The organism is Shinella sp. (assembly GCF_035998705.1).
Lineage (GTDB): Bacteria > Pseudomonadota > Alphaproteobacteria > Rhizobiales > Rhizobiaceae > Shinella.
The window spans coordinates 166572-222258 of sequence record NZ_DASYHH010000007.1 but is presented as its reverse complement, the minus strand read 5'-3'; the positions used below and the strand labels follow the sequence as shown (position 1 = coordinate 222258).

At 64.5% G+C, this 55687-nt stretch carries 58 protein-coding genes (2 of these 58 only partly in view); 33 read left to right on the top strand and 25 right to left on the bottom strand.

Translation table 11 applies throughout. From position 1 onward, the window contains the following. Both mutY and VGN93_RS02725 read left to right on the top strand, forming a co-directional pair. A protein-coding gene (gene mutY, locus VGN93_RS02730) for an A/G-specific adenine glycosylase (protein ID WP_327506242.1) crosses the window boundary here: on the top strand, window positions 1–687 show its 3' portion. 402 nt of this gene lie to the left of the window's left edge; 687 of the gene's 1089 nt are visible here — the last part of the coding sequence; the start codon falls outside the window, past its left edge; its stop codon occupies window positions 685–687. 95 nt (window positions 688–782) lie between these two features. After that, window positions 783–1400: an HAD family phosphatase gene (locus VGN93_RS02725; protein WP_319310664.1), complete on the top strand. Its 618-nt coding sequence runs from the start codon at window positions 783–785 to the stop codon at window positions 1398–1400. 437 nt (window positions 1401–1837) lie between these two features. Here VGN93_RS02725 and VGN93_RS02720 read toward each other — a convergent pair whose 3' ends face one another. Beyond that, window positions 1838–2968, bottom strand: a complete 1131-nt coding sequence (locus VGN93_RS02720; protein ID WP_327506241.1) for a site-specific DNA-methyltransferase — start codon at window positions 2966–2968, stop codon at window positions 1838–1840. Between the two features lie 143 nt (window positions 2969–3111). On the opposite strand from VGN93_RS02720, the gene VGN93_RS02715 reads away from it, so the two are divergent. From VGN93_RS02715 to VGN93_RS02705, 3 genes are all read left to right on the top strand, one after another. Next, the gene (locus VGN93_RS02715) at window positions 3112–3408 is read left to right on the top strand and encodes a nucleotidyltransferase family protein (RefSeq protein WP_327506240.1); all 297 of its coding nucleotides are present in this window, start codon (window positions 3112–3114) and stop codon (window positions 3406–3408) included. Beyond that, window positions 3408–3749, top strand: coding sequence for a DUF86 domain-containing protein (locus tag VGN93_RS02710; RefSeq protein WP_327506239.1), 342 nt, complete (start codon window positions 3408–3410; stop codon window positions 3747–3749). The genes VGN93_RS02715 and VGN93_RS02710 overlap by 1 nt, the downstream gene beginning before the upstream one ends. A gap of 96 nt (window positions 3750–3845) precedes the next feature. After that, window positions 3846–5516, top strand: a complete 1671-nt coding sequence (locus VGN93_RS02705; protein ID WP_327506282.1) for a vWA domain-containing protein — start codon at window positions 3846–3848, stop codon at window positions 5514–5516. 239 nt (window positions 5517–5755) lie between these two features. Here VGN93_RS02705 and VGN93_RS02700 read toward each other — a convergent pair whose 3' ends face one another. After that, window positions 5756–6103, bottom strand: coding sequence for an antibiotic biosynthesis monooxygenase (locus VGN93_RS02700; protein WP_327506238.1), 348 nt, complete (start codon window positions 6101–6103; stop codon window positions 5756–5758). Beyond that, complete coding sequence (locus VGN93_RS02695; protein ID WP_327506237.1) at window positions 6100–6429, bottom strand: NIPSNAP family protein; 330 nt, start codon at window positions 6427–6429, stop codon at window positions 6100–6102. The genes VGN93_RS02700 and VGN93_RS02695 overlap by 4 nt, the downstream gene beginning before the upstream one ends. Before the next feature lie 71 nt (window positions 6430–6500). Between VGN93_RS02695 and VGN93_RS02690 the strand changes: the two genes are divergently transcribed. Next, window positions 6501–7178 (top strand): winged helix-turn-helix domain-containing protein, encoded by a 678-nt coding sequence (locus tag VGN93_RS02690; RefSeq protein ID WP_327506236.1) that lies wholly within the window; start codon window positions 6501–6503, stop codon window positions 7176–7178. A 127-nt stretch (window positions 7179–7305) separates the two neighbouring features. After that, window positions 7306–7995 carry an HAD family hydrolase gene (locus tag VGN93_RS02685; RefSeq protein ID WP_319310653.1) on the top strand — a complete coding sequence of 230 codons (690 nt, stop codon included), beginning with the start codon at window positions 7306–7308 and terminating at the stop codon, window positions 7993–7995. 66 nt (window positions 7996–8061) lie between these two features. On the opposite strand, the gene VGN93_RS02680 is transcribed toward VGN93_RS02685, so the two are convergent. After that, on the bottom strand, window positions 8062–8619 hold the full coding sequence (locus VGN93_RS02680; RefSeq protein WP_414713992.1) for a hypothetical protein: 558 nt from the start codon (window positions 8617–8619) through the stop codon (window positions 8062–8064). Window positions 8620–8906: 287 nt separating this feature from the next. On the opposite strand from VGN93_RS02680, the gene thrC reads away from it, so the two are divergent. Continuing rightward, window positions 8907–10349 carry a threonine synthase gene (gene thrC / locus VGN93_RS02675; protein WP_327506234.1) on the top strand — a complete coding sequence of 481 codons (1443 nt, stop codon included), beginning with the start codon at window positions 8907–8909 and terminating at the stop codon, window positions 10347–10349. 17 nt (window positions 10350–10366) lie between these two features. Beyond that, window positions 10367–11665 (top strand): pitrilysin family protein, encoded by a 1299-nt coding sequence (locus VGN93_RS02670; protein ID WP_327506233.1) that lies wholly within the window; start codon window positions 10367–10369, stop codon window positions 11663–11665. 146 nt (window positions 11666–11811) lie between these two features. On the opposite strand, the gene VGN93_RS02665 is transcribed toward VGN93_RS02670, so the two are convergent. Both VGN93_RS02665 and VGN93_RS02660 read right to left on the bottom strand, forming a co-directional pair. Further along, on the bottom strand, window positions 11812–12360 hold the full coding sequence (locus tag VGN93_RS02665) for a YbhB/YbcL family Raf kinase inhibitor-like protein (RefSeq protein ID WP_327506232.1): 549 nt from the start codon (window positions 12358–12360) through the stop codon (window positions 11812–11814). A gap of 100 nt (window positions 12361–12460) precedes the next feature. Beyond that, a complete protein-coding gene (locus tag VGN93_RS02660) occupies window positions 12461–13249 on the bottom strand; it encodes an AraC family transcriptional regulator (protein WP_327506231.1) in 789 nt (262 codons plus the stop codon). Window positions 13250–13530: 281 nt separating this feature from the next. Here VGN93_RS02660 and VGN93_RS02655 point away from each other — a divergent pair, with 281 nt between their 5' ends. Both VGN93_RS02655 and VGN93_RS02650 read left to right on the top strand, forming a co-directional pair. After that, the gene (locus VGN93_RS02655) at window positions 13531–14124 is read left to right on the top strand and encodes a GNAT family protein (protein ID WP_327506230.1); all 594 of its coding nucleotides are present in this window, start codon (window positions 13531–13533) and stop codon (window positions 14122–14124) included. A gap of 53 nt (window positions 14125–14177) precedes the next feature. After that, entirely contained in the window at window positions 14178–17090 is a 2913-nt protein-coding gene (locus tag VGN93_RS02650) for an EAL domain-containing protein (RefSeq protein ID WP_327506229.1), read from the top strand. Between the two features lie 72 nt (window positions 17091–17162). On the opposite strand, the gene VGN93_RS02645 is transcribed toward VGN93_RS02650, so the two are convergent. From VGN93_RS02645 to VGN93_RS02635, 3 genes are all read right to left on the bottom strand, one after another. Continuing rightward, window positions 17163–18230, bottom strand: coding sequence for a zinc-binding metallopeptidase family protein (locus VGN93_RS02645; RefSeq protein WP_327506228.1), 1068 nt, complete (start codon window positions 18228–18230; stop codon window positions 17163–17165). Between the two features lie 107 nt (window positions 18231–18337). Beyond that, window positions 18338–18529, bottom strand: coding sequence for a CsbD family protein (locus tag VGN93_RS02640; RefSeq protein WP_319310643.1), 192 nt, complete (start codon window positions 18527–18529; stop codon window positions 18338–18340). 98 nt (window positions 18530–18627) lie between these two features. Beyond that, entirely contained in the window at window positions 18628–19233 is a 606-nt protein-coding gene (locus VGN93_RS02635; RefSeq protein ID WP_319310642.1) for a YqgE/AlgH family protein, read from the bottom strand. Between the two features lie 173 nt (window positions 19234–19406). Between VGN93_RS02635 and VGN93_RS02630 the strand changes: the two genes are divergently transcribed. From VGN93_RS02630 to VGN93_RS02620, 3 genes are all read left to right on the top strand, one after another. Beyond that, on the top strand, window positions 19407–20198 hold the full coding sequence (locus VGN93_RS02630) for a protein-disulfide reductase DsbD domain-containing protein (protein ID WP_327506227.1): 792 nt from the start codon (window positions 19407–19409) through the stop codon (window positions 20196–20198). 75 nt (window positions 20199–20273) lie between these two features. Next, a complete protein-coding gene (locus tag VGN93_RS02625; RefSeq protein WP_319310636.1) occupies window positions 20274–20759 on the top strand; it encodes a peroxiredoxin in 486 nt (161 codons plus the stop codon). A 99-nt stretch (window positions 20760–20858) separates the two neighbouring features. Next, on the top strand, window positions 20859–21920 hold the full coding sequence (locus VGN93_RS02620; RefSeq protein ID WP_327506226.1) for a hypothetical protein: 1062 nt from the start codon (window positions 20859–20861) through the stop codon (window positions 21918–21920). Here VGN93_RS02620 and rnhA read toward each other — a convergent pair. The 11 genes from rnhA to coxB all read right to left on the bottom strand — a co-directional run bounded on the left by rnhA (window position 21892) and on the right by coxB (window position 31389). Then, on the bottom strand, window positions 21892–22347 hold the full coding sequence (gene rnhA / locus VGN93_RS02615) for a ribonuclease HI (RefSeq protein ID WP_319310634.1): 456 nt from the start codon (window positions 22345–22347) through the stop codon (window positions 21892–21894). The genes VGN93_RS02620 and rnhA overlap by 29 nt on opposite strands. Further along, the gene (locus VGN93_RS02610; protein ID WP_327506225.1) at window positions 22344–23309 is read right to left on the bottom strand and encodes a homoserine kinase; all 966 of its coding nucleotides are present in this window, start codon (window positions 23307–23309) and stop codon (window positions 22344–22346) included. The genes rnhA and VGN93_RS02610 overlap by 4 nt, the downstream gene beginning before the upstream one ends. Before the next feature lie 217 nt (window positions 23310–23526). After that, on the bottom strand, window positions 23527–24534 hold the full coding sequence (gene ispH, locus VGN93_RS02605) for a 4-hydroxy-3-methylbut-2-enyl diphosphate reductase (protein ID WP_327506224.1): 1008 nt from the start codon (window positions 24532–24534) through the stop codon (window positions 23527–23529). 96 nt (window positions 24535–24630) lie between these two features. Next, window positions 24631–25380, bottom strand: coding sequence for an SURF1 family protein (locus tag VGN93_RS02600; RefSeq protein WP_327506281.1), 750 nt, complete (start codon window positions 25378–25380; stop codon window positions 24631–24633). Window position 25381: 1 nt separating this feature from the next. Continuing rightward, window positions 25382–25765: a DUF983 domain-containing protein gene (locus VGN93_RS02595; RefSeq protein ID WP_319310628.1), complete on the bottom strand. Its 384-nt coding sequence runs from the start codon at window positions 25763–25765 to the stop codon at window positions 25382–25384. Window positions 25766–25924: 159 nt separating this feature from the next. Further along, window positions 25925–26803, bottom strand: a complete 879-nt coding sequence (locus VGN93_RS02590; RefSeq protein WP_319310625.1) for a cytochrome c oxidase subunit 3 — start codon at window positions 26801–26803, stop codon at window positions 25925–25927. 59 nt (window positions 26804–26862) lie between these two features. After that, entirely contained in the window at window positions 26863–27483 is a 621-nt protein-coding gene (locus tag VGN93_RS02585) for a cytochrome c oxidase assembly protein (RefSeq protein ID WP_327506223.1), read from the bottom strand. Between the two features lie 2 nt (window positions 27484–27485). Continuing rightward, complete coding sequence (locus VGN93_RS02580; protein WP_319310623.1) at window positions 27486–27626, bottom strand: hypothetical protein; 141 nt, start codon at window positions 27624–27626, stop codon at window positions 27486–27488. Continuing rightward, a complete protein-coding gene (locus tag VGN93_RS02575) occupies window positions 27626–28570 on the bottom strand; it encodes a heme o synthase (protein ID WP_327506222.1) in 945 nt (314 codons plus the stop codon). The genes VGN93_RS02580 and VGN93_RS02575 overlap by 1 nt, the downstream gene beginning before the upstream one ends. Before the next feature lie 247 nt (window positions 28571–28817). Further along, window positions 28818–30485, bottom strand: a complete 1668-nt coding sequence (gene ctaD / locus VGN93_RS02570; protein ID WP_327506221.1) for a cytochrome c oxidase subunit I — start codon at window positions 30483–30485, stop codon at window positions 28818–28820. Between the two features lie 19 nt (window positions 30486–30504). Then, window positions 30505–31389, bottom strand: a complete 885-nt coding sequence (gene coxB / locus VGN93_RS02565) for a cytochrome c oxidase subunit II (protein ID WP_319310617.1) — start codon at window positions 31387–31389, stop codon at window positions 30505–30507. Between the two features lie 396 nt (window positions 31390–31785). Between coxB and VGN93_RS02560 the strand changes: the two genes are divergently transcribed. Next, on the top strand, window positions 31786–32316 hold the full coding sequence (locus tag VGN93_RS02560) for an invasion associated locus B family protein (protein WP_327506220.1): 531 nt from the start codon (window positions 31786–31788) through the stop codon (window positions 32314–32316). Window positions 32317–32393: 77 nt separating this feature from the next. Beyond that, on the top strand, window positions 32394–33809 hold the full coding sequence (gene tldD, locus VGN93_RS02555; protein WP_327506219.1) for a metalloprotease TldD: 1416 nt from the start codon (window positions 32394–32396) through the stop codon (window positions 33807–33809). 189 nt (window positions 33810–33998) lie between these two features. Here the strand turns inward: tldD and VGN93_RS02550 are convergent, their stop codons facing one another. Then, window positions 33999–34898 (bottom strand): LysR substrate-binding domain-containing protein, encoded by a 900-nt coding sequence (locus VGN93_RS02550; RefSeq protein ID WP_327506218.1) that lies wholly within the window; start codon window positions 34896–34898, stop codon window positions 33999–34001. A 267-nt stretch (window positions 34899–35165) separates the two neighbouring features. On the opposite strand from VGN93_RS02550, the gene VGN93_RS02545 reads away from it, so the two are divergent. Continuing rightward, complete coding sequence (locus VGN93_RS02545) at window positions 35166–36221, top strand: polysaccharide deacetylase family protein (protein ID WP_327506217.1); 1056 nt, start codon at window positions 35166–35168, stop codon at window positions 36219–36221. A gap of 4 nt (window positions 36222–36225) precedes the next feature. On the opposite strand, the gene pdxH is transcribed toward VGN93_RS02545, so the two are convergent. Beyond that, window positions 36226–36846 carry a pyridoxamine 5'-phosphate oxidase gene (gene pdxH, locus VGN93_RS02540; RefSeq protein ID WP_327506216.1) on the bottom strand — a complete coding sequence of 207 codons (621 nt, stop codon included), beginning with the start codon at window positions 36844–36846 and terminating at the stop codon, window positions 36226–36228. 45 nt (window positions 36847–36891) lie between these two features. Here pdxH and VGN93_RS02535 point away from each other — a divergent pair, with 45 nt between their 5' ends. The 4 genes from VGN93_RS02535 (at window position 36892) to VGN93_RS02520 (ending at window position 40042) form a co-directional block, all read left to right on the top strand. Next, a complete protein-coding gene (locus VGN93_RS02535; protein WP_413818587.1) occupies window positions 36892–37338 on the top strand; it encodes an RT0821/Lpp0805 family surface protein in 447 nt (148 codons plus the stop codon). Between the two features lie 103 nt (window positions 37339–37441). Further along, a complete protein-coding gene (locus VGN93_RS02530; RefSeq protein WP_327506215.1) occupies window positions 37442–38491 on the top strand; it encodes a DnaJ C-terminal domain-containing protein in 1050 nt (349 codons plus the stop codon). A gap of 132 nt (window positions 38492–38623) precedes the next feature. After that, window positions 38624–39442: an enoyl-ACP reductase FabI gene (fabI, locus tag VGN93_RS02525; RefSeq protein ID WP_319310599.1), complete on the top strand. Its 819-nt coding sequence runs from the start codon at window positions 38624–38626 to the stop codon at window positions 39440–39442. Between the two features lie 18 nt (window positions 39443–39460). Further along, complete coding sequence (locus VGN93_RS02520; RefSeq protein ID WP_327506214.1) at window positions 39461–40042, top strand: histidine phosphatase family protein; 582 nt, start codon at window positions 39461–39463, stop codon at window positions 40040–40042. A 15-nt stretch (window positions 40043–40057) separates the two neighbouring features. On the opposite strand, the gene VGN93_RS02515 is transcribed toward VGN93_RS02520, so the two are convergent. Next, window positions 40058–40318: a DUF1344 domain-containing protein gene (locus VGN93_RS02515; protein WP_319310597.1), complete on the bottom strand. Its 261-nt coding sequence runs from the start codon at window positions 40316–40318 to the stop codon at window positions 40058–40060. A gap of 296 nt (window positions 40319–40614) precedes the next feature. Here VGN93_RS02515 and VGN93_RS02510 point away from each other — a divergent pair, with 296 nt between their 5' ends. From VGN93_RS02510 to VGN93_RS02490, 5 genes are all read left to right on the top strand, one after another. Then, on the top strand, window positions 40615–44169 hold the full coding sequence (locus VGN93_RS02510; protein ID WP_327506213.1) for a bifunctional diguanylate cyclase/phosphodiesterase: 3555 nt from the start codon (window positions 40615–40617) through the stop codon (window positions 44167–44169). 266 nt (window positions 44170–44435) lie between these two features. Next, window positions 44436–45533: a chorismate synthase gene (gene aroC / locus VGN93_RS02505; protein WP_327506212.1), complete on the top strand. Its 1098-nt coding sequence runs from the start codon at window positions 44436–44438 to the stop codon at window positions 45531–45533. Between the two features lie 22 nt (window positions 45534–45555). Continuing rightward, window positions 45556–46656 carry a 3,4-dihydroxy-2-butanone-4-phosphate synthase gene (gene ribB / locus VGN93_RS02500; RefSeq protein ID WP_319310590.1) on the top strand — a complete coding sequence of 367 codons (1101 nt, stop codon included), beginning with the start codon at window positions 45556–45558 and terminating at the stop codon, window positions 46654–46656. Window positions 46657–46741: 85 nt separating this feature from the next. After that, window positions 46742–47701 carry a hypothetical protein gene (locus VGN93_RS02495; RefSeq protein ID WP_327506211.1) on the top strand — a complete coding sequence of 320 codons (960 nt, stop codon included), beginning with the start codon at window positions 46742–46744 and terminating at the stop codon, window positions 47699–47701. Next, a complete protein-coding gene (locus tag VGN93_RS02490; protein WP_327506286.1) occupies window positions 47608–48363 on the top strand; it encodes a hypothetical protein in 756 nt (251 codons plus the stop codon). The genes VGN93_RS02495 and VGN93_RS02490 overlap by 94 nt, the downstream gene beginning before the upstream one ends. Before the next feature lie 24 nt (window positions 48364–48387). Here VGN93_RS02490 and VGN93_RS02485 read toward each other — a convergent pair whose 3' ends face one another. Beyond that, window positions 48388–49584, bottom strand: a complete 1197-nt coding sequence (locus VGN93_RS02485; RefSeq protein WP_327506210.1) for a winged helix-turn-helix domain-containing protein — start codon at window positions 49582–49584, stop codon at window positions 48388–48390. Window positions 49585–49712: 128 nt separating this feature from the next. Here VGN93_RS02485 and VGN93_RS02480 point away from each other — a divergent pair, with 128 nt between their 5' ends. Genes VGN93_RS02480 through VGN93_RS02455 form a run of 6 tightly spaced genes read left to right on the top strand, consistent with a single transcriptional unit; the run spans window position 49713 to window position 54621 of the window. Continuing rightward, window positions 49713–50393, top strand: coding sequence for an ABC transporter ATP-binding protein (locus tag VGN93_RS02480; protein ID WP_327506209.1), 681 nt, complete (start codon window positions 49713–49715; stop codon window positions 50391–50393). After that, entirely contained in the window at window positions 50387–50992 is a 606-nt protein-coding gene (locus VGN93_RS02475) for an energy-coupling factor transporter transmembrane protein EcfT (protein WP_327506208.1), read from the top strand. The genes VGN93_RS02480 and VGN93_RS02475 overlap by 7 nt, the downstream gene beginning before the upstream one ends. A gap of 29 nt (window positions 50993–51021) precedes the next feature. Then, on the top strand, window positions 51022–51585 hold the full coding sequence (locus VGN93_RS02470) for a biotin transporter BioY (protein WP_327506207.1): 564 nt from the start codon (window positions 51022–51024) through the stop codon (window positions 51583–51585). A gap of 4 nt (window positions 51586–51589) precedes the next feature. After that, entirely contained in the window at window positions 51590–53077 is a 1488-nt protein-coding gene (locus VGN93_RS02465; protein ID WP_327506280.1) for a class I adenylate-forming enzyme family protein, read from the top strand. After that, window positions 53055–54230, top strand: a complete 1176-nt coding sequence (locus tag VGN93_RS02460; RefSeq protein WP_327506206.1) for a thiolase family protein — start codon at window positions 53055–53057, stop codon at window positions 54228–54230. The genes VGN93_RS02465 and VGN93_RS02460 overlap by 23 nt, the downstream gene beginning before the upstream one ends. A 7-nt stretch (window positions 54231–54237) precedes the next feature. After that, window positions 54238–54621, top strand: coding sequence for a GFA family protein (locus VGN93_RS02455; protein ID WP_327506205.1), 384 nt, complete (start codon window positions 54238–54240; stop codon window positions 54619–54621). Here VGN93_RS02455 and VGN93_RS02450 read toward each other — a convergent pair. Continuing rightward, entirely contained in the window at window positions 54607–55008 is a 402-nt protein-coding gene (locus VGN93_RS02450) for a thioesterase family protein (RefSeq protein ID WP_327506204.1), read from the bottom strand. The two genes, VGN93_RS02455 and VGN93_RS02450, sit on opposite strands and share 15 nt — an antisense overlap. Before the next feature lie 21 nt (window positions 55009–55029). Here VGN93_RS02450 and VGN93_RS02445 point away from each other — a divergent pair, with 21 nt between their 5' ends. Then, window positions 55030–55687: the 5' portion of a zinc-dependent alcohol dehydrogenase family protein gene (locus VGN93_RS02445; RefSeq protein WP_327506203.1), read on the top strand. Its footprint extends 491 nt past the window's final position; only the first 658 of its 1149 coding nucleotides appear in the window; the start codon lies at window positions 55030–55032; the stop codon falls past the right edge of the window.

The following is a 55687-nucleotide window of genomic DNA, read 5'->3' as shown; positions in this document are numbered from 1 at the left end:
GCCGCCATCGCCGCCATCGCCTTCAACCGCAAAAGCGCCGTGCTCGACGGCAATGTCGAGCGCGTCATCTCGCGGCTCAATGCTATCGAGACGCCACTTCCCGCGGCAAAACCGCAGATGCGGGCACTGGTCGCGGTGATGACGCCGGAGCATCGGCCGGGCGACTTCGCCCAGGCGATGATGGACCTCGGCGCGACGATCTGCACGCCGCGCCGCCCGGCCTGCGCGCTCTGTCCGGTGAATGCGCATTGCCGCGTGCTCGGCCGCGAGGATCCCGAGCTTTTTCCGCGCAAGGCCGCGAAGAAGGAGAAGCCGGTGCGCCTTGGCGCGGCCTTCATCGCGCAGGACGAGACGGGCGCCGTCTTCCTGCGAAAGCGCATCGACAGCGGCCTGCTCGGCGGCATGACGGAAGTGCCGGGCAGCGCCTGGACCGCGCGCATCGACGGCGAGACCGGCCTTGCCGCGGCCCCCTTCCCGGCCGAATGGCAGGCCTGCGGCAGCATCACCCATGTCTTCACGCATTTCGAGTTGCGCCTCACCATCTACCGTTCCATGGTTCGCCGTGGCGCGGGCGCCGGCGACGGATGGTGGCAGCCGAAGGAGACACTCGACGGCGAGGCGCTGCCGACCGTCATGAAGAAGGCGATAAAACAGGCGATACCGGACGCTTTTGCAGGCAGGACGTAGGAATTAGGCAGCAGGCCATAGGGCACATACAGGCCGGCAACACTTCCCTGCTGCCCAACGCCTACTGCCTAATTCCTAAGACAGACGAGGACACCATGAGCAGCATCGAAATCCGACACATCGTCTTCGACATCGGCCGGGTGCTGATCCACTACGATCCGCATATTCCCTTCACGCGCCTCATTCCGGACGATGCGGAACGCAACTGGTTCTTCACGAACATCTGCACGCATGACTGGAACCTGGAGCAGGACCGCGGGCGCGACTGGGCGGAGGCGGAAGCCCTGCTGATCGCCGAGCACCCGGACCGCATCGAGCAGATCCGCGCCTTCCGCAAATATTGGCACGAGATGGTCTCGCACGCCTATGTGGAGAGCGTCGCGATCATGGAGGCGCTGATCGCCGAGGGCCGCGACGTGACCATGCTCACCAATTTCGCCGCCGATACCTTCAAGGAGGCGCGCAAGCTCTTTCCCTTCCTCGACATGCCGCGCGGCGTGACGGTTTCCGGCGAGATCGGCCTGATCAAGCCGGATCTCGCGATCTACGAGAAGCACACGAAGGATTTCGACCTGTCGCCCGCCCATACGCTGTTCATCGACGACAGCGGGCCGAACGTGGTGGGTGCGCGCATGGCCGGCTGGCACGCCGTGCAGTTCACCGACCCGGAAAAGCTGAAGAGCGACCTTGCGGCGCACGGCATCCTGCTCTGAGCGGAGCTAAAGCGCGTCGCGATCTTTCAGATTCGCTCCTTGCGCTTTAGCTTTTTGTTTCTTCGCATGTCGTTGGCGCAAAACCGCTGCACACTTTTGCGCGACATGCTTTAGATGCCTCGAAAACCGAAACGCCCGGAGCCTTGCGGCTCCGGGCGTTTTCGCATTTCCGGGACTGAAGGTACTAAAACCGGAAAAGCGATATCCGGCCTGCCTGACCGGTTGATCGGTCTCAGCTTTCCACAACGATTTCCGTTGCTTGGCCTGATGTATTTGCCAAAACACCCTAAGCGCCTGATGGTTAACATCAACTGAATGCTTCAAGCGGAAAATCCGGGTTCGTGAGGCGCGTGGCACTTCAAAAAGCCACAGCCCCCGGTGCAGGGAACACCGGAGGCCGCAGCTGGAGAACCGTTGTCTAAGGCTCTGGGACTAACTTATTCGAGGCCGGCCATGCCGCTTCGCACCACGGCGCGCAGCGCATCGATCGGCTTCAGTTCGGCGCCCTCGGCATAGTGCCAGAAGGTCCAGCCGTTGCAGGCGTCGAGCCCCTGCACCTTGGCGCCGACCCGGTGGATGGAGCCGGCATCGTTGCCCGAGGCGAGCGTGCCGTCGGCGCGCACGATGGCGCTGTGGCGGCGGCGGGCGTCCGTCAGTACGGTGCCGGGCGCGATCAGGCCGCTTTCGATCAGCGTGTTGAAGGCGACGCGCGGCTCGGCCTTCTTGCCGCTCATCACGGAGAGGGTTCCGCTGCCGAGCGGCTCGACCGCGTCGATGCGTTCGCGGGCGGCGTCGATATAGGCCTGTTCGCGCTCGATCCCGACGAAGTGGCGGCCGAGGCGCTTTGCCACCGCGCCGGTCGTGCCGGAGCCGAAGAACGGGTCGAGCACCACGTCGCCGGGCTTGGAGGAGGCCATCAGGATGCGGGCGAGCAGCGCCTCCGGCTTCTGCGTCGGATGCACCTTCTTGCCGTCGGCGCCCTTCAGGCGTTCGCCGCCGTTGCAGATCGGGAAGAGCCAGTCGGAGCGCATCTGCACGTCGTCGTTGGCGGCCTTCATGGCATCGTAGTTGAAGGTATAGCCCTTGGCCTTGGCATCGCGCGACGCCCAGATCATCGTCTCGTGCGCATTCTGGAAGCGGCGGCCCTTGAAGTTCGGCATCGGATTGGTCTTGCGCCAGACGATGTCGTTGAGGATCCAGAAGTTGAGATCCTGCAAGGTCGCGCCGACGCGGAAGATGTTGTGGTAGGAACCGATGACCCAGATCGTGCCGGCGGGCTTCAGCACGCGGCGGCAGGCGAGCAGCCAGGCGCGGGTGAAGGCATCATAGGCTTCGAAGGAGGCGAACTGATCCCACTCGTCGTCGACCGCATCGACCAGCGACTGGTCCGGACGATGCAGCGTGCCGCCGAGCTGGAGGTTGTACGGCGGATCGGCGAAGATGACGTCGACCGACTGGTCCGGAAGCGCCTCGAGCGCCGCAACGCAGTCCCCCTTGATGATGGTATCGAGCCACGCGCTACGGCGGGGCGAACGGGAGACGTCTGCAAGCGAAAGAACAGATGGCATTTGATACTCGCTGATACGCTTACTCGGAACTGAACTGTCCCTTATGGTTACCGAAGATGGTTACCAAAGGCTGAACCCTTTGAACGGTTTCGGGAAATTTTCGAGACGTGGCGTGTTTTGTGCAATTGCGCTAGGATGGCGCCATGACGAAGAACGAAGCCATCGCCAGGCTGAAACAGCAGGCCGACGCCGTGCGGGCGCTCGGGGCGACCTCGCTTTACCTCTTCGGCTCCGTGGCGCGGGACGAAGCCGGCGCATCGAGCGATCTCGACCTTTTCATCGACTACGACCGCGACAGGACATTCTCCCTCGTCGATCTCGTCGGCATCAAGCTGCTGCTGGAGGACGAACTCGGCGGCGACGTGGACGTGACGACGCGCGACAGCCTGCACCCGAAGCTCAAGGGTCGGATCGAGCATTCGGCAATCCGTATCTTCTGATGGCACGCGACGCCGGACCGGTTCTGCACGACATCCTCGAAACGATCACCCTGATCGAGACCGCGCTTGCCGGAAAATCACGCGAGGATTTCGGCAAGGACGACATCCTGCGCCTCGCGATCCAGCGCGCCATCGAGATCATCTCCGAAGCCAGCCGGCACATCCCGGACGACCTGCTGTTGCATGCGCCACAAATCCCATGGCGCTCGATCCGGGGCATCGGCAACGTTTTGCGTCATGAATATCACCGCGTCGCCGACGACATCATCTGGAATGTGATCGTGCGCGACCTGCCGGCGCTGCGCATCGCCGTCGAAAGCCTTCTCAGCCACGCCGAATAGACGCCGCTGCCCGCACGTCTTCCGAAAAGCATCGCTGAGCCCTGCCGGCGTGGACGGGCAGGTTTTACGCAAGGGCCGAGGAGGACAAACGTGCGAATGAAAGCCGTCTTCATGCTTCTGGCGGGGCTTTTAGCCGCCACCGAGACGATTGCCGCCGACAAGACGATGATCGTGCTCGATGCTTCCGGCTCGATGTGGGGGCAGATCGACGGCCGGAGCAAGATCGACATCGCCCGCGAGACGCTCGGCACCGTGCTGAAAGCCGTGCCTGTCGGCACCGAACTCGGGCTGATGGTCTATGGTCACCGCGAGAAGGGCTCGTGCAGCGATATCGAGCTTGCCGTGCCGCCGGGTGCGGGCACCGAGGACGCCATCAATGCCTTCGTCTCCGGCCTCAGCCCCAAGGGCAAGACGCCGATTTCGCATGCCGTCGAACAGGCGGCCGACATCCTCAAATATACCGAGGACAAGGCGACGGTCGTGCTGGTGACCGACGGGCTGGAGACCTGCGAGGCAGACCCCTGCGCGCTCGCCTCGGCGCTCGAAAGCAAGGGCGTCGACTTCACCACCCATGTCGTCGGCTTCGGCCTGACGGAGGAGGAAGGCAAGCAGGTCGCGTGCCTGGCTGAAAACACCGGCGGCAAATATTTCCAGGCTTCGGACGCCACACAACTCGTGGCGGCGCTGACGGAGACGGTGGCGGAAGCGCCGATGTCGAAGCCGGCGCAGGAGGTGGCGGTCGCCGAGCCGGAACCGGAGCCGGTGCCGGCGATCGAGTTCAACACCGAGCTCGACAGCGTGCTCTCGGAAGGCGGGCCGTCGCTCGGCGACAACAACGACGTCTTCTGGGAGATCTACAAGGCGGATGCGAACGGTGCGCCGGAAGGCGACTACATCGAGAGCCAGTACAAGGGCAAATATTCCGGCAACTACCCGCCGGGCAAATATATCGCCGTCGCGACATTGCAGAGTTCGATCAAGCGGCAGGTGGCCTTCGAAGTGGCGGACGGCCAGGTGGCAAAACCCTTCATCAATTTCGATGCGGCCTATGTGACGGTCAAACCGAAGCGGACGCCGCAGGATGCGGAGGCCGATTCGAATGCGGCCGTCGAGATCGCCTTCGGCGACTATTCGACGACCTATTATGGTGCCGCAAAATTCTATGCTTCCGCCGGCGAGGTGACGCTCAATGGCGCCATCGGCCCCGCCAAAGTGTCTGAAACCTTCACGGTGAAGGCCGGCGAGACGGTCGAGCGCGACCTCGTCATCGGCTCGGGCATCGTGCTCAACAAGGCCATCTACGCCGAGGGCGGGCCGGAGGTGGATTCGGGCAACATATTCTTCGAGGTGGTCGAGGCGAAGAAAGCCATCGACGGCACGCGCAAGGCCATCGCCAACAGCTACGGCACCGGCACCAAGATCGACGTTCCCCCTGGCGACCATGTGCTGACGGCGAAACTCGGCTCGGCAACGGGCGAAATCCCCTTCACCCTGAAGGCGGGCGAGATGACCGAGGTCATCGTCAACATCAATGCCGGCGTATTGGCCGTCACCGCACCCGGCGCCTACAGCATCGAAATCGTCAGCGCCAAGAAGGACATCCAGGGCAACCAGAAGTCCATCTCCACCAACTACGGCGCCGAGGTGCAGGACACGCTGCCGCCCGGCGACTACATCGTGCTGGTGAAATACGAGGGCGACCTGGCGCCCAAGGAGGCCAAGACGACGATCAAGGCGGGGGAACGGTCGGAAGTGACGGTGGATTAGGCTCTATGCCGGCTTGCCGCTCTGGCTGTTTTCACACGGCCTTGGCCACGAATGCCTTACCCTCCCCTTGAGGGGGAGGGTCGGACCAAAGGTCCGGGGTGGGGTGACGCGGCGTTTCCATTTGGCACGCCGGTGCGGATGCGGGTCACCCCCACCCGCCGCTTTGCGGCGACCTCCCCCCTCAAGGGGGAGGTAGGTGCCAGCCAGTCACGGCGTGCATCATGTCCCACGCAAGAAATCTAAGCCGCATGAAACGTCCGGCTGTCCTCCGGCGCCTCGTTCCGGTCGTTCAGGCCGTAGTCTCGCACCACGCTCGCAATGCGCAGCCGGTAGGCGTCGAGCACGCCGTCGCGGCCCATGGCCTGGGCGGCGCGGTGTTCCTCGGTGTTGCGCCAGGCCTTAACCGCCGCCTCGTCGCGCCAGAAGGAGAGCGAGAGCAACCGCGTCGGGTCGGTGAGGCTGCGGAAGCGTTCGATGGAGAGGAAGCCGTCGATGCCGTCGAGCAGCGGGCGCAGGTCCCGCGCCGTGTCGAGATAGAGGTCGATGCGGCCGGGCGCCGGCACCACCTCGAAGATGACGGCGATCATGGCGTCACCCCCGGCGCGTGCGGCAGCGAGACGTTTTTCAGGAAGATGCGGTCCTCCTTCAGGATGAAGCGCTCGCTGCGGGAGAAGTCGTAATTTTCCCGGCCGAGCGGATCGGCGGCGAGCCTCGCGCGATAGGCCTCGTAGGCGGCGAGGTTTTCGATGTTGTAGACGCCGTAGGCGGTGGTGGCGGAACCTTCGTGCGGGCCGAAATAGCCGATCAGGTCTGCCCCGCAGCGCGGAATCGCCTGGCCCCAGTTCCGGGCATAGGCGGCGAAGGCGTCCTTCTTGAAAGGGTCGATCTCGTAGCGGATGAAGCAGGTGATCATGGTCGTTTCCTCGTTGCAATGACCCCTTTTCCCACATTGCCCAACGCGAATGCTTCGGCTATCATCGAAGTATGAAGGAAGGACCGGACATTTCCCAGATCGGCGCGCTGATCGGCGATCCCGCCCGCGCCAACATGCTGACCGCGCTGATGGGCGGCCAGGCATTGACCGCGACCGAGCTTGCGGGCGTCGCCGGCATCACCCTGCAGACCGCCAGCTCGCACCTTTCCAAGCTGGAGACCGGCGGGCTGATCGCGCAGCGCAAGCAGGGCCGGCACCGCTATTTCGCGCTTGCCGACGATGCGGTCGGCCTGCTGCTCGAGAACATCATGGGTTTTGCGGCAAACCGCGGCCACATGCGCACCCGGCCCGGCCCGAAGGACCCGGCGCTGCGCAAGGCGCGCGTCTGCTACAACCATCTCGCCGGCGATTTTGGCGTGCGCATGCTCGACCGGCTGGTGGGCGACGGCGACGTGACGCTCGCCGGCGACGACGCCGCGCTGACGCTATCGGGCGAGACCCGCATCGCCGCCATCGGTATCGACCTTGCCGCGTTGAAGGCCCAGCGCCGCCCGGTCTGCCGCACCTGCCTCGACTGGAGCGAGCGGCGCTCGCACCTGGCGGGCTCGCTCGGCGAGGCACTGCTCGCCCGCTTCATCGCCGATGGCTGGGCGAAGCGCGAGAAGGACAGCCGCGCCATCCGGTTTACGACCGAGGGCGAGCGGCGGTTCATGGCGCTGTTCCCGTGAGCACGGCGCGCGCATAGCTCGTGCGCTTAATCGGCAATTGTCCCGCAGGCCCCTTTCGTGTAGGGAAGCCGCGACTTCACGGGCGCTTGTGCGCCCCACCTGCCCCCCACTTGAAAGACGGCATGTCATGGACGGTTTCGACCTCATCATCTTCGACTGCGACGGCGTTCTGGTCGATTCGGAAATCATCGCGGCGGAAGTGGAATCGCGGCTCCTCACCGAGGCGGGCTATCCGATCGGCGTGGAGGAAATGGGCGAGCGTTTTGCCGGCATGACCTGGCACAATATCCTGCTGACCATCGAGCGGGAGGCTGCAATTCCGCTGTCGGCCTCGCTGCTCGACAAATCGGAAAAGCTGCTCGACGAACGGCTTGCCGCGGAGGTGCAGGTCATCGACGGCGTCAAGCTGATGCTGTCGCGCATCCGCAAGCCCTATTGCATCTGCTCGAATTCGTCCCTGCAGCGCCTCGACATGATGCTCTCGAAGGTCGGCCTCAAGGAGGTCTTCGCGCCGCATATCTACTCGGCCAAGGATCTCGGTCCCGACCGGGTCAAGCCGAAGCCGGATATCTTCCTGCACGGCGCGAAGCAGTTCGACGCCGATCCGGCCAACACGCTGGTGATCGAAGATTCCGTGCACGGCATTGCCGGTGCGCGCGCCGCCGGCATGCGCGTCGTCGGCTTCACCGGCGCCTCGCACACCTATCCCTCCCATGCCGACCGCCTGACGGAAGCCGGTGCCGAGACCGTGATCTCGCGCATGAGCGAGCTGCCGGGCGTGATCGCGGCGCTTGCCGAGTGGCAGGAAGCTATTTGAGGCAGTAGGCACCGGTGAAGCGGTAATGTGTCAACCCCTACTGGCTATTGCCTACTGCCCAATTCCTCATTTCGTATTGTACGGACCTTCGTCGAACCCGACATAGACCTTCGTGAAACCGCCGGAACCGCCGGGGATCGCGACTTCGCCCTTGGTGAAGATGAACTGGCCGGCTTCGGTGTTCACCGGATACTGGACGAGCTCGGAATAGAGCGTCGTGCTGCCGTCGCTCGCGGCGACGCGGATCGGCACGTTGACGGTTCCGCCGGAGCCCGCCGGGCCGGTGACGACGCGGCCCTGCACCATAACGGTCATCACGAGCTGGCTTTCGTTCAGCACGCAGCGGCGCGTCGTGTCGGCCAGCGTCATCTGGTAGAGCAGTTTCTGCGGATCGTCCTTGGCGCCCTTGGCGTAGCGGCGCAGCACCGCGGTGCCGTCGCGCAGGTAGACCTGCGGGCACGAGCCCTGCACGACGGCGGTCTGCGTCTGCTGCTGGGCGGCGGTCTGCGCGCCGGACGGGTCGCTGGTGACGCCCATGTCGGCGGGCTTGTCGGTCTGGTTGCAACCGGCAACGACGGCGAGAAGGGAGATGCCGAGAAAACGGCGAATGGTCATTCCAAACACGATACTGTAACCCCTGCGATCAGGCCCCGCCCCCGGCGTCCAAGCCTTTCGGAACTCTTCTGGCGGGCCTTTGCACGGCCCCAGGCGATGGTCTATAGCAGCGGCGTGGCGAAAAATCGATTGTCGAATGAAACCGCCCGCAGAAATTCGAAAAGCCCGTTTCCGACCACGAACGGGCAAGGCGCAACGGCTTGCCACGATCTGCCGCAAAGAGACCCGCAGCACCCGTGGCCTTTCGCTAGACTGGACAAAGAAGCGCTGGTACGTAGCGATTGTAGATTTTTGCGATGTCTGTCGCTCGAAATAGCCAACATTTCCAAGGACCTGTGAACGTGGATTATGTTTCGACGCGGGGCGAGGCCCCTTCCCTCGGTTTCTCCGATGCGCTTCTGGCGGGCCTTGCCCGCGATGGCGGCCTCTATGTGCCGCGCGAATGGCCGAGCTTCTCGAAGAAGGAAATCCGGGCGCTGCGCGGAAAATCCTACGAGGAGATCGCCTTCACCGTGCTCTCTCCCTTCGTCGAGGGCGACATTCCGGCCGACAAATTCCGCGCGATGATCGACGAGGCCTACGCGACCTTCCGCCATCCGGCGATCGCCCCCCTCGTGCAGACCGGGCCGAATGCCTTCGTGCTGGAACTCTTCCACGGCACGACGCTCGCCTTCAAGGACGTGGCGATGCAGCTGCTCGCCCGCCTGATGGACCATGCGCTGGCCGTTCGCGGCGAACGCGCCACCATCGTCGGCGCCACCTCGGGCGATACCGGGGGCGCGGCGATCGACGCCTTTGCCGGGCGTGAGCGCACCGACATCTTCATCCTTTTCCCGGAAGGCAAGGTCTCGCCGGTGCAGCAGCGCCAGATGACCACGTCGAAGGAAAAGAACGTGCACGCGCTCGCCATCAAGGGCAATTTCGACGATTGCCAGGACCTCGTGAAGGCGATGTTCAACGACGTGAAATTCCGCGACCGGGTCAAGCTCTCGGGCGTCAATTCGATCAACTGGGCGCGCATCATGGCCCAGATCGTCTATTACTTCACCAGCGCCGTGGCGCTCGGCGGGCCGGACCGGAAGATCTCCTTCACCGTGCCGACCGGCAATTTCGGCGACATCTTTGCAGGCTATGCCGCGAAGCGCATGGGCCTGCCGATCGACAAGCTGGTCATCGCCACCAACGAAAACGACATCCTCGCCCGCACGCTGAAGACCGGCCGCTACGAGATGAAGGGCGTCAAGGCCACCACCTCGCCGTCCATGGACATCCAGATCTCGTCGAACTTCGAGCGCCTGCTGTTCGAGGCCTCCGACCGCGATGCCGGCGCCGTGCGCCGCGCGATGGAAAGCCTCAAGCAATCCAGCGCCTTCGAGATCGAAGCGGGCGCGCTGAAGACCATCCGCAAGAAGTTCCGCGCCGGCCGCGCCACCGAAAAGCAGGTCGCCCAGACGATCAAGGATACGCTGAAGAAGACCGGCTACCTGCTCGATCCGCATTCGGCAATCGGCGTCTTCGTCGCCGCCAAGCACGAGAAGCCCGGTGCGCCGATGGTCACGCTTGCCACCGCCCATCCGGCGAAATTCCCCGCCGCAGTAAAATCGGCATGCGGTATTGACCCGGCGCTTCCGTCGTGGCTTGCTGACCTCATGCAAAGGGAGGAGCGGTTCGACGTCCTCGATGCGAAGCTCGATGGGTTGGAAGACTACATCGGGAAACAGACGCGGGTTCGAGGCTAGAAACGCAGAAAGTGCGCATGATAAAAGTTGAGTGCACCCGGCTTGCGTCCGGGTTGACCGTGGTGACCGAGAACATGCCGCATCTCGAGAGCGTCGCTCTCGGCGTGTGGATCAAGTCGGGGTCACGCAACGAAACCACGGACGAGCACGGCATCGCCCATCTCCTCGAGCACATGGCCTTCAAGGGCACGGAGCGCCGCTCCGCCCGCCAGATCGCCGAGGAAATCGAAAATGTCGGCGGCGAGGTCAACGCCGCGACATCGACGGAAACCACCTCCTACTATGCCCGCGTGCTGAAGGACCACGTTCCGCTCGCGGTCGACATCCTCGCCGACATCCTGACGGAATCGGTCTTCGACGAGGAAGAGCTGCGCCGCGAAAAACACGTCATCCTGCAGGAAATCGGCGCGGCCAACGATACGCCCGACGACGTGGTCTTCGACAAATTCTCCGAGGTCGCCTATCGCGACCAGATCATCGGCCGCGCCATTCTCGGCACGCCGGACACCGTCCTGTCCTTCACGCCCACCCAGATTCGCAGCTATCTCGACCGCAACTACACGACGGACCGCATGTTCGTCGTGGCGGCCGGTGCGGTGAACCACGAGGAATTCGTGCGCCAGGTCGAGGATCGTTTTTCGAGCCTGCCGACCGCGCCGAAAATCTCGCCGGTCTTCGAGCCGGCCCGCTATACCGGCGGCGACATTCGCGAGACGCGCGACCTGATGGATGCGCAGGTCCTGCTCGGCTTCGAGGGCAAGGCCTATCACGCCCGCGATTTCTACTGTTCGCAGATCCTCGCCAACATCCTCGGCGGCGGCATGTCCTCGCGCCTCTTTCAGGAAGTGCGCGAACATCGCGGCCTGTGTTATTCGATCTACGCCTTCCACTGGGGTTTTTCCGATACCGGCATTTTCGGCATCCATGCCGCGACCGGCGGCGAGAACCTGCCCGAGCTGATGCCCGTCATCTTCGACGAGCTGCGCAAGTCGTCCGAAAACATCGAGCAGCAGGAAATAGAGCGCGCCCGCGCCCAGATCCGCGCCCAGCTCCTGATGGGCCAGGAAAGCCCCGCCGCCCGCGCCGGCCAGATCGCCCGCCAGATGATGCTCTACGGTCGCCCGATCCCTAACGAGGAACTGATGGAGCGCCTGCAAGGCATCACCATCGAACGCCTCACCGACCTCGCCGGCCGCCTGTTCTTCGACACGGCCCCGACGATCTCGGCCATCGGCCCGCTGGAACACCTGGTTTCGGCCGGGGATATCAGCCGGTCACTTGCGCGCGGCATCGTGCCGGAGCGTGCGGCGAGCTGAGGGGCACCGCCCCTCGGCCCTCCGGCATCCGGGCCGCCGCAAATGCCGGTCGCGAAAGTCTGACCTTTGCACCTGATTTTCGCGACAAAGCGATCATTTGCATCGGCGGTCAGCCAAGAATGCTGACCGCCGATTCCTTTACCATGTTAGCGGCTATAGACCGCAGTGATGCGGGCGCTTTCGATTGTGTTGGCGCCGATCATGAACCCAGCCAGTGCATTGCTAGGGTTTTCCGGCAGTTCCAGACGGTCCGTCGCCAAGGCATGTACGGTGAAAACATATCGATGAACCTCACCCGGAGGCGGGCAGGCGCCGCCGAAGCCAGCCGCTCCATAATCATTGGCTATTTCAACGGTTCCCGCCGGCATCTTGCCATCGCCGCTCGCCCCGAGTTCAAGGGAGGTCACGGAGGCAGGGATGTTCACGGCGTTCCAGTGCCACCAGCCCGAGCCGGTTGGAGCGTCCGGATCGTAGGCGGTGATTGCAAAGCTCTTCGTGCCTTCGGGGGCCCCAGACCACGACAATTGCGGCGACTGGTTGCCTCCTTCGCAGCCGAAGCCCGCGAAAACAAATGAGGAAGCGAGTTGCGCACCCTCGGCAATCGAGGAGCTGGACAATTTGAAATCCTGCGCACTCGCGGCGTTGGCCATCACGATAGCCAGCAGGAAGACGGGGAAGGAAGCTTTCTTCAGCATGATTTGAGTGCCCTTTCTGGACGGTTGATCATGCCTCATGAGATACTGTCTTGTCCGAATCTCCGCTTCCGCCCAGAGATCAAATACTATCGAAAAACGGTCACTCTTCCCTTGATCGAATCAGTTTTGGCTTGATTCCGAACCTTTTTCGAAAGGAATCGGAGAAGTGAGAAGGGGTTTGAAAGCCACATTCCAGCGCGATCCGGGAAATGGGAACGCCCGTCGTCTGTAGCAGGGTAAGGCCCCTCTCAAGGCGAGTGTTCAGCAGAATCTTTGCAAAACCTAGCCCCGATTTCGCAAGCCACCGGCGAAAGGTCGCTTCGCTCATAGCAAAGTGCCCAGCGACATCGGCGATGCGCCAAGGCTTGGCGAAATCGGTTTCTATCAGGCGACGCACCTTGCCCCACGGCTGATCGTCATCTCGCGCTGGAAGCTGTACCCCATTGTGCCGCAGCCAGATCAGGGGCTCCAAAAGCCGATGCTTTTTGAGTGCAGGCGGTAAATCATCCCTTTCGAGCGTTTCCTTTATCAGATCGAGGATTTCGGACGGGCGGTAAGACGCCCGCACTATCTGGATGCCCGGCGAGACATTCCGCGAGGGATGGTCGGAGAAGACCGCATCGACCAGATCACGCGCGAAATACAAGCCATCCGCCTGATAACTGGCGTTCGGAACGGGTCGGTTTTCCAGCGTGACTATCGAGCCCGGCGGAAAGATCAGCAAGTCTCCTTCCTCACCGATCATCTCGCCGTGAACGGGGCAAACCACTTTCTTCGTTCCCGACCGGATAAAACACAGGAACGCGAGGTCGATGAAGAGATCGGTGAATGTCGCCGTTGTCGCCTGGGTGATGGTAAGAATGGAAACGCCTGAAACAGGAGCAACCATCTGTCCTCTTCGATTCTTATTGTGATGTTCCACTGGAATTCAGCCTTAGGATCGTTCCCCTACCACCGGACGCTTTTTAGCAAAGATGTGAGATGACTGTCGCAAAAATCCCGATTAAGGCGACACTTTGTTTTGCTGACATTTGCGACGTCGGCAACGCCCGCAATTGGGGCAAATCAGCCCCCCACCCTCTTCCCGCCAACACCATTTGACGCCATCCCGCCCGCTGTCATACTCTCATCAGATAGCGTGCCTCAGGGCCGGCGTGCGCGGAGGTTTGAATGACAAGGTCGGTTTTTCGGTTTCTGTCCCGGCAGTCCGATACCCTTGAGCTTGCCAGCGATCGCCATCTGCTTCGCCTGCCCCGTTTCCAGGATTATCGGCAATGGTATCCGCTGCGTTCCGAGAGCCGGCGCTTTCTCGAGCCGTGGGAACCGACCTGGCGGGGGGACGAGTTGACCGAGAGTTCGTTTCGGGCGCGCGTCGTCCGGAATGAACAGGAATTTGCCTCCGGCCAGGCGGTGCCGCTTCTCATCTTCGCACGCGACGACAAGGCGCTGCTCGGCGGGCTGACCATCGGCTATATCAGGCGCGGTGCGGCGCAATGCTGCATGATCGGCTACTGGATGGGCGAGCGCCATGCCGGCCACGGCCATATGTTCGGTGCCTTGAAACTGGCCATCCCCTATATCTTTTCGAGCCTTCAGTTGCACCGTATCGAGGCAGCCTGTATTCCAGACAACACAAGAAGCATCCGTCTCCTTGAAAAGGCCGGCTTTCAACAGGAAGGCTACCTTCGGGAGTATCTGAAGATAAACGGGGAGTGGCGCGACCACGTGATGTACTCGCTTCTGGCGGCCGACAGGCGGTCTTGAGCGGCACCCGGGCGCGACAGGACTGGGCCGTACCTAAGGACAATGCAGTTTCAATGATGCCTCCATCCGTGCAGCAAACGCTGCGTGCCAGCCGGTTGCTTGCCCTCGTTCTCCTCGCCGTGACGATGCTCGTCGGCGCGCTGGGGCTGCCGGCCCATGCCGTCGAGCCCGTCAAAATCTCCCGCGACGACACCGCGCTCGACCTGACCGCCACCACCGAGATCTATACCGGCCGCGGCGAGGCCTTCCAGGTCTCCACGGCGCCGGGCACGGACGGCATCGTGCGGCGCATCGAGGTGCGCGCGACCTCTGAGGACCACCAGGGCGACTGGGCCGTCTTCGCCCTCGCCAATGTCTCGGAAGAGCAGATCGACCGCGTGATCGTCGCCCCCCATTTCCGCCTGGTGCAATCCAAGCTGTTCTGGCCGGACCTCGGGGCAAAACGCATCATCTCGATCACGCCGAGCGAAGGGTTTGCGCTCGACCGGCAACCGAGCGAGGAAGCGGACGTCTTCCGCATCACGCTCAACCCGGGCACCGTCGTCACCTTCGTCGCGGAACTCGCGACGCCCGACCTGCCGCAGATCTATCTCTGGGAGCCGGACGCCTACAAGGACACGGTCAACGCCTTCACGCTCTATCGTGGCATCGTGCTCGGCATTGCCGGCCTGCTGGCGGTCTTCCTCACCATCCTCTTCGTGGTGAAGGGCACCTCCATGCTGCCGGCGACGGCGGCGCTCGCCTGGGCGGTGCTCGGCTATATCTGCGTCGATTTCGGCTTCCTGTCGAAGCTCATCAGCATCACCGCGGGGGATGAACGAATATGGCGGGCGGGCACGGAAGTCTTCCTTGCCGCCGGCCTCGTGGTGTTCCTGTTCACCTATCTCAACCTCAACCGCTGGCACGCCCATCTCTCCTACGCGACGCTCGCCTGGATCCTCGGCCTCGGCCTGCTGTTCGGCGTGGCGATCTACGATCCGCCGATCGCGTCCGGCATCGCCCGCCTCTCCTTCGCGCTCACCGGCTCCGTCGGCATCGTGCTCATCGCCTATCTCGGCTTCAACCGCTACGACCGGGCGATCCTGCTCGTGCCCGCCTGGGCGCTGATCCTCGTCTGGCTGTTCGGCGCATGGCTGACGGTGACGGGGCAGCTCAACAACGACATCATCCAGCCCGCCCTTGGCGGCGGCCTCGTGCTGATCGTGCTCCTCATCGGCTTCACGGTGATGCAGCACGCCTTTGCCGGCGGCGCCTATAGCCAGGGCCTGTTCTCCGATCTCGAACGCCAGTCGCTGGCGCTGACCGGCTCGGGCGATACCGTCTGGGACTGGGACGTGGCGCGCGACCGTGTCGTCACCATTCCCGATATCTCCATCCAGCTCGGCCTTGCGCCCGGCGTCATGCATGGCCCGGCGCGCAACTGGCTGCCGCGCCTGCATCCCGACGATCGTGACCGTTTTCGCGCGACGCTCGACGTGCTGCTGGAGCACCGCAAGGGCCGGCTCAACCATCAGTTCCGCGTGCGCGCCGAGGATGGCCATTATCATTGGCTGTCGATCCGCGCCCGGCCGGTGCTCGGCGCAAATGGCGAGATCATCCGCTGCGTCGGCACGATCATCGACATCACCGAACAGCGCAATTCCGTCGACCGTCTTTTGCAGGACGCGCTGCACGACAACCTCACCGGCCTGCCCAACCGCCAGGTCTTCCTCGATCGCCTGCAATCGGTCCTCGCGCTGACATCAAGTTCGGAAAACGTGCGCCCGACGGTGCTGACCATCGACATCGACCGCTACAAGCAGGTCAACGATGCGCTCGGCATTGCGGCGGGCGACAACATCCTCATCGCGCTGACCCGTCGTCTGCGGCGCCTGCTCAAGCCGCAGGACACGCTGGCGCGGCTGGCCGGCGACCAGTTCGGCCTGATCCTGATGTCGGAGCGCGACCCCGCCAAGGTGGCGGATTTCGCGGATGCGGTGAGCAAGGCCATCATGGTGCCGATCAATTTCGGCGGCCGCGAGATCATCCTGACCGCCTCGATCGGCCTCGTCTCCTGGGTCGACCAGCAGGAGGATGCGGCCGGCCTGCTCAACGACGCGGAACTCGCCATGTACCGCGCGAAGAAGGCTGGCGGCAACCGCGTCGAGCCCTTCCGCCCCGCCTTCCGCACCTTCGGCGCCGATCGTTTGCAGATCGAGACGGACCTGCGCCGCGCCATCGAGCGCAAGGAGCTTTCCCTCGTCTATCAGCCCATCGTGCGTCTTTCCGATGCCGAGATCGCCGGCTTCGAGGCGCTGATGCGCTGGGACCACCCCAAGCGCGGCAACATTTCGCCGACCGAGTTCATCCCGATCGCGGAAGCCTCCGACCTCATCAACCAGCTCGGCCTCTTCGCCTTCGACAAGGCGGCGAGCGACCTGATGGACTGGCAGCTCCAGACCGGCGAGCTGCCGATCTTCGTCTCGGTCAACCTCTCGAGCGCCCAGCTTCTCAACAACGAACTCTACAACGACGTGCGCGCCGCACTCGCCAAGACGCGCTGCGAGCCGCACAAGCTGAAGCTGGAACTCACCGAATCCGTCGTGATGGAAAACCCGGAACAGGCCCGCCTCATCCTCAACAAGCTGAAGGATGTCGGCCTTGGCCTCGCGCTCGACGATTTCGGCACGGGCCACTCCTCGCTCTCCTACCTCACCCGCTTCCCCTTCGACACGATCAAGCTCGACAAGGCGCTGGTGCGCGACGCTTCCGACAAGCGCCCCGTGCTGCTGCGCTCCGTCATCTCGATGGCGCGGGAACTGGAAATGCAGGTCGTCGCCGAAGGCATCGAATCCGAAGAGGACGCGATCGAACTCGGCAACATGGGCTGCGAATTCGGCCAAAGCTACCTCTTCGGCCCGCCGATCGGCTACGATTCAGTGCAGCGGTTGTTGAAGGAGCGGTTTCCGCTGATGAAGCGGGCGTAGGAGGAGTTAGGCAGTAGGCAGTAGGCAGTAGGCAGTAAAACGGTCTCACCCTACTGCCTACTGCCTAATTCCTTATTGCCTATCCCCTATGTGCCTCACCAGCCGATTGATGAAATCCAGCTTCTCCACCACCGGCGGCGGCAGGACGAAGGGGTAGCTGTCGGGCTGGCCCATGGAGCGCTGGATGGCGTTCAGCGCGACGCTGAGGGGGATCCAGGATTCGACGAGGCGGCCGGCGTTCGGGGCGCGGTAGGGGTCGAAGGTGACCTCGGCTTCCAGTTCCTCGTGACCCTTCGGATCGGTGTTGAGGCCGAAGGCGCGGGCGGTCTCCAGCGTATCGACGATATGGAAGAAATGCGCCCAGCATTCGGCGAAGTCTTCGGCCGGGTGGGAGCTGGCATAGGTGCTGATGAAATGCAGCGGCCAGTCGGCGGGCGGGCCCTGCTCGTAATTGCGCTGAAGGGCGGCGGCATAGTCCTGGCGCTCGTCACCGAAGAGGCGGCGGGCCTCTTCAAGGGTGGCATCGTCGCGCACGAGCTGTGCCCAGTAGAAATGGCCGATCTCGTGGCGGAAATGGCCGAGCAGCGAGCGGTAGGGCTCGCCCATGGAGACGCGGACGCTCTCGCGCACCTCGTCGTCGGCCTCGGCGGCGCGAAGGCTGATGAGGCCCGCCTCGTGGCCGGTCATGGCGGCGTTGATCACGTTGCCGTTGAGATCCAGCTCGTCCGCCAGGAAATCGAAGACGAGGCCGCTGTTCGGGTCTTCCTCGCGGGTCGGGCGCGGCAGGCGCCAGCGCAGGATGGAGTAGAACAGATGTTGCTGGGCAAGCCCGATGCGGCGCCAGCGCTCCAGCCCATGCGGATCCGTCGTCGGCACGATGCGGTTGTGCCGGCAGGCCTCGCAGAAGGCGTGCGGGCTATCGGCCGGCAGCAGCCAGTGGCAGACCTCCAGCGCGGCATTGTCGCAGAAGCGGTAGAGACCCTCGTTCGGCGCGATCCTCCACAAGCCCTCGCCCTCCGGCACCAGCGCGTGCAACGTCACATCCTCGGCAAGGAAGCCGAGCGAGGCGCCGCAGCGCATGCAGAGGCGGTTGTCGAAATGGATGGTCTGGCCGCAGGTCTCGCAGGTGAAAAGTCTCATGACGTCCCCGGTATGGTCTCGTGCAGAATACCCGTATCGGTCTCAGCCGATACGGGTATGCTTCAATTGCTATCGCAGGATGACACGGGCGTGCCATCCGCCGTTGGTCAGAGGCGGTCGACCGCGCCCTTGACCGCGTCCTTGGCCTTGCCGACAGCCTTCTGGGTCTTGCCCTTGGCTTCCTGGCCCGCACCTTCGGCGCGCAGCTTCGGATTGTCGGTCGCCTTGCCGGCGGCCTGCTTGACCTTGCCTGCAACTTCGTTTGCCGTGCCCTTGATCTTGTCGCTCGTGCTACCCACCGTCGTACTCCTGTTGTTCGAGGCGTGTTCCTTCACGCGGCCAAACAACGGCGCAGACCCGCACAAGTTCCAAAGAGATGTCTGAAATAAACGTGGCTTCAGGCGTGGCCAGCTTCGGTCGAGAGCATGGCGGGCGAAATACCCATCAGGCCGAGCGCGCGCTCGTATTTGCTGTCGAGATTGGTGTCGAAGATCAGCTCTTCCTGTGCCGGGCAGGACAGCCAGCCATTGGCACCCATCTCGTTTTCGATCTGCCCCGCCCCCCAGCCGGCGTAACCCAGCATCATCAGGCCCTTTTGCGGGCCGCGGCCGCGGGAAATGGCGCGCACGATATCGAGCGTCGCCGTCAGGCAGATGTCGTCGCTGACGGGAATGGAGGATTCGGACATGTAATCGTCCGAATGCAGCACGAAGCCGCGGCCGCTTTCCACCGGGCCGCCGCAGCGGATGGGGAAATCGAGCGTGGAGCCCGGCAGGCGGATAACCTCGTCCTCGCCGACGAGATCGAGATGCAGGAGCACGTCGGAAAAGCTCAATTGCTGCGCGCGGTTGATGATGAAGCCCATCGCGCCGTCATCGGAATGGGCGCAGATATAGACCACCGCGCGGGAGAAATTCGAGTCGGCCATGCCCGGCATGGCGATCAGGAACTGACCGTCAAGGAAGCCGCGTTCTCGCTTGTTTTTCAGAACCGAGATAGCCATAGTGCGGTTAGCCTACCAATTCGCCGCCAAATGAAAAGCGTTCTTTTTTGCGGGCGCGGCGTGCCAGCCTTGCAGGAAAGCTATGGTAGGAAAGGGCGCGATCAAGCTTTTATGATTGCCGCCCACGGTTTTGTTGCTGGAAAGCCAGTGCTCCCGGCGCTAGATATCTCATCATGAACCGCCTGCAAACCGCTGCCATCGCGCTGCTTTTCCTGCATTCGACCGCCGCCGCCGCGACCTCGCAATGGGTCGAGACGCCGGGCGGCGACGTGCGGCTCGTCGCCCTTCCGGCCGGCGCCGACGGCGTGGTGCGCGCCATGATCGACATTCGCCTGCATGACGGCTGGAAGACCTATTGGCGCGATCCGGGCGGCAGCGGCATCCCGCCGTCGATCGCGATCAGCGGGGCAGAGCTGAAATCGGTCGGCTTCCCCGCGCCAAAACGGCTCGGCGACCAGGAGAACCACTATATCGGCTACGACAGGCCGGTGCGCTTTCCGCTGATGCTCAACAAGGCGGCCGGCGGGGCGATCACCGCGACGGTCTTCCTCGGCGTGTGCAAGGACATCTGTATTCCCGTGCAGGCGGAACTGACGGTGGAAACGATCGACGAGAGTTTCGCCAACCCGCTGGAGGAGACGGCGATCGCCGATGCCGAGGCGACGCTGCCGGGCGGATCGAGCGACGGGTTCAAGCCGCTTTCCGGGCGCTTCGCGGCGGACGGCAAGAGCGTGACGGTGCGCTTCGAGGCGCCGGCGGGCGGATCGCTGCCCGATGTCTTCCTCTCCGGTTCCTCGACCTTCGAATTCGGCGCGGCCGGGCCGGTCCGACGCGATGGGGACGTCTTCGTCGCGGAGGTGCCCGTGCTGCACAAGCCGAAGGTATACGACCTCGAAAAAGATCCGATCCGCCTGACGGTGCGCGCTGGTGAAAAGACGATGGAAAGCCCGCTTGCCATCGAGTGACCGTCGCCTATATTCCCGTCACCCGCAATGAAGCCGATAATACAGCCATTATTTTTGACAAATTGGGAGAGACCCGTGACCATTGCCGTTGGAGACAAGCTGCCCGACCTCAAGCTCAAGGAGCGCACGCCGGACGGTCCCGCTGAAATCTCGACCGAGGACCTGTTCAAGGGCAAGCGCGTCGTGCTCTTCGCCGTACCCGGCGCCTTCACGCCGACCTGCTCGCTGAACCACCTGCCGGGCTATCTCGAAAATCGCGACGCGATCCTCGCCAAGGGCGTGGACGACATCGCCGTCGTCGCCGTCAACGACCACCACGTCATGGGCGCCTGGGCCAATTCCACGGGCGGTGCCGGCAAGCTGCGCTTCCTCGCCGACTGGGATGCCGGCTTCACCAAGGCGCTCGGCATGGAGGTCGACCTTTCCGCCGGCACGCTCGGCCTGCGTTCCAAGCGCTATTCCATGCTCGTCGAGGACGGCGTGGTGAAGAGCCTGAACGTGGAAGAAAGCCCCGGCCAGGCGACCGTCTCCGGTGCCGCCGCAATGATCGAGCAGCTCTGAATAGACCCGGTCGCCTGACCGTCATCCTTTCAACGAGCCGAGAATGCCCGGGCAGCACCCGGGCATTTCCATGAGGGCTTGCGACAAAGGATATGGTCGATGCAGGATGGCAAGTGGCGCAAGGGCAGCACCGCAGGGATCGATCCGCACATCGCGGCCCGCCTGGAAAAGGCAATTTATGCGCTGCGCGCCGGATGTCTCGACAGCGCGACCCTCGACGGGCTTCTGGCCGATCTCGATCGTCTTCCGCCGGACATGGCCCAGCAGGTCGCCCGCCTTTCCGCCTCCGTCTTCCGCTATCGCCTCCCCTCGGATCCCGAACCGACGCTGCTTGGACGCCTCCTGGCGATCCGGAAAAACCGGCCGGAAAAGCCGTCACCAGCGGTTCCGCCGGGTCGGTCGGCCTGGCTGCGGATGTGCCACCCCGACGGCTTCGTCCGCGAGCTTGCCCTTCACGAACTTGCCGATGCGCCCGCGAGCGCATTGCGCCTCGCCCTGCTCCTCATGCGGTTCGACGACTGGGCGGCGCCCGTGGCCGCGGCCGGGCGCGCCGCCTTCACGCGTCTTGCGCCCAGCATTCCACTTTCGGCAGCGCAGGGCATCGCCCCGCTGATTGCCGATCACCATGTGAAGCGGCGCGGCAGGATGGATCTTGCGGCGCCGGTCATCGACCTGTTGACCCGGGAGGAAAGCTGGCCCGCATTGCTCTGCTGGCTGACGGCATCGACGGACAACACCGTTGCCGCCGTGATGCGCCTGCTGCTTCTGTCGGATCGCCTGGATAGGGCGCTTGCGCAGCTGCTGACGGCACGGCACTATCTTGTGCGGGCGTTGGCCGCGCGCACGCTGATCTCCGGCCATGCCGAAATCGTCGCCGGCAGGACGAAGAAGACCGAAGCCACCTTTGCCGGCCGCCAATCATCGGATGTGCCGGCCCTCGTGACCCGGCCGATCACGATTGCTCCGGATGTCGCGGCGACGCTTCGGCAGGCGGCGCAGGACAGGACCACCACGGTGCGCAAGATCGCCGCCGACGGGCTGATCGCCAATCGCGACCGGCTCGGCGATCTGGATGCCCTGCTGGCGCTTTTCGACAAGGAGCCGAACGGCGCCATCCGCGAGCGGATCGATTTCATTCGCCGACGGCGCGTTTCCCCTTGAACGGCGCCATGCCCTGGCGGGCGAGTTCGTCGGCGCGTTCGTTTTCCGGGTGGCCGGCATGGCCCTTGACCCAGTGCCATTCGACCTTGTGGCGAAGGCGTGCCGCGTCGAGCGCCTGCCAGATTTCGCCGTTCTTCACCGGCTTCTTGTCGGCGGTCTTCCAGCCGTTTTTCTTCCAGCCGAAGATCCACTTCGAAATGCCATCCATGACATATTTCGAGTCGGTGTAGAGATCGACCTCGCAGGGCGACGTGAGGGCGGTGAGCGCGCTCAGTGCCGCCGTCAGTTCCATGCGGTTGTTGGTGGTATCGGCCTCGCCGCCGAAGAGTTCCTTCTCGACGTCGCCATAGCGCAGCACCGCGCCCCAGCCGCCGGGGCCGGGATTGCCCGAGCAGGCGCCGTCGGTGAAGATATCAACATGTTTCATCGGGAAAGACCGTATTCTGCCGGGTTGCGGACCTGGCGGTGGAAGCGCAGCTTGCGCAGGTATTCGAGCGGGTCCTTCTTGACGACAAGCGCGCCGGGCGGCGTCATCAACCAGTCGTAGAGCCGCGTCAGGAAGAAGCGGAGCGCCGAGCCACGCGCGAGCAGCGGCAGGGCCGCAGCCTCTTCGGGCGAGAGCGGACGCACGCTCTCGTAGCCGGCGAGCAGCGCCATGCCCTTGGTGAGGTTGAACGCGCCGTCCTTCTCGAAGCACCAGGCATTGAGGCAGATGGCGACATCATAGGCGAGCAGGTCGTTGCAGGCGAAATAGAAGTCGATCAGGCCCGACAGCCTGTCGTCGAGGAAGAAGACGTTGTCGGGGAAGAGATCGGCATGGATGATGCCGGCGGGCAGGTCGTTCGGCCAATTGGCTTCGAGGAAGGCGAGCTCGCCGGCGATCTCGTCCTGCAGGCCCTTTTCCACCTCGTCGGCGCGCCCGGCCGACTTGTCCCACAGCGGCCGCCAGCCGCCGACGGAAAGCGCATTTGCGCGGGTGATCGCAAAACCGTCGCCGGCCAGGTGCATCTCGGCAAGGGCGCGGCCGACCTCGCGGCAATGGCCTGCCGCGGGCTTGCGCAGCCACATGCCTTCGAGGAAGGAGATCATCGCGGCCGGGCGGCCGGACAGCTCACCCAGAAGCGCACCGTCGTTCCTCGGCAGCGGCAGCGGGCAGGACAGGCCCCGCTCCGCCAGATGGTGCATCAGGCCGAGGAAGAACGGCAGGTCGTTGCTGTCGACGCGCTTTTCGTACAGCGTCAGGATGAAGGCGCCCGCCGTGGTGTGCAGCAGGAAATTGGTATTTTCCACGCCCTCGGCGATGCCCTTGTAGGACAGCAGCGTGCCCGCGTCATAGGCGGTCAGGAAGCGGGAAAGATCGTCTTCGGTGATATCGGTATAGACGGCCACGGGCGGGTCTCAGGCTTGCGGGGGTGGGAAGGATCGGGGGATACCCCCCTCTGCCCTGCCGGGCATCTCCCCCTCAAGGGGGGAGATTGGATGAAGCAATGTCTCGCCCACGTTTAACGAATGCGGAAGGGCGATGTGCCCTCGTCTTGCCGATCTCCCCCCTTGAGGGGGAGATGGCCGGCAGGCCAGAGGGGGGTGTGCCGAGGCGAACGCCACCCTACTCGCCATTGACGAAGGCCATGTCGGCGGGGGTGAGTTCGATTGAGCGCAGTTCGCGGTTGACGAGGAAGTGTTCGTTTTCCTCGACCGTATCGGCAAGTTCCACCACCGCGTTGTAGCGCGCGCGGAAGGCTTCGATGATTTCGTTGACGATGACTTCCGGCGCGGAGGCACCGGCCGACAGGCCGACGGTGCTTATGTCACCGATCGTCTCCCAGTCGATCTCGGAGGCGCGCTGCACCAGCACGGACCTGGTGGCCCCTGCCCTGAGCGCCACTTCGACGAGGCGCTTGGAGTTGGACGAATTCGGCGCGCCGACGATCAGGAACAGGTCGCAGCCGGGAGCGGCCTGCTTGACGGCCTCCTGGCGGTTGGTGGTGGCGTAGCAGATCGAATCGGCCGCCGGTGCCGTGAGGTTCGGGAAGCGCTCGTGCAGGCGCTTGATGACGCCGGCGGTGTCGTCAACCGAGAGCGTCGTCTGCGTGACGTAGCCGAGGTTTTCCTCGTCCGGCGGCAGATAGGTCTCGGCGTCGTCGACGGTCTCGACCAGCGAGACCGAGCCTTCCGGCAACTGCCCCATCGTGCCGATCACTTCCGGGTGGCCGGCATGGCCGATCAGCACGACGTGGCGGCCGAGGCGCTGGTGGCGCATCGCCTGCTTGTGGACCTTGGAGACCAGCGGGCAGGTCGCGTCGAGATAGAACAGGTTGCGCGACTGCGCATCTTCCGGAACCGACTTCGGCACGCCATGCGCGGAAAAGACGACCGGCTGCTGGCGGTGTTCTTCCGGGATCTCGTGCAGTTCCTCGACGAAGATCGCGCCCTTCGCCTCCAGGCCTTCCACGACATAGCGGTTGTGCACGATCTCGTGGCGCACATAGACCGGCGCGCCATAGGCCTTCAGCGCCAGAACGACGATCTGGATCGCGCGGTCCACGCCGGCGCAGAAGCCGCGCGGGCCGCACAGTCTGATGGTCAAGTCCGATCGGGTATCAATCATGCTCATCGGTTATCCGGCAATCGGGACGGCAGCAAGGGTTTGCGCCTGATATAGGCCGGCGAGCGCCGCCGCGCCAAGAAAAAACAATTTGATCGCGCGCTTTCAGGGGGCCGGGCGATCGTCTTTCCGCCGGAAAAGCGCATAAAGGGCGACGCCGACAAGCGCTGCGGCGAGGCCATACCAGGTAATGGCATATTGCAGGTGGTTGTTCGGCAGGTCGAACTGGGTGACGGCGCCGATCGGCAGGCCCTTCGGGTTCAGCGCATCGCCGGCATCGACGAAGAAGGGCACGAGCCTGTCGGCCGGGATGCCGGTGCTCGATGCCATCACGTCGAGGTCCTTCCAGTAGAAGATGTTCTTGGTGACGTCGTTGTCCGGCACGATGGAGGACGGCTTTTCGGCAAGACGCGCGCGGGCGAGGCCGACGACCGTCTGCTCGCCGGTCAGCTGGCCCTGCTTGCGCATTTCCGGCTCCTTCGCCTCGAAGGGCACGAAGCCGCGGTTGACGAAGAGGAAGCGGCCGTCGGCAAGCTGGAGCGGCGTGTAGACATAATAGCCGGTCTGGCCGCGCCAGGTGGCGAAGAAGTGGCGCTCGCGGTTGTTGGCGAAGATGCCGGTGACAGTGACGGGGCGGTATTCGATATCCTCGCCCTTCGCCGCCATCGCCTCGATATCGGCAAGCGGCGCAGGCGGCGCCACGCGCCGTTCGGCCATGTCGGCGAGGAGCTGCTCCTTCCATTGCAGGCGCTCGACCTGCCAGGTGCCGAGCGACAGCAGGATGGCGAGCGCTATGAGAAATGCTATCCCGGTGAGGACCGCCTTGCCCCTGCCCGGCCTGCGGCTTGCCGGCACCTCAGCCACGGTCGATTTCGCCCGGGCGCGCATTGTTGCGGTATTGCAGGGTGATCAGCAGGCCCTTGAGGATGCGGGTGAGCCAGAGGCCGAGTCCGATAGCGAGCGGGATCCACAGGATGAAATGCAGCCAGAGCGGCAGGGCGTAGTTCACTTCCGCCCACAGCGCGATGCCGACGACGATGAAGCCGACGATGAGCAGCACGAAGACCACCGGGCCATCGCCCGAATCGGCGAAGGAATAATCGAGGCCGCAGTTCGTGCAGGCGGGCCTCACCTTCAGCAGGCCATTGAACAGCTTGCCCTGGCCGCAGCGCGGGCAACAGCCGCGCACGCCGGCGCTGTAGGGGTCGACGGGCGGAAAGAGCGCCTTGTCCTCGTTCATGGTGCGGCTCCAATCAAACAGGTCTTTCGGCCCTCGGGCCGCTTTCTCGATAGGTAGCGCCGGCTTGGCCCCGCGTCCAACCGAAAAGCCGCGACAAAGGGCCCCAAACGCAAACGGCCGCATCGCTGCGGCCGTTTCGATAAATCGAGCAAGGCTCGTTTACATGTGTGCGATCGGCGCGCCCCAGCCACCCCAGATGTAGATGGAGAAGAAGAGGAAGAGCCAGACCACGTCGACGAAGTGCCAGTACCAGGCGGCGGCCTCGAAGCCGAAATGCTGCTTCGGGGTGAAATCGCCGCGCATGGCGCGGATGAGGCAGACGATCAGGAAGATCGTGCCGACGAGCACGTGGAAGCCGTGGAAGCCGGTCGCCATGAAGAAGGTGGCGCCGTAGATCGAATCCTTGAAGGCGAACGGGGCGTGGGCGTATTCGTAGGCCTGGACGAAGGAGAACAGCACGCCGAGTGCCACGGTCAGCGCCAGGCCGTTGATCAGGCCCTTGCGGTCGTTGTGCAGCAGGGCATGGTGCGCCCAGGTCACGCAGGTGCCCGAAAGCAGCAGGATGACGGTGTTGTAGAGCGGCAGGTGCCAGGGATCGAGAACCTCGATGCCCTTCGGCGGCCACACGCCGCCGGTATAGGTGGCGCGCGCGGCCTGGATGGCTTCGCCAGGGAAGAGGCTGGCATCGAAGAAGGCCCAGAACCAGGCGACGAAGAACATCACCTCGGAGGCGATGAACATGATCATGCCGTAGCGCAGGTGCAGCGAGACGACGCGCGTGTGGTGGCCCTCATGGGCTTCCTTCACCGTATCCGCCCACCAGGCATACATGGTGTAGAGCACGATCAAGAGGCCGATGTAGAAGATCCACGGCGTGGCGAGGTTGACGCCGAACAGGTGGAACGCGCCGCCGGAAACGTAGCGCATGTAGCCGATGCCGCCGAGCGCCATGACGAAGGCGCCGATGGAAGCAAGCAGCGGCCACGGGCTGGGGTCGATGATGTGGTAGTCGTGTTTCTTCTGATGCGCATCGGCCATTTGACTTATCCCCGAATGTATCGCGTTCCGTTCCCGGCATAGCCGGAAACGCATATATTTCAAAGCTTGTTCGCGTCGTCCGTCTTGATATCCGCAGACGAAACCACCGGCTTCGTCGCCTCATGCGGATAGAAGGTATAGGACAGCGTGATCGTGTGGATGCCCTTGGTCTCGACCGGCTTGACGATCTCCGGATCGACGAAGAAGACGACGGGCATGATCAGTTCCTCGCCCGGCTTCAGCGTCGTTTCGGTGAAGCAAAAGCACTGGACCTTGTTGAAATAGGCGCCGGCCGCCTGCGGGGTGACGTTGAACGTCGCCTGGCCGGTGGTCGCCTTGGAGGCCATGTTGCGCGCCCTGTACATGATCTGCACGGTCTCGCCGATCTTCATCTCGACTTCGCGCTGCACCGGCTCGAAGCTCCAGGCGAGGCCCGGACCGACATTGGCGTCGAAGCGCACCTTGATCGTCTTGTCGAGGATGATGTCGGAGGCCTGCTCGACGCGCTGCGTCGTGCCGCCGTAGCCGGTGACCTTGCAGAACATCTCGTAGAGCGGCACGGCGGCATAGGCCATGCCGGCCATGCCGATGACGAAGGAACAGCACATGGCGACGACCGCGCCGTTGCCCATTCCGCTTTTTTCGGGGCCACTCTTTTCGGTCTGCTTCGTCTCGCTCATGATCAACCCGCCATTCCGCCGGCGAATTTCACCAGCGTGACGATGTAGAAGAGCACGACGAGGCCCAGAAGCACGACGCCGAGCGCGATGTTGCGGCCGCGGCGCGACTTCTTCTGGCTTTCCGTGAGATTTACCGTTTCCATTAGATTACCCATCCGAATGACGCGATCAGGTGGTCGAGCATCAGCCCGGAGAAGACCGCGAACAGATAGACGATGGAGAAGGCGAAGAGTTTCTTGGCCGGCACCATCGCGCGGTCGCCTTCCGGCATGCGCAACACGCCGACAGAATACCATACGAAGCCGAGGCCGAGCGCTGCGGCAAAGAGACCGTAGCCGAGGCTGGCGAAGCCGAGGAAGGTCGGCACGACGGCGATGACGGCGGTCAGGATGGCGTAGATCAGGATCTGCACCTTCGTCGTCCACTCGCCGGCGACATTCGGCAGCATCGGCACGCCGACGGCCTCGTAGTCGCGCATCTTGAAGAGCGCGAGCGCCCAGAAGTGTGCGGGGGTCCACAGGAAGGTGATGAGGAAGAGCACGACGCTCTCGATAGAGACGCCGCCGGTGACGCAGGCCCAGCCGATCATCGGCGGAAACGCGCCGGCGGCACCGCCGATGACGATGTTCTGCGGCGTCGAGCGCTTCAGCCACATCGTGTAGATGACGGCGTAGAAGAAGATGGTGAAGGCGAGCAGGCCGGCCGAGAGCCAGTTGACGGCAAGGCCGAGGATGACGACCGAGAAACCGGAGAGCGTCAGGCCGAAGGCGAGCGCTTCTTCCGGGCGGATGCGGCCGGACGGGATGGGACGCTGGGCGGTGCGGGTCATGACCGCATCGATATCCGCGTCGTACCACATGTTGAGGGCACCGGAGGCTCCGGCGCCCACGGCGATACAGAGGATCGCTATGGCGCCGATGAACGGGTTGATCGTGCCGGGCGCCACGACCAGGCCGGCAAAGGCCGTGAAGACGACGAGCGACATGACACGCGGCTTCAGGAGCTCGAAGAAATCACGCGGCGACGCTTCGGAGAGGGTGACCTCGCCGCCGCCTGCTGCTGTGTCGTGATGCTCGATGACCGCCATGTTCTTTCCGCTCTGCTATCTGAGAGAGTCGAGCCTCATGCCCCTCCCTCTCCTCCGTCATCCTCGGGCTTGACCCGAGGATCCACACCCCACGGCACGCCGGAGGGTGTGGCGTGGATCCTCGGGTCAAGCCCGAGGATGACGGAGGGTGGGGGGAAGCGTCGGGTATCCAACGAACCGTCCGGCCTCCGCCGGCATTGCCAGTACTGAGGCCGCCGTTGCCGGCGGCCCCGATCGTCTGAAGACCTTACTTGATCTTCGGGAGCTGTTCCCACTGGTGGAACGGCGGCGGCGAAGAGAGCTGCCATTCCAGCGTGTTGGCGCCCTCGCCCCACGGATTGTCGCCGGCGACGCGCTTCTTGGCGAAGGCTTCGACGATGCTGAAGAGGAAGATCAGCACGGCGAAGGCCGAGATGTACGAGCCGTAGGACGACACCGCGTTCCAGCCTGCGAAGGCATCCGGGTAGTCGATATAGCGGCGCGGCATGCCGGCGAGACCGAGGAAGTGCTGCGGGAAGAAGATCAGGTTCACGCCGACGAACATGACCCAGAAGTGCAGCTTGCCGAGGAATTCCGAATACATGTAGCCGGTCATCTTCGGGAACCAGTAGTACCAGGCCGCGAAGATCGCGAAGACGGCGCCGAGCGACAGAACGTAGTGGAAGTGGGCCACCACGTAGTAGGTGTCGTGCAGCGCACGGTCGAGGCCGGCGTTTGCGAGCTGGACGCCCGTGACGCCGCCGACGGTGAACAGGAAGATGAAGCCGATCGCCCAGACCATCGGCGTGGTGAAGCGGATCGAGCCGCCCCACATCGTCGCGATCCAGGAGAAGATCTTCACGCCCGTCGGAACCGCGATGACCATCGTGGCGAAGACGAAGTAGCGCTGCGTGTCGAGCGACATGCCGACCGTGTACATGTGGTGCGCCCACACGATGAAGCCGACGGCGCCGATCGCGACCATGGCATAGGCCATGCCGAGGTAACCGAAGATCGGCTTCTTCGAGAAGGTCGACACGATGTGGCTGACGATGCCGAAGCCGGGCAGGATCAGGATGTACACTTCCGGGTGGCCGAAGAACCAGAACAGGTGCTGGAAGAGGATCGGGTCACCGCCGTTTTCCGGCGCGAAGAAGGCCGTGCCGAAGTTGCGGTCGGTGAGCAGCATGGTGATGCCGCCTGCCAGAACCGGCAGCGAGAGCAGGAGCAGGAAGGCGGTGATCAGCACCGACCAGGCGAAGAGCGGCATCTTGTGCAGCGTCATGCCCGGAGCGCGCATGTTGAGGATCGTCGTGATGAAGTTGATCGCGCCGAGGATCGAGGATGCGCCGGCGATGTGCAGGCCGAGGATGACGAAATCCATGGCCGGACCGGGCTGGCCCGCAGTCGAGAATGGTGGATAGATCGTCCACCCGCCGCCTGCGCCATAACCGCCGGCCGGGCCTTCGACGAACATCGAGAGCAGGACGAGCAGGAAGGCCGGGATGATCAGCCAGAACGAGATGTTGTTCATGCGCGGGAAGGCCATGTCCGGCGCGCCGATCATGATCGGCACCATCCAGTTGGCAAAACCGCCGATGAGGGCCGGCATGACCATGAAGAAGATCATGATGAGCGCATGCGCCGTCGTGAAGACGTTGAACATGTGCTTGCCGCCGTCGATGGCGGCGTCACCCTCGAAGCCGTAGACCATCTGGGCCAGGCCGTGGAAGATCTGGATGCCCGGCTCCTGCAGCTCCATGCGCATGAAGACCGAGAGCGTGCCGCCGATGATGCCGGCGAGGATCGCGAAGATCAGGTAGAGGGTGCCGATATCCTTGTGGTTGGTCGACAGAAACCAACGCTGAAAGAAAGTGAGCGGCTTGTGTTCGTGGTGATCGTTGTGATCGCCGTGGGCAGCGGATGTTCCGGCCATGGTCTCAACTCCCTTGGAATTACTGCGCGGCGTTCTGCGCGACGGCGACGGACTTGTCCGCACCGTCGACAGACGCCATCAGGGCCTTGTTTGCCTCGCCGACATTCGTCGCGGCGGCAGCAAGCCAGGTATCGAACTTTTCCTGCGAGACGACGCGGATGGCGATCGGCATGAACGCGTGGTCCTTGCCGCAGAGCTCGGAACACTGGCCGTAGAACAGGCCTTCACGGTCGGCCTTGAACCAGGTCTCGTTGAGGCGGCCCGGCACGGCGTCGATCTTGATGCCGAAGGACGGCATGGCGAAGGCGTGGATCACGTCGGCAGCGGTGACGAGGACGCGCACATGCTTGCCGACCGGAACGACCAATTCGTTGTCGACGGCGAGAAGGCGCGGATAGACGGCCTTGTCTTCCTTGCCGGCGCCAGCGCGGTCGCCGTCCTGCAGGAGCAGGCTGTCGAAGGAGAGCGGCGCTTCGCCGACCTGGTATTCATAACCCCAGTACCACTGGAAACCGGTGGCCTTGATCGTCAGCTCCGGCTCTTCCGTGGGAGCGAGCTGCTTGGTCAGAAGCTGGAAGGACGGGATCGCCAGGAAGAGGAGAACGATGACCGGACCGAGCGTCCAGACGACTTCGATCGCCGTGTTGTGGCTGGTCTTGGACGGGACAGGGTTCGCGCTTTCGCGGAATTTCACGACCACGAGGATGAGCAGGACGAGAACGAACAGGGTGACCGGTACGATGAACCAGAGTGTGTACTGCTCGAACCAGCGGATCTCTTCCATCATCGAGGTCGCGGCGGGCTGGAGGCCCTTCTGCCAGTCGAACGGCTGATCAGCGAAAGCGGTCGAAGCAAAGAGCAGACAGCCTAGAGCGGCCAGAACTGCAAAAGCTTTGTTTTTCACAACGTATCTCCCCAAGGCGTTTGATTGGGATCAAACAGGCGCGCAGAATCCCTGCTATACTGAGTGCTTAAAACCACAGTTTCATGCTCGCCGCAACAGCCATGGGGGACCGCCCGTGCGGCATTTTTGCGCAAAAGCAAAAGCCTTGGGCCTATCCCCACAGTTTCTTCATAATTCCCTATAGCATGAAAGGTTTGGCCGCGGCGATCCTGGTTGGAGCACCCTTTGCGCATGCCGCAAGCCCCTGTCCGGCGGGCCTGGGCCACCCCTATTATAAAGTGTGTGCGGACGGTCCAATTTCCGCCTTCAATCAATTGGAAATGAGCGCGCAGGGCTTTTCATTTCGCCCCCGTCCCTTCAAAGATACCCCGACTGATTCGAGATTCCGAGGTTTTCATGGGTTTTGCTCCCCTTTCCCGGCTGTCGCGGGCAGCATTCGGCCTTGCCGTCTTTGCCCTCGGCGCCACGGCGCTCCCGTCCCTTTCGGCGGCCCAGCAGCCCGGCACGGTGAAATCCAACCATGGCGCATGGTCGATCGTCTGCGATCAGCCGGCGGGCGCTTCCGGCGAACAATGCGCGCTGATGCAGAACGTGCTGGCCGAAGACCGGCCGGAACTCGGCCTCTCCGTCGTCGTGCTGAAGACCGCCGACCGCAAGGCGAAGATCCTGCGCGTGCTGGCGCCGCTCGGCGTGCTGCTGCCGAACGGGCTCGGCCTCAATGTCGACGGCAAGGATATCGGGCGGGCCTATTTCGTGCGCTGCTTCGCCGATGGCTGCTATGCCGAAGTCGTGCTGGAAGACGAGCTCTTGAAGACCTTCCGCTCCGGCGCCACCGCAACCTTCATCGTCTTCCAGTCGCCGGAAGAAGGCATCGGCATCCCCGTCGACCTCAAGGGTTTTGGCGAGGGCTACGACGCTCTGCCGTAACCATCCGCCCGGCGGGCTTGCCGCCCGCCGCCGGGGGACTTACATGAACCCCGAACTCACAAGCTGCGGAGCCTGCCATGAACACCGACCTCCTCTCCCTCTTCGATGCCGACGAGGCATCCGTGCAGGCGGTGCTGCGGGAAACGCTGAAGAGCGCCGACGACGGCGAGCTCTTCCTCGAACACGCCCAGGCGGAATCGCTTTCCTTCGACAATGGCCGCCTCAAGGGCGGCAGCTTCAACACCGACCAGGGTTTTGGCCTGCGCGCCGTCGCTGGCGAGGCAGTCGGTTATGCGCATTCCGGCGAGATGACGCTTTCGGCGCTGAAGCGCGCGGCGGATGCAGCCGGTGCCGTGACACGTGGCTATTCCGCCGACTATTCCGAGGCGCCGCAGGGCACCAACCGCCAGCTCTATACGCAGGACAACCCGATCGGCTCGCCGACCTTCGAGCAGAAGGTGGCGCTGCTGACCGAGATCGACGGCTACCTGCGCGGCAAGGACCCGAAAGTGCGGCAGGTGACGGCGTCGATCGCCGCGAGCTGGCAGGTCGTCAACATCCTGCGCGCCGATGGCCACCGCGTCACCGACGTCAGGCCCATGACCCGCGTCAACGTTTCCGTCGTCGTCGGCGACGGCGACCGGCAGGAGACGGGCAGCTACGGCGTCGGCGGGCGCACGACCTTCGACGCCTTCCTCACCGAGGAAAGCTGGCGTTTCGGCGCCGACGAAGCGTTGCGCCAGGCGCTGGTCAATCTGGACGCGGTGGAAGCACCGGCGGGCACGATGGACATCGTGCTCTCCTCCGGCTGGCCGGGCGTGATGCTGCACGAGGCGGTCGGCCATGGCCTTGAGGGCGACTTCAACCGCAAGAAGACGTCTGCCTTCGCCGGATTGCTCGGCGAGCAGGTCGCTGCCAAGGGCGTCACCGTCGTCGACGACGGCACGATCGACAACCGCCGCGGTTCGATCACCGTCGACGACGAGGGCACGCCATCGGCCTACAACGTGCTGATCGAGGACGGCAAACTGGTCGGCTACATGCAGGACCGGCAGAATGCCCGCCTGATGGGCATGAAGGCGACCGGCAACGGCCGCCGGCAGGGTTACGCCTATCGCCCCATGCCGCGCATGACCAACACCTACATGCTCTCCGGCGACAAGACGCCGGAAGAGATCATCGCCTCGGTGAAGAACGGCCTCTACGCCGTCTCCTTCGGCGGCGGGCAGGTGGACATCACCTCCGGCAAGTTCGTCTTCGGCTGCACGGAAGCCTATCTCATCGAGAACGGCAAGGTGACGGCCCCCGTCAAGGGGGCGATGCTGATCGGCAACGGCCCGGACGCCATGCGCCGCGTCTCGATGGTCGGCAACGACACCAAGCTCGACACCGGCATCGGCAATTGCGGCAAGGCCGGCCAATGGGTCCCGGTCGGCGTCGGGCAGCCGCATCTGCGGATGGACCAAATCACCGTGGGCGGGACGAAGACCTGATTTTCCACGAACCGTTCGCGGTGCCCCTCATCCGCCTGCCGGCACCTTCTCCCCGCAAGCGGGGCGAAGGGACGTGTGGCAAGGTCTTTCCAGAAATTGTAACGCCGCTTGGTCATAAAACCGGCGTATCCTCCCCTTCTCCCCGCTTGCAGGGAGAAGGTCGCGGCAGCGGGATGAGGGGCAGCGCCATCATGCGCCGTGGGGCACAACAATCCGCCGCAACAACCACTCCCGAAACGCCCGCGCCTCCGGTGACAGGCGCTTGAAATCGCGAGCGACGAGCCAGTAGGCGCCGTAGCGGATGGAGACGTCGAAGGGTTGCACGAGGCGGCCCGCGGCAATGTCCTCGGCGGCGAAGGAACGGTCGACCAGCGCCACGCCGTGGCCGCGCAGTGCCGCCTGCAGCACCAGGTTGCCCTCCGTGAAGATCTGCGCACGACCCGGCGGCGCCTCGGGCAGGCCGGCGGCGGTAAACCAGCGCTGCCAGCTGCTGCGGTTCTCCTCGTGCAGCAGGGTATAGGCCAGAAGGTCGGCCGGCGTGTCGAGTGGCGGGCCGTCCTCGGCCAGGCACGGCATGATCACCGGGACCATCTCCACATCGGCAAGATGCTCCGCCTGCGCGCGCGGCCAGGCGGTCGCGTCCGTCGAATGGCGGATGGCGATTTCGGGCTCATGGGTGCGGAATTCGATCAGCCGCATGTCGGAATCGACCACGACGTCGATCTCGGGGTGGGCGGAGTGGAAATCGTCGAGGTTCGGCACGAGCCAGCAGGCGGCGAAGGAGGGCTCCGCACTGATTTCCAGCACGCCGCCGCCCCGCCTGCCCCGAATTTCCGACAGGCTCGCATCCATCGCATCGAAGGCACGCGACAGGACCTCGATCAGCGACTGGCCGGCCGTGGTGAGCCGCACGCTGCGGTGGCGGCGCTCGAAGAGCGGCTTGCCGAGCTCGGCCTCCAGCTCCTTGACCTGACGGCTGACGGCCGCCTGCGACACCAGCAGTTCTTCCGCCGCAAGCGTAAAACTTCCGAGCCGGCCTGCCGCCTCGAAACTCCTCAATGCCGTCAAAGGCAGCCGTCCGCGTTTCATCGCATAACCTCAAGTCATTCGAAATCGACGATAAACTCGTTTGAGCAGGGGTGGCAAGCGGGCAGACAATGCGGGTGGTTCAACAGACAGGAGGGCGCAACGATGTTTGGCCCCGTCACGCTCATTTTCATGGACGTCATCCGCATCCTCACCTTCCAGCAGGGTCCGCCCCTGCCCTCGCGCCACAGGAAAGCCGTTGTTAACCACTCGGATACCGACCGGATGCGATAACGGCGGCGAGAAAAAGCAAGGGAAGACGAAGACGACATGCCGATCCGCAGCACAATGCGACAGGGTCTGAAGCGCGCCGTGATCACCGGCGGGCTGGAATTTGCGCATCTGGCGGAGCGGGTCGGGCTGATGGCGTCGGCACGCGGCATGGGCGCGATCTTCACGCTGCATCACGTGCGTCCGAAGGTGGCACAGGCCTTCGATCCCAATGCGCATCTGGAAATCACGCCGGAATTCCTGGACGCCGCGATCGAGCACCTGACGGAAGAGGGCTACCAGTTCGTGGCGCTCGCCGACATGCCGGCGCGCCTTGCCATCGCCCGGGCCGGCGAGCGCTTTGCCGCCTTCACGCTCGACGATGGCTACCGCAACAATGCGGTGCATGCCCAGCCGGTCTTCACCCGCCACAAGGTGCCGTTCACCGTGTTCGTCGCGCCGGGCTTCTGCTGCAAGACGCATGGCATCTGGTGGGAGACGCTGACGGAGTTTTTGCGCGCGGTGCCGCATCTGGAGTTCGATTTTGGCTCCGGTCCCGTCACCATGCCGCTCGCCACGCCCTTCCAGAAACAGGCCGCCTTCAGCCGCTTCGCCCGCTTCATCCAGGAGGAGACGGAGGAAGCGGCGGCGATCGAAAAGCTCGACGCGGCGGCGAAAGCCCATGGCATCGACCCGATGATGCTGACCGAACGGCTGGTCATGCGCGAGCCGGAGCTGAAGAGCCTCGTGCTCAACCCGCTCGCCGCGATCGGCGCCCACACCGTCAGCCACCGGGCGCTTGCCCGCCTCAGCGACGAGGAGGCGCGCCGCGAGATGGAACAATCAGCCGACCGCATCGCCGCCATCATCGGCCACCGCCCGGAAACCTTCGCCTACCCCTATGGCGACCGCGCCGCCGTCTCGCCGCGCGAACACCGGCTCGCCAAGGACCTCGGCTTCCGCGTCGCCGTCACCACGGACCCCGGCACGCTCTCCACCCGCTCCTTCGACGCCCCGACGACGCTGCCGCGCATCTCGCTGAACGGGCTCTACCAGAAGCCGAAATATGTCGGCGCGCTGGCCTCCGGCATCCCGTTCCGGCTGCTCCGCCGCTGATCCCTCACGGATACATCCGCACCTTCGTCCAGCCCTTGCCGTCTTCCGCGTGGCGGAATTCGACGCGGTCGTGCAGGCGGAAGGGGCGGTCATGCCAGAATTCGATTGAGACGGGTTTCAGGCGGAAGCCGGACCAATGCGGCGGACGGGGGATTTCGCCGATCGCGTAGCGGGCGGTGTATTCGGCGACCGCCTTTTCCAGCGCGAAGCGGCTTTCGAGCGGGCGCGACTGTTTCGAGGCCCAGGCGCCGATGCGGCTGCCGCGCGGGCGCGAGGCGTAATATTCGTCCGCCTCGGCATCGGTGACGACCTCGATATCGCCGCGCACGCGCACCTGGCGGCGCAGCGATTTCCAGTGGAAGCACATGGCGGCCTTGTGGGCGCCGAGCAGTTCGACGCCCTTGCGGCTTTCGAAATTCGTGTAGAAGACAAAGCCGCGCTCGTCGAAACCTTTCAAGAGGACCATGCGCACATTGGGCAGGCCGGTCTCGTCGACGGTCGCGAGCGCCAGCGCGTTCGCATCGTTCGGCTCGCTCTTTCCGGCCTCTTCCAGCCATGTGCCGAACAGGGAATAGGGCTCGTTCTCCTGGGTGAAGTCACCGCTTGTTAACGCATTTTCGCTCATATTCGATTCAATGCCGATCTTTTTGACGATAGGGGGCAGACAGGAGTGGATGTCATAGCAAAGTCGCGACCCGAGACAAAGCCATACTGGGCACGCTGCCTTGCGGTTATTGGCGTGACGATGGGCTGCGCGCTTCTGCCGGGCTGCATGGGCGGCCTCGATGTCTTTTCCGACAGCAAGGTCGATGCCGTGCGCACCAGCGCCGTGCCGGCCGGCGCGGAACGGCTGACCGACGAGATCACCGTGCGAAACGCCGTCTCCTCCGCCGATATTTCGCGCACCGCCGGCAGTCCGATCCCCTGGGCGAACTCCGCCTCGGGCAGTGCGGGCGTGATCAACACGATTGCCGAAAACCGCGACGATGCCGGGCGCACCTGCCGCGATTTCGTGACGACGAAACATTCCTATCAGGGGATCGCCAATTATTCCGGCCGCACCTGCCTCGGCAGTTCCGGCGAATGGCTGCTGCTCGCCTTCGATCGCCAGGGTTGAGTACGTTCCACGCGCGTTTTTGCGATTTTTCAACCCTGACCCGTAACCAGTGATTAGGACGTCCTGCCTATCATGACCGGCAAAACGACAATGGGTGGAAGTAATGCGTGACCCCTATTCCGTGCTGGGCGTGAAAAGAAGCGCCGGGCAGGATGAAATCAAGGCGGCCTGGCGCTCGCTGGCAAAAGCGGTGCATCCCGACCAGAACCACGACGACCCCAATGCCACCGTGCGCTTCACCGAGGCCGGCCGGGCCTACGATCTTCTGCGCGACCCCGACAAACGCAGCCGCTACGACCGCCAGCAGCGCGAGGCCGAGCTTCGCCGCATGGAGCAGATGCGCCGCCAGCAGGCCGAGCGCAAGGTGAAGAGCGACCCGCCGCCGCGCATGGCGGACGAAGGCGCGGAAGACATGATCGCGCGCATCTTCGGCGTCGATTCCCGCGGCCAGCCGGCCGAAGCCAAGGCGCAGGCGCAGACCCAGGCCCGTCCGCAGGCGCAGGCCGCGACGGCACCCACGCAGGATGCCCGCACGGCCGCCGTCGAGCCGGAAACAGGCGACGCGGCACCGGGTCGCGGCGTCGCACCGGCCTCCGCCATCATCTCCGCCATCATCCGCCGCATCCGCGGTGGCCGCTCCAAGGCCGACAAAGCGCCGGACTTCTTCGCCGACGTCACGGTCTCCGTCGAGGACATCCTGAACCGCGTGCGCCCGACGCTCGAAACGCCGGACGGCCAGACGCTGCGCGTGCCGATCGGCGCGGGCACGACGGATGGCCAGGTCATGCGCCTCAAGGAGGCCGGCTACCGCTTCGAGAACCTGAAAAAGGGCGATGCCGTCGTCACCGTGCGCGTGGCGCCGGGCCGCTTCCGGGTCGACGGTTTCGACCTGAAGGTCGACCTTCCGGTGACGATCGAAAATGCGGTGCTCGGCTGCGAGACGACGGTCGAGGGGCCGCTCGGCTCCTTCCCCGTGACCGTGCCGGCCTGGTCGGGCTCCGACCAGAAGATCCGCATCGCCGGCGAAGGCCTCGTCATGGACAATGGCGAGCGGGGCGACCTGATTGCCGAAATCCGCCTTCTGCTGTGGGAAAAACCGGACGCCAAGATGATCGACCTGATGCGCAGCCTGCGCGGAGGTCTCTATCTTTAAGCGCTTTGTGACGCTTTCGTAAAAGATGCACCCATTGTTACCGGTGCTAACAGTTCCTGAACCTCCGCGCGCTTGAACCGCAATGCCGCCTATGCCATAGGCACATTTGACTTAAGTATCAGGGGGCAAACCATGGTTCAGGCATCTGGTCTGATGAAGGGCAAGCGCGGCGTCATCATGGGCGTCGCCAACAACCGTTCCATCGCCTGGGGCATCGCCAAGGCTATCCACTCACAGGGCGGCGAAATTGCCCTCACCTACCAGGGTGATGCGCTGAAGAAACGCGTCGAGCCGCTGGCGGTCGAGATCGGCGCGCTGCTGGCCGGCGATTGCGATGTTTCCGACGAAGCGTCGATCGACGCGGTCTTCGAGAACATCGAGAAGACCTGGGGCAAGATCGACTTCCTCGTGCATGCCATCGGTTTCTCCGACAAGGACGAACTGACCGGCCGTTACGTCGACACCACGCCGGCGAACTTCGCCAAGACCATGCAGATCTCGGTCTATTCCTTCACGTCGGTCGCCCGGCGCGCGGAAAAGCTGATGACCGATGGCGGCTCGATGCTGACGCTGACCTATTACGGCGCGGAAAAGGTCATGCCGAACTACAACGTCATGGGCGTCGCCAAGGCGGCACTCGAGGCGAGCGTCAAGTATCTTGCCGTCGACCTCGGCCCGAAGAACATCCGCGTCAACGCCATTTCGGCAGGTCCCATCAAGACGCTCGCCGCCTCCGGCATCGGCGATTTCCGCTACATCCTCAAGTGGAACGAGTACAATGCGCCGCTGCGCCGTACCGTCACCATCGAGGAAGTGGGCGATGTCGGCCTCTACATGCTCTCCGACCTGTCGCGCTCGGTGACCGGCGAGACGCATCACGCCGACAGCGGCTACCACGTCGTCGGCATGAAGGCCGTCGACGCGCCGGACATTTCCGTCATCAAGGAATAGCTTTCGGGATCCTGCGCCTTGCTCATCTACATGATCCGACACGGCCAGACCGCGTGGAATGCAGAGGGCAGGCTGCAAGGCCAGAAGGACATCCCGCTGAACGACACCGGCCGCAAACAGGCGGCCGGTAACGGCGCCGCCCTCAAGCGCATTCTCGGGCAGACGGTTTCCGATTACGATTTCGTGGCGAGCCCGCTCGGACGCACGCGCGAGACGATGGAAATCCTGCGCCGCGCCATGGACCTCGATCCCCTCGCCTACCGCACCGACCCGCGCCTCGTCGAAGTCTCCTTCGGCGACTGGGAGGGCCATACGCTGCCCGAACTGATGGCGAAGGTGCCGGACAGGGTCGAGGAGCGCATGCATTCCAAGTGGAACTTCATTCCGCCGGGGGAAGCGGCCGAAAGCTACGAGATCCTCTCCTGGCGCATCGCCTCCTGGCTCGCCGACGTCAGCGGGCCGACCGTCTGCGTCAGCCATGGCGGGGTTTTTCGCGCGGCGTTCCGGCTGCACGGCATGGCGGAGGAAGAAGCGGCCAACACACCAATCCACCAGGACCGCCTGCTGCGCATCGACGCGACGGGCATGCACTGGCTGTGACGAGCCGCCTGCCTGCTACTGGATAATCTCAAGATCGTTGATGACGCGCTTGCCGTCGACTTCGGTGTAGAACACCAGCACCTTCACGCCCGGCTCCAGGCCTTCGAAATTGAACTCTTCCGGCGCCTGATACTTCTTGCCGTCGTCGAGCGACAGGCTGAGGCCGCCCGTGTCGACACTGGTGATGACGGCCTCGACGTCGGCGCTTTCGGCCGATGCGGCGAGCGGCGAGAGGAAAACGGCCGTAGCCATCAGCGCGGCGATCAGTAAGCGCATCGTGCGAACCCCTGGAAATGAATCAGTCTTTTTTCTGGTCACGTCAGATGCCCCCAAAATATGGCGAAATTCGCCCGTCCCGCGCCCGTTTTGGAATGGATGGCCGGAAAGATCATACGAATCAAGCCGTGGCGCCGGCTCATCCCCCGGATTGTCGGACAAATGCTCTGCGGCGGCCTGGGCCGAATTGGCACGAAGGGTGGTTAACGGGGCGGAAGTGCAAGTATTTCAGTTGCTTATAAATGCAATCTTAAGGATGCAAGCCGTACCGTTTCTCCCTCATCGGGGATCGATTCTTGCCATTGACTGTCGCCCTTCGCCGCCATCTGGCATCCATCGCAGAATGGGCCCGGCCATCGCTCGTGCCGGCGGCGATCGCCGGCTGCGTCATCCTCACCGCGGGCATCATCTACGAGCGGCAGAACGAGCGCGTCTATCTCAACGAGCTGGAAAACCATGTCGCGGGCGACCTTGCGCTGGTCAGCGCGCGCTTGCAGAGCGAGGTGAACAGCGATGTGGCGGCGTTGCGCAGCGTCGCCAACATGTTCGCCGTGGCGCCGGAGCAGGCGACGCTGCAATTCAACGTCTTCGCCCGCAAGCTGATGTTGCAGAACACCCATTTCCGCCGCGTCGGCGTGGCGCCGAACGCCAGGGTCGCCCAGGCCTTCCCGCCGGACGGCAACGAGCATTATCTCGGCAACGACTTCAACCGCTTCCCCTCCTTCCGCAGCGCCGCCCAGACGGACCGCTCGCGCGGGCGTCCGCTGATGTTCGGGCCGGTGCAGTTCGCCAAGGGCGGCCGCGGTTTCAACCTCTTCATGCCGGTCTTCACCACGATCGACGCACGGCCCAATTTCTGGGGCTATATCGACGGGCTGATCGACGAGCGCAAGCTCTTCACCGATGCCGGTCTCATCGATCCCGACCGGCCCGGCCAGCGCGGCGTGCCGCAGCATCCGACCGATATCCGGCTCGCCATTCGCGACGTCAGCGTGCCCGACAACATCGTCGATCCGTTCTTCGGCGCGGCCGAGATCTTCGAAAACGAGCCCGTCGTGCAGGTGCTCGACTTTCCCGGCGGACGCTGGGAGCTGGCGGCCATTCCGGCGAAGGGCTGGCATCACCCGCCGGAAAACCTGACACAGGTGCGCCTGATCATCGCCGCCGCCGCGCTTGTCATCATCGTGCCGATCTTCCTGACCGGCGGCCTCGTCAGCGAGCGCCAGCGCAACATCGCCCGCCTCAAGGCGCGCGAGCGGCAGGTCAAGTCCCTGTCGCAGCGCCTCGACACAGCGCTCGACGCCTCCAAGATCGGCATATGGGAGATCGAGCTTTCGACCGGCGCGCGGCGCTGGGATGCCCAGATGCACCGCATGCATGGCGTGCCGGAAGACGAATCGCCGAACGACCTGGACTGGGACGCCGTGCTCTCGCCGGAGGACGTCGCCGCGGCCAGGGCCGAGATGGACGGGGTCCGTGCCGGCGGCAACGACTACAAGTCGCGGTACTGCATCCGCCTGCCCGACGGAAGCGTGCGCCACATCCGCAATGTCGGCTCCCGCCTTGCCGGCCCGAACGGCGCGGACAAGCTGACCGGCATCAGCTGGGACGTCACCGAGGACGTGCTTTTGAACGAGGCGCTGAAGAGCGCCAAGGACCATGCCGAGGTGCAGAATGCCGAACTCGCCAAGCTGACGCAGCGTCTCGACCTGGCGCTCGATTCCTATGAATGCGGCCTCTGGGAGGCCGATCTGGAGGATGGGTTGACGCTGTGGGACGACCGTATGCACCAGCTCTACGGCATCGTGAACACCGGCGAGCGCATCACCCACGACATGTGGATCAATGCCATCCACCCCGACGACCGCACCGAGGCCGAGCGCAAGGCCAACGAGACCATCCACGAGAACGTGCCCTATATCCGTACGTCGCGCGTCGTGCATCCGGACGGATCGATCCGTCATGTCCAGTCGGTCGGCAAGCTCCACATCGCGCAGGACGGCCGCCGCAAGCTCGTCGGCCTCGCCTTCGACGTCACCGAAGACGTGCAGATGACGGACAGCCTCAGGGAGGCCAAGGAGCGCTCCGACCGGCAGAACGCCGAGCTGGAACAGACGACCCGCCGCCTCGATCTCGCGCTCGATTCCTATCAGTGCGGTCTCTGGGAGGCCGACCTCGATCTCGGCCGGACCTTCTGGGACGTGCGCATGCACCAGCTCTACGGGCTGGCCTTCACCGACGGCATCGTTTCGCACGAGGCCTGGCTTGGTGCGGTGCACCCGGAGGACCGCGGCGATATCACCGCCAATGTCGAGCGCTGCGTTGCGCAGGACCTGCCCTATGTGCATGAGGCGCGCGTCGTGATGCCGGGCGGCGAAATCCGCCATGTACGCTCCGTCGGCAAGATCCACTATGGCCACGGCGGCAGCCGCAAGCTGATCGGCCTTGCCTTCGACGTCACCGAGGACGTCATCCTGAAGGAGCACCTCAAGGCGGCGAAGACGCACGCCGACGCCAAGAACATCGAGCTCGAACAGGCGAAGGTCCGCATCGAGCACAATGCGCTGCACGACCCGCTGACCGGGCTCGGCAACCGCCGCAAGCTGGACGACGAACTGACAGCCATCGCGGCGCTCAGCGAGACGTCCGAGGTGCGCGTCGGCATCCTGCATATCGACCTCGACCGCTTCAAGCAGATCAACGACACGCTCGGCCACGCCGCCGGCGACGCACTGCTGGTGCATGCCTCGCAGGTGCTGCGTGACTCTGCCCGGCCGGGCGATCTCGTCGCGCGCATCGGCGGCGACGAATTCGTCGTCGTGGTCACCGATACGACCGACCAGGCCTATCTCAGCGCGCTGTCGCGCCGCATCATCACGCTGATGCAGCAGCCCGTCGAATATGAGGGGCATCTGTGCCGCTTCGGCGTCAGCATCGGCGTGGCGCTGGCCGAGGGGCGGTCGATCGATACGGCGAAGGTTCTCGTCAATGCCGATATCGCGCTCTATCGCGCCAAGGCGCTCGGCCGCAACCGGCACGAATTCTTCACCGAAGTGCTGCAGGCCGAGATCATCTCGAACAAGCGCATCGCCGACGATATCCTGGCGGGCATCGAGAACAACGAATTCGTGCCCTATTACCAGCCGCAGATCGACGCCGGCACGCTGAAGCTTGCCGGTGCCGAGGCGCTGATCCGCTGGAACCATCCGCGCGACGGGCTTTTGACGCCCGACCGCTTCCTGAAGATCGCGGAAGACCTGAACGTCATGGCGACGCTCGACCGGATCATGCTGGAAAAGGCGCTGATCGACTGCGCGCGCTGGGCGGCGCGGGGGCTGATCATGCCGAAGATCTCGGTCAACGTGTCAGCCCGGCGGCTGCGCGACGAGAGCCTGATCGACAGCCTGACCGGCCTCTCCATCCAGCCCGGCCAGATCGCCTTCGAACTGGTCGAATCGATCTTCCTCGACGAGAGCGACGATGTGGTGCTGTCCAATCTGGAACGCATCAAGGCGCTCGGCATCGATATCGAGATCGACGATTTCGGCACCGGCCATACCTCGATCGTCAGCCTGCTGAAGCTGAAGCCCAAGCGCCTGAAGATCGACCGCCAGCTGGTCGCGCCCATCCTCTCCTCGCGCAACGAACAGGCGCTGGTGCGCTCGATCATCGAGATCGGCCGCTCGCTCAATATCGAAATCGTCGCCGAGGGCGTGGAGACCATGCAGCACGCCGAAATGCTGGGCATGCTCGGTTGCGACCTGTTGCAGGGCTATGCCTTTGCACGGCCGCTATCGCGCGACGCCTTCCTGGCATTCGGCACCGAAATGCGGTGGAAGCTGGCGTCTTAGGGTAGGCATACCCCCCCTCTGGCCTGCCGGCCATCTCCCCCTCAAGGGGGGAGATCGGCAAGATGCCAGGATACCGTCCTTTCCGCAGCGCTTGTGATGGGCGAGACCTGCGCTCCAACCGATCTCCCCCCTTGAGGGGGAGATGGCCGGCAGGCCAGAGGGGGGTGCCGCACGGCAAAACCGCCCACCCATAAGCGAAACCCTTGTCCCTCCCCGCACTTTTCCACTAAGAGAGGACCCACTTCCTTACAGGTCCGGTTCCGCTCATGTCGCACAATACTTTCGGTCACCTTTTCCGCGTCACCACCTGGGGCGAAAGCCATGGGGTGGCGCTTGGCTGCGTGGTGGATGGCTGCCCGCCCGGCATCCGCTTCACGCTGGCCGAACTCCAGGCCTGGCTCGACAAGCGCAAGCCCGGCCAGTCGCGTTTCGTGACGCAGCGCCGCGAGGACGACCTCGTGAAGGTGCTCTCCGGCGTGATGATGGACGAGGACGGCGAGACGATGATCACCACCGGCACGCCGGTCTCCATGATGATCGAGAACACCGACCAGCGCTCCAAGGACTATGGCGAGATCGCCAAGCGCTATCGTCCCGGCCATGCCGACTTCACCTATGACGCCAAATACGGCATTCGCGACTATCGCGGCGGCGGCCGCTCGTCGGCCCGCGAGACCGCGGCCCGCGTCGCCGCCGGCGGGCTTGCCCGCAAGGTCGTGCCGGGGCTCAACGTCCGCGCCGCCCTGGTGCAGATCGGCAAACACAAGATCAACCGCGACAACTGGGACTGGAACGAGGTCGACAACAACCCGTTCTTCGCGCCCGACCCCGCCATCGTGCCCGTCTGGGAAGAGTATCTCGACGGCATCCGCAAGTCCGGCTCCTCCATCGGCGCCGTCGTGGAAGTCGTCGCCGAGGGTGTTCCCGCCGGCATCGGCGCGCCGATCTACGGCAAGCTCGACCAGGACATCGCCTCGCTGCTGATGTCGATCAATGCCGTCAAGGGCGTCGAGATCGGCGAAGGTTTCGCCTCGGCGGAACTCACCGGCGAGGAAAATGCCGACGAGATGCGCATGGGCAATGACGGCAATCCGATCTTCCTGTCCAACCATGCCGGCGGTATTCTCGGCGGCATTTCCACCGGCCAGCCGGTGATCGCGCGCTTCGCCATCAAGCCGACCTCCTCGATCCTCACCGAGCGCCGCTCGATCGATGCCGACGGCAACAATGTCGACGTGCGCACCAAGGGCCGGCACGATCCCTGCGTCGGCATCCGCGCCGTGCCGATCGGCGAGGCCATGGTTGCCTGCGCCGTCGCCGATCATTACCTGCGCGATCGCGGCCAGACCGGCCGCCTGAAATAACGGGCTGAAACAGGAGCATCCCATGAGCTACGACCAGAAGCGTGTCGTCGATGCCATCCGCGCCTTCGAGGCCGGCGAGATCGTCGTCGTCATGGATGACGACGGGCGCGAGAACGAGGGCGACCTGATCGTCGCCGCGGTGCATTGCACGCCGGAGAAGATGGCCTTCATCGTGCGCCATACGTCCGGCATCGTCTGCACCCCCATGCCGCGCGAGGAGGCCAAGCGCCTCAACCTCAACGCCATGGTGGCGGAAAACGATTCGGCACACACCACCGCCTTCACCGTCTCCGTCGATTTCAAGCACGGCACGACGACGGGCATTTCCGCCGACGACCGTACGCTGACGGTGCGCAACCTTGCGAACCCCAATGTCGGCGCGACGGATTTCGTGCGCCCCGGCCACATCTTCCCGCTCGTCGCCCGCGAAGGCGGCGTCTTGATGCGCTCCGGCCATACCGAAGCCGCCGTCGACCTCTGCCGGCTCGCGAGCCTGCCGCCGATCGGCGTGATCAGCGAGCTCGTCAACGACGACGGCACCGTGATGCGCGGGCCGCAGGTTGCGAGCTTCGCCGACACGCATGGCCTGAAGCAGGTCTCCGTCGCCGATCTCATCGCCTATCGCCAGCGCAAGGAAACGCTGATCGAACAGGTCGACAGCTTCGACATCGACACGCCCTATGGCAAGGCGAAGGCGCTGACCTACACGCTGCCCTGGGACCCGATGCAGCACCTCGCGGTGATCTTCGGCGATATTCGCGACGGCGTGGACATCCCGGTGCGCCTGCATCTCGAAAATGTCGGCGGCGACGTTTTCGGCGCGAACCGCCAGATCGACGGCATCATGAAGCGCATCGCCGAACAGGGCCGCGGCGTTATCGTCTACCTGCGCGAAGGGTCCGTCGGCGTCGGCGCGTCGCAGACCGCCCGCCGGGGCAAACATGACGGCGAAGGCCATGACGAGGCGCAGGCGCGCGAAAGCGAATGGCTGGAAATCGGTCTCGGCGCGCAGATCCTCAAGGATCTCGGCATCACCTCGATCCGCCTGATGGCGTCGCGCGAGCGCCACTATGTCGGCCTCGAAGGGTTCGGCATCCAGATCAGTTCCACCGACCTCTGCTGAAACAGAATATCCCGCATCGCCGAAACGTTTGCTCTTCACGCGGCGGTTCGGGGATCGCGGGATTTTCTCTGGGGGCGACAAGGGCATGTGGGATTTCAGCATCGGCAAGACCATCGGCATCCTCGCCAGGACCATGCCCTTCATCCTCACCCGCATGGTGATCTATTTCGTCATCACGCTCGCCTTCATCCTGGCCACCGGCGCCGGCGCCGGCATTGGTTATGGCGTCGGCTCTATCAGCGAGAGCCCGGAATCCTATGCGGTCTGGGGCGGCTTCATCGGCATGGGTTTCGTGGGAGCCGCCGTCTACTGGGCGCGCGAATGGCTGCTCTACATGGTCAAGGCCGCCCATATCGCCGTCATCGTCAAGCTGATCGACGGCGAGGCATTGCCGGAGGGCAAGGGACAGGTCGCCTATGGCCGCGAGATCGTCACGGCCCGCTTCGGCGAGGCGAATGCGCTGTTTGCGCTCGACCAGCTCATCAAGGGCGCCGTCGCCGCCATTACCGGGCTCATCGGCGGCATCGCGGCCTTCCTGCCGATCCCCGGCCTCGATGCGCTGGCCCGCTTCGCCAACACGGTGATCCGCCTGTCGCTGACCTATGTCGACGAGATCATCCTCGGCTACAACATCCGCACCAACAGCGACAATGCCTGGGACGGCGCGCGCCACGGCATCGTGCTCTATGCGCAGAACGGGCTGAAGATGGTGAAGAACGCCATCTGGCTGTCGGTCTTCCTGTGGATATTGTCGATCGTCGTCTTCCTCTTGGCGCTGGCGCCGGCCGCCGCCATCCTCTATGCCTTCCCGGGCGAGATCGCCGGCTACAGCTTCATCGTCGCCATCGTCTTCGCCTGGGCCTTCAAGGCCGCCGTGCTGGAGCCCTTCGCCATCACCGCGCTGATGGCCGTCTATTTCGACACGATCCGCGGCCAGGTGCCGGACCCGGAATGGGACGCGAAACTGGCGGGCGCATCGGCGAAATTCCGCGCGCTGACGGAACAGGCCACGACCGCGTTTGGCGGGCGGGCGGTAACGACCTGAGATCAAATGGACAGACAGGGAAATTTACGGAATCCATTATTGGAAGTTGTATAATTTTCCTTATTGATCCCGGCAGTCATTCACTGCGGGAGCTTCAATTGATTGTTTTGGAAGAAAGCATCTGGAGCGATTTGTCCTGCGGCTCCCGTACGGTAATACCGATCGTTTTCGTCGCCACGATGATCTTCTTGGTGACATGCATTTTTTTCTCGTCGCGCGTCAAAAGATGGTTCCAAGGAAAACCACAACCGACCCACCATTGGATCACGAGCCGCCCGGTTGTTGTGATCGGAACCACGGCACTCGTCGGACTGGGATTTGTGGGGTCGGCATTGCCGAGCGTGACCCGGGTTACGACGAATGGTAAGGTCATCGTCGAGAGCGGATGTCATGCCACATCCACATATGCAAAAACAATTCAACTCGATTTCGCCACGAGAACTTACAAGCATACCGCCAGACGTCGTGGGCAAGATACAGATTTGCTTGTTATCAAGGGCAGTGGACACACTATCACCCTCAATCTGAACCGCCAGAAACACTGGCCCGCACTGCTAAGAATTGCGCCAGGTCCGGTAGAGCAGTTTGCGAGAGCGCTTCGCGAGCAGGGCAAGGATATCCCTGGACCGCTCCTGCAACTTCTCAAATGGAGCAGCACCTGAGACAGGTGCCTACCACCAAAGCCGCTAATTCTCCCCGCGCCACCCATCCAGATACCGCACCGTTTCCACGCCCGAAAATTTTGCGAGCCGCGTCAGTTCGGCGTCCAGCTTCTCCAGCCGGCCCGTCGATGCGCGCACCTTGGGTTCCCACCAGAGCCGCTTGACATCGAGCGTGCCGGCCTTGCGGTCGGCCTTCATGTCGATGCGGCCGACGAGGCGGTCGCCTTCGAGCAGCGGGAAGACGTAGTAGCCGTATTGCCGCTTCGGCTCCGGCACGAAGATCTCGATGCGGTAAAAATAGCCGAACAGCCGTTCCGTCCGGTTGCGGTCGCGGATCAGCGGATCGAACGGCGAGAGCACGCGCAGGCGCGCCGGCGGCTCGGGGATGTCGCCGAGGTTCTCCGGGAAATCCGCGAAGGCGTGCGAGGCGCGCGGCTTGCCGCCGTTCATCGTCTCGATCGAGACGGGGCGGAGTTCGTCGCGGTGCGTCTCCACCCAGGCCTTCGCCTCCTCCGGCGTGATCAGCGCCCAGAAGGCGGCGATCTCGCCATGGGTGGCAAAACCCAGCCGTTCGAGCGCGCTGCGGCAGGCCCAGTCGACGAAGGCGTCATGTTCGACGGCCGGTTCGTGGTGATGCGGCGGCAGCACGCGCTCGGCGAGGTCGTAGACCTTCTGGAAGTTCTCCCGCCGGGAGATCGCCAGCTTGCCGGTGTGCCAGAGATATTCCAGCGCCGTCTTGTTGGGATGCCAGTTCCACCAGCCGCCGGATTTGTGATCGTCCACCTTCAATTCGCGCGACAGCACCGGTCCGCTGGCGGCGATGCGTTCATAGGTTTCCTCGAAAGCCCTGTCGAAGCCCTCGCCCTGCCATTTGCGCCAGTTTTGCAGGATGGACGCCTCCTTGCGGCGGAACCGGTGCTTCCAGTAACGGAAGAAGGCGCTCGGGATGATCGAGGCGTCGTGCGTCCAGTGCTCGAAGAGCTCGCCATCCTTCTCCAGCAGTTCGGCGAGGTGCTCGCGCCGATAGGTCTGGTTGCGCGAGAACAGGATCTGGTGATGCGCCCGCTCGACGGTGGCGATGCTGTCCACCTGCACGAAGCCGATGTCGTGGATGAGCTGCAGCAGCCCCGCCTTGCCGAGCTGGCGGCCGGGGGAAGCGCTGAGGCCCTGGCGGGCAAGAAAGATGCGCCGGGCCTCGGCATTGGAGAGGAGAATCGTCATGGCTGGATGATAGGCATATATTCTTGGTTTGTTCTACTGTTTTCGTCATGCCGCAGCGCACAAGTCGTTTGCGCTTTTTCCCGAATTGCTTATAGCTCCCTCACCATCCGCGAACCGGGATCCCGCTCTTGGATATCGTCTTCTCCGCCGCCACGGTGACCTATGCCGGACGCGTGGCGCTCCATCCGCTGACACTCACGCTCACCGAACGCCGCATCGGCGTCGTCGGCCTCAACGGCTCCGGCAAGACGACCATGGCGCGGATGATCAACGGCCTCGTCAAGCCGACCGCCGGCACCGTGACGGTCGGCGGGCTGGATACGGTGACGGACGAGGTGGCCGCGCGCGGAAAGACGGGCTTCATCTTCCAGAACCCGCAGCACCAGATGATCCTGCCGATCCTCGCCGAGGACATCGCCTTCGGGCTGAAGAACCGCGGGCTCGGCAAGGCGGAAATCGCGGAGCGGACCGAAGCGGTGCTGGCGCGATTCGGCATTTCGCATCTCGCGCGCCGCCGCGTGCACGAGCTTTCCGGCGGCGAGACGCAGCTCGGCGCGATTGCCAGCGTGCTCGTCACCGGCCCGGACCTCTTGATCCTCGACGAGCCGACCAACCAGCTCGACCTGAAAAACCGCGCGCTGATCGAGCGCACCATTGCCGGCCTGCCGGAACAGGTGCTCGTCATCACGCACGACCTCGCGCTGATCGAAAGTTTCGATCGCGTGCTGGTCTTCCGTGAGGGCCGGCTCGCGGCCGATAGTGCACCCGCAGAGGCGATCCGCACCTACCGGGAGATCGCCGCGTGCTGAACGGGCTCGACATCGAGGGCAACACGGCCCTGCACCGCATGCCGGTGCGCGGCAAGCTGATCGTGCTTTTCGTCGCGGCGATCGGGCTCTTCCTCACCGCGGACCTGCGGCTTCTCTTCCCGGCGCTCGTGCTCTCTGCGGGCCTCTACCTCTCGACCGGCATCGGCCTCGGCGAAGCGTTCCGGCGCGTGCGCTTCGTGCTCTTCACGGTTCTCCTCGTCGCGGGTGCGAACTATCTGTTCCATTCGCTGCACGAGGCGCTCGCCGTCTTCTGCCGCCTTTCCACGCTGGTCCTGCTTGCCGCCGCGGTCACCGCCACCACAGGCATCTCCGCCTTCATGGACGAGATCACCCGGCTGCTGACGCCGCTGGAGCGCCTCGGCTTCGTGCGGGCGGCGGATGTCAGCCTTGCGGTCGGTCTCGTCATCCGTTTCGTGCCGGAAATCTTTGCCCGCTACGGCGAAATCGCCGACGCCCACAAGGCGCGCGGCCTGCCGGTGCGGCCGCTCACCACCCTCGTGCCGTTGATCATCCTGACGCTGAAGGATGCGGATACCATCGCCATGGCGATTGACGCGCGCGGATTTCGGCGGCACTAACCCATTTATGTCCATTCGGGAAAGCTGACATGACCACCAGAGACATCGTCCTCGTCGCCCTCTTCGCCGCGATCATCGTGGTGCTGGGCCTGCTTCCGCCGCTGACCCTCGGCTTCATTCCGGTGCCGATCACCGCGCAATCGCTCGGCGTCATGCTGGCCGGCTGCATTCTCGGCTCCAAGCGCGGGGCTGCGGCAGTGCTGCTCGTGCTGCTGCTGGTCGCGATCGGCCTGCCGGTTCTGTCCGGCGGCCGCGGCGGCCTTGCGGTCTTCGCCGGCCCGGGCGCCGGTTATCTCATCGGCTTCGTTCCCGGCGCCTTCGTCTGCGGCCTGATCGCCGAACGCTTCGTCAAGGAAGAACAGGGCGAGCTCACGCAGTTCCTGGCCTTTCTCGCGGCCGCCGTCGCCGGCGGCATCGCGGTCGTCTATCTCTTCGGCGTTCCGTGGCTCGCCTATATGAGCGGCAAGGCCTTCTTCGAGACGACGCTTGCCTCGCTCGTCTTCCTGCCCGGCGATCTCATCAAGGCCTTCGTCGCCATGCTGGCCGGCCGAGCGGTGCTTGCCGGCTATCCGCTGCTGCCGCAGCGCGCCTGAGCCGATGCCGCTGGCCGGTGCCCTCGAACGGCACGCCGCGCAACATCCGGAAAACCCGGCCTTCCACCTGGAAGACCGGGTTCTGTCCCACGCGACGCTCGTCGCCACGGCGCGGCACCTGCATGCGGCCTTCACGGGCCTCGCCCCCTCGGGCCGAAGCAGCATCGGCCCGCAGAACCGGCTGGTCGCACTCGTCACCGGCAACCACGCCCTTTTCCCCGCCGCCTTTGCGGCCGCCACGGCCGGAAACACCTGCGCCGCCCTGATCGATCCGCACCTGCCGGATGCGGTGCGCCGGCGGCTCCTCGAAAAACTCGATCCCGATCTCATCGTCATCGCCGAAGGGGCGGAGCTTCTCGCCCACAACCCGCGGAGCGGTGCGACGCTCGTCCTCGCGGAGCGTGCGGCGGGCGACGCGCCGCCCTTGCAGGAAGGCCGTGACGAGGATCCGTTCCTCATCGTCTTCACCTCCGGCACGACCGCCGATCCGAAGCCGATCATCCGCGACCGCCGCTCCTGGCGCATCAGCCTTGCCACCGGCGCCCCCTTCTTCGGCCTCGATGCCACGACCAGCACCTTTGCCCCCGGCCCGCTGGCCCATGGCCTTGCGCTCTATGCGATGACGGAGACCCTGCTTGCCGGCGGCGCATTCCATGCCGCCCGGCATTTCGATGCAGCCCGGGCGCTGGAGACGATCCGCACGGCGGATATCCGCCGCCTCGTGCTGGTGCCGACCATGCTGCGGCGGCTTTGCGAGGGTGCGCCGGTCGACACGATTGCGGCCATCACGGTTGCCGGCGCAAAACTGACCGCGGCCGACCATGCGCTCTGCGCCGTGCATTTCCCGAAGGCGGCCGTGCGCGAATATTACGGCGCCTCGGAACTCGGCTTCGTCACGGTCACCACGCCCGGCGACCCCGCCTCCTCCACCGCCGTCGGCAAGGTTTTTCCCGGCGTGCGGCTTTGCGTTCTGGACAAGGACGGCAAGGTGCTCGCCCCAGGCGAAACCGGCACGCTCTTCGTCGAGAGCCCGCTCGTCGCGACGGGCTATCTTGGTGCCGGCGACGGCGCGGGTCTCGCCCGCTTCGGCACACTCGCGACCGTCGGCGACCTCGGCTTTCTGGAGGCGGACGGCACGCTGCATCTGCTGGGCCGCTCCGGCGGCATGATCCTCTCCGGCGGCAACAATATCTACCCTTCCGAGGTGGAAGCGGCCCTGCTCGGCCTTGCGGAGGTACACGCCGCGCACGTCTTCGGCGTCGACCATGCGGATCTCGGCAGCGAGCTCGTCGCGGTCATCGAGCCACGCGGGCCGGCCCTGACGCCGGAGACCCTGAAGGCGGCCCTGGCAAAAACGCTGCCGCGCTACAAGCAGCCGCGCCGCCTCTGGCTGTGCCGCGCCATGCCGGTGACGCCCTCCGGCAAGGTCGAGGCGAAGACGGTGCGGCAATGGGTGGCGGAGGACAGCGATGCGCTCGAACGGTTCTTTTGAGCGCATCCCCGTGATCACGGCCGCCTTTCGCACGCCGATCGGCCGCGTCAACGGCGCGCTTGCCGCAATCCAGCCGGCGAGCCTTGCCGCACCGCTGATCCGCCGCATCCTTGCCGAAACCCGGCTTTCGCCCGCGGCGGTGGACGACGTGATCCTCGGCAATGCGGCCAACAGCGCCGGCAACCTCGCCCGCCTTGCAGCGCTCGAGGCGGGGCTTCCCGTCTCCGTGCCCGGCCTGACGGTGGACCGGCAATGCGGCTCGGGGCTTGAGGCGATCATGCTTGCCGCCCGGCTGGTGCAGGCGGGTGCGGGACGCTTCTACCTTGCCGGCGGCACCGAGAGCGCCAGCCGCGCCAACTTGCGTTTTCGCCCGCCCGCAACACCCGGCGGCGAGCCGCAGCCCGTGCGCCGCGCCCGCATGGCGCCGGATGCCATCGGCGACCCGGACATGGGCATCGCTGCGGAAAACGTCGCCGCCCACGCCGGCATCAGCCGTGCGCGGCAGGATGCCTTCGCGCTCGAAAGCCATGTTCGCGCAGTGGCGGCGGCGAAGGCCGGGCGCTTCGATGATGAGATCGTGCCGCTGGAGACACCCGCCGGACTGGTTTTCCACGACGAATGCCCGCGGGAAAACACATCCCTGGAAAGGCTCGCCGCGCTGAAGCCCGTCTTCCGGCCCGATGGCACGGTGACCGCGGGCAATGCCTGCCCGGTCAATGACGGCGCCTCGGTGGTGCTGGTGACCTCGCTTGCGGCGGCGCAGGCGCTCGGGCTTCAGCCGCTGCTCGAAGTCGTCGACGGCGCGGTGGCGGGCGTCGATCCGAACCTGCTCGGCCTCGGCCCCGTGCCGGCCATGGAAAAACTCGCCGCGCGCAATGCCGGGCTCGATGCGGCAAACATTTCCTTCGTCGAGTTCAACGAGGCCTTTGCCGCGCAGGTGCTCGCCAGCCTCGATGCGCTCGGCATCGACCCCGCGCGCGCCAATCGCGACGGCGGGGCGCTGGCGCTCGGCCATCCCTATGGCGCGTCCGGCGCAATCCTCGTCACGCGGCTTTTTGCGCAGATGCGGGCGGCGGAGGCCGGTGCGCAAGGCCTCGCCATGATGGGCATCGGCGGCGGCATGGGCATTGCGGCCCTGTTTCGAAGATTGTGAGGATAGGATGAAGATCTATTCCGGCGGCTGCCTGTGCGGCGCCATCCGTTTCGAGGCGAAGGGACCGGCTGAAAAGCCGCATACCTGCTCCTGCCGCTTCTGCCAGCAGCATACCGGCGCGCCGACCGCCGCCTGGGTGGAGTTTCCCGCCTATCGCCTCGCCTGGACGGGCGCAAAACCCGCGACCTGGCGCTCCTCCGACTATTCCAGCCGCGCCTTCTGCCCGGCCTGCGGCAGCTCCATCGGCGCGATCGACGACGAACCGGTCGTGGCGCTCCTCATCGGCGGTTTCGACGATCCGTCCGATCCGGCGCTTCAGCCCCAGTACCATTCCTTCGAGGATTGCCGGCCGGGCTGGTTGAAGGTGGAGACCGCTTCAGGCGAGGAATGATTTCAGCCAGTCGCGCATCGGCTGCGGCACGTTGACGGGCTGGCGCGTCGCAGGATCGACGGCGACCCAGACGATCTCCAGATCGGCCACCGCGGCACCGTCAGACGAAATCGCCACCGCGAAGCTCAGCGAGGTGGCGCCGATGCGCGTGACGGACACCTTGAAGCGGGCCAGATCGTCGAGCCTCAGGCCGCGGTGGAAGGTGCAGCCGGATTTGCGCACGAAATAGACCGGGCCGTTGCCGCCCTCCGGCCTGTGGCGCCAGAGGCTGGCGACGGCGGCTTCGGCATGGGCGTAATAGGCGGCATTGTGCATGTGGCCGTGCATGTCTATATCGCGAAAGGGTATGCGGACCTCGCTCACCGTGATGTCTGCCGTCTGTTCCACGTCGACCCCCGGGATAAAACCATGCTTCGTGCCGTTGTTAGAGCGTTCGGCGATCCCCGGCAAGTGATCGCCCTGGAAGAGGCCGAGCGCCCCGCCCCCGGCCCGGGCGAAGTCGAAATCCGCATTCTCCGCGCCGCCATCAACCCCTCCGACCTCATCCCCGTCACCGGCGCCTACCGCAGCCGCACCACGCTGCCCTTCGTGCCCGGGTTCGAGGGGGTTGGCGAGATCGTGCGCCTTGGCAAGGGTGTTCGCGGCCGGCCATGCCCCCCTCTGTCCTGCCGGACATCTCCCCCTCAAGGGGGGAGACCGGCTGGGGGCGAGGACGGTGCTCAAACGGCAACCTCTGCGATGGACGAAACGGTGCTCCATCCAATCTCCCCCCCTGAGGGGGAGATGTCCGGCAGGACAGAGGGGGGTGAGCCGTTGGCCGACGCCACCAATGGAGTGAGCTTGTCTCTCGGCCAGCGCGTGCTGCCCATCGGTGCGAGCGGGCTTTGGCAGCAATATCTCATCCGTCCGGCGGACCGGTGTTTCGCGCTGCCGGACGATCTTTCGGACGACCAGGCCGCGATGGCCTATGTGAACCCGCTGACGGCCTTCCGGCTGGTCGATGCCGTCCGCGAGCACTTCGGCACCGCAGCCGGCCAGCGTGTCGGTGTGACGGCCGCGGCTTCGG

Excerpts from the sequence above, each read along its gene's own strand:
- VGN93_RS02630 (WP_327506227.1), top strand. The coding sequence starts at position 19,407 with ATGAACCGCCTGCAAACCGCTGCCATCGCGCTGCTTTTCCTGCATTCG.
- VGN93_RS02465 (WP_327506280.1), top strand. The coding sequence starts at position 51,590 with ATGCCGCTGGCCGGTGCCCTCGAACGGCACGCCGCGCAACATCCGGAA.
- VGN93_RS02660 (WP_327506231.1), bottom strand. The coding sequence starts at position 13,249 with ATGGTTGCTCCTGTTTCAGGCGTTTCCATTCTTACCATCACCCAGGCG.
- VGN93_RS02470 (WP_327506207.1), top strand. The coding sequence starts at position 51,022 with ATGACCACCAGAGACATCGTCCTCGTCGCCCTCTTCGCCGCGATCATC.
- VGN93_RS02705 (WP_327506282.1), top strand. The coding sequence starts at position 3,846 with ATGAAAGCCGTCTTCATGCTTCTGGCGGGGCTTTTAGCCGCCACCGAG.
- VGN93_RS02645 (WP_327506228.1), bottom strand. The coding sequence starts at position 18,230 with ATGAGACTTTTCACCTGCGAGACCTGCGGCCAGACCATCCATTTCGAC.
- VGN93_RS02530 (WP_327506215.1), top strand. The coding sequence starts at position 37,442 with ATGCGTGACCCCTATTCCGTGCTGGGCGTGAAAAGAAGCGCCGGGCAG.
- VGN93_RS02580 (WP_319310623.1), bottom strand. The coding sequence starts at position 27,626 with ATGGAAACGGTAAATCTCACGGAAAGCCAGAAGAAGTCGCGCCGCGGC.
- VGN93_RS02620 (WP_327506226.1), top strand. The coding sequence starts at position 20,859 with ATGCAGGATGGCAAGTGGCGCAAGGGCAGCACCGCAGGGATCGATCCG.
- VGN93_RS02650 (WP_327506229.1), top strand. The coding sequence starts at position 14,178 with ATGATGCCTCCATCCGTGCAGCAAACGCTGCGTGCCAGCCGGTTGCTT.
- VGN93_RS02665 (WP_327506232.1), bottom strand. The coding sequence starts at position 12,360 with ATGCTGAAGAAAGCTTCCTTCCCCGTCTTCCTGCTGGCTATCGTGATG.
- VGN93_RS02460 (WP_327506206.1), top strand. The coding sequence starts at position 53,055 with ATGCGCTCGAACGGTTCTTTTGAGCGCATCCCCGTGATCACGGCCGCC.
- VGN93_RS02695 (WP_327506237.1), bottom strand. The coding sequence starts at position 6,429 with ATGATCACCTGCTTCATCCGCTACGAGATCGACCCTTTCAAGAAGGAC.
- VGN93_RS02690 (WP_327506236.1), top strand. The coding sequence starts at position 6,501 with ATGAAGGAAGGACCGGACATTTCCCAGATCGGCGCGCTGATCGGCGAT.
- VGN93_RS02550 (WP_327506218.1), bottom strand. The coding sequence starts at position 34,898 with ATGAAACGCGGACGGCTGCCTTTGACGGCATTGAGGAGTTTCGAGGCG.
- VGN93_RS02515 (WP_319310597.1), bottom strand. The coding sequence starts at position 40,318 with ATGCGCTTACTGATCGCCGCGCTGATGGCTACGGCCGTTTTCCTCTCG.
- VGN93_RS02655 (WP_327506230.1), top strand. The coding sequence starts at position 13,531 with ATGACAAGGTCGGTTTTTCGGTTTCTGTCCCGGCAGTCCGATACCCTT.
- VGN93_RS02700 (WP_327506238.1), bottom strand. The coding sequence starts at position 6,103 with ATGATCGCCGTCATCTTCGAGGTGGTGCCGGCGCCCGGCCGCATCGAC.
- aroC (WP_327506212.1), top strand. The coding sequence starts at position 44,436 with ATGTCGCACAATACTTTCGGTCACCTTTTCCGCGTCACCACCTGGGGC.
- VGN93_RS02585 (WP_327506223.1), bottom strand. The coding sequence starts at position 27,483 with ATGAGCGAGACGAAGCAGACCGAAAAGAGTGGCCCCGAAAAAAGCGGA.
- ctaD (WP_327506221.1), bottom strand. The coding sequence starts at position 30,485 with ATGGCCGGAACATCCGCTGCCCACGGCGATCACAACGATCACCACGAA.
- thrC (WP_327506234.1), top strand. The coding sequence starts at position 8,907 with ATGTCTGTCGCTCGAAATAGCCAACATTTCCAAGGACCTGTGAACGTG.
- pdxH (WP_327506216.1), bottom strand. The coding sequence starts at position 36,846 with ATGAGCGAAAATGCGTTAACAAGCGGTGACTTCACCCAGGAGAACGAG.
- VGN93_RS02495 (WP_327506211.1), top strand. The coding sequence starts at position 46,742 with ATGTGGGATTTCAGCATCGGCAAGACCATCGGCATCCTCGCCAGGACC.
- ispH (WP_327506224.1), bottom strand. The coding sequence starts at position 24,534 with ATGAGCATGATTGATACCCGATCGGACTTGACCATCAGACTGTGCGGC.
- VGN93_RS02685 (WP_319310653.1), top strand. The coding sequence starts at position 7,306 with ATGGACGGTTTCGACCTCATCATCTTCGACTGCGACGGCGTTCTGGTC.
- VGN93_RS02710 (WP_327506239.1), top strand. The coding sequence starts at position 3,408 with ATGGCACGCGACGCCGGACCGGTTCTGCACGACATCCTCGAAACGATC.
- VGN93_RS02720 (WP_327506241.1), bottom strand. The coding sequence starts at position 2,968 with ATGCCATCTGTTCTTTCGCTTGCAGACGTCTCCCGTTCGCCCCGCCGT.
- VGN93_RS02715 (WP_327506240.1), top strand. The coding sequence starts at position 3,112 with ATGACGAAGAACGAAGCCATCGCCAGGCTGAAACAGCAGGCCGACGCC.
- VGN93_RS02490 (WP_327506286.1), top strand. The coding sequence starts at position 47,608 with ATGGGACGCGAAACTGGCGGGCGCATCGGCGAAATTCCGCGCGCTGAC.
- VGN93_RS02725 (WP_319310664.1), top strand. The coding sequence starts at position 783 with ATGAGCAGCATCGAAATCCGACACATCGTCTTCGACATCGGCCGGGTG.
- VGN93_RS02455 (WP_327506205.1), top strand. The coding sequence starts at position 54,238 with ATGAAGATCTATTCCGGCGGCTGCCTGTGCGGCGCCATCCGTTTCGAG.
- tldD (WP_327506219.1), top strand. The coding sequence starts at position 32,394 with ATGAACACCGACCTCCTCTCCCTCTTCGATGCCGACGAGGCATCCGTG.
- VGN93_RS02485 (WP_327506210.1), bottom strand. The coding sequence starts at position 49,584 with ATGACGATTCTCCTCTCCAATGCCGAGGCCCGGCGCATCTTTCTTGCC.
- VGN93_RS02670 (WP_327506233.1), top strand. The coding sequence starts at position 10,367 with ATGATAAAAGTTGAGTGCACCCGGCTTGCGTCCGGGTTGACCGTGGTG.
- VGN93_RS02575 (WP_327506222.1), bottom strand. The coding sequence starts at position 28,570 with ATGGCGGTCATCGAGCATCACGACACAGCAGCAGGCGGCGGCGAGGTC.
- VGN93_RS02595 (WP_319310628.1), bottom strand. The coding sequence starts at position 25,765 with ATGAACGAGGACAAGGCGCTCTTTCCGCCCGTCGACCCCTACAGCGCC.
- rnhA (WP_319310634.1), bottom strand. The coding sequence starts at position 22,347 with ATGAAACATGTTGATATCTTCACCGACGGCGCCTGCTCGGGCAATCCC.
- fabI (WP_319310599.1), top strand. The coding sequence starts at position 38,624 with ATGGTTCAGGCATCTGGTCTGATGAAGGGCAAGCGCGGCGTCATCATG.
- ribB (WP_319310590.1), top strand. The coding sequence starts at position 45,556 with ATGAGCTACGACCAGAAGCGTGTCGTCGATGCCATCCGCGCCTTCGAG.
- VGN93_RS02560 (WP_327506220.1), top strand. The coding sequence starts at position 31,786 with ATGGGTTTTGCTCCCCTTTCCCGGCTGTCGCGGGCAGCATTCGGCCTT.
- VGN93_RS02545 (WP_327506217.1), top strand. The coding sequence starts at position 35,166 with ATGCCGATCCGCAGCACAATGCGACAGGGTCTGAAGCGCGCCGTGATC.
- VGN93_RS02590 (WP_319310625.1), bottom strand. The coding sequence starts at position 26,803 with ATGGCCGATGCGCATCAGAAGAAACACGACTACCACATCATCGACCCC.
- VGN93_RS02635 (WP_319310642.1), bottom strand. The coding sequence starts at position 19,233 with ATGGCTATCTCGGTTCTGAAAAACAAGCGAGAACGCGGCTTCCTTGAC.